General features: G+C 29.0%; 35 protein-coding genes, 1 tRNA gene, 1 pseudogene, 2 riboswitches and 1 other annotated feature (1 of these 40 only partly in view). Of the genes and pseudogenes, 6 read left to right on the forward strand and 31 right to left on the reverse strand.

Annotated features, from left to right (window positions below; translation table 11 throughout):
- Positions 1-28, reverse strand: a tRNA-Leu gene (locus tag HMPREF0216_RS17025) (it extends 88 nt beyond the left edge of the window).
- A gap of 78 nt (positions 29-106) precedes the next feature.
- On the reverse strand, positions 107-337 hold the full coding sequence (locus HMPREF0216_RS03220) for a hypothetical protein (RefSeq protein ID WP_005211072.1): 231 nt from the start codon (positions 335-337) through the stop codon (positions 107-109).
- Between the two features lie 465 nt (positions 338-802).
- Positions 803-1,009: a binding site (T-box leader), on the forward strand.
- A gap of 121 nt (positions 1,010-1,130) precedes the next feature.
- Here HMPREF0216_RS03220 and thrS point away from each other — a divergent pair.
- Positions 1,131-3,062: a threonine--tRNA ligase gene (thrS, locus tag HMPREF0216_RS03225; RefSeq protein ID WP_005211073.1), complete on the forward strand. Its 1,932-nt coding sequence runs from the start codon at positions 1,131-1,133 to the stop codon at positions 3,060-3,062.
- 161 nt (positions 3,063-3,223) lie between these two features.
- Positions 3,224-4,150 carry a M48 family metallopeptidase gene (locus HMPREF0216_RS03230; RefSeq protein WP_005211074.1) on the forward strand — a complete coding sequence of 309 codons (927 nt, stop codon included), beginning with the start codon at positions 3,224-3,226 and terminating at the stop codon, positions 4,148-4,150.
- A 163-nt stretch (positions 4,151-4,313) separates the two neighbouring features.
- Here HMPREF0216_RS03230 and rpsD read toward each other — a convergent pair whose 3' ends face one another.
- From rpsD to HMPREF0216_RS03260, 6 genes are all read right to left on the reverse strand, one after another.
- Positions 4,314-4,910, reverse strand: a complete 597-nt coding sequence (rpsD, locus tag HMPREF0216_RS03235) for a 30S ribosomal protein S4 (RefSeq protein ID WP_005211075.1) — start codon at positions 4,908-4,910, stop codon at positions 4,314-4,316.
- Positions 4,911-5,057: 147 nt separating this feature from the next.
- Positions 5,058-6,275, reverse strand: a complete 1,218-nt coding sequence (locus HMPREF0216_RS03240; RefSeq protein ID WP_005211077.1) for a homoserine dehydrogenase — start codon at positions 6,273-6,275, stop codon at positions 5,058-5,060.
- Between the two features lie 21 nt (positions 6,276-6,296).
- The gene (locus HMPREF0216_RS03245) at positions 6,297-7,574 is read right to left on the reverse strand and encodes an O-acetylhomoserine aminocarboxypropyltransferase/cysteine synthase family protein (protein WP_005211079.1); all 1,278 of its coding nucleotides are present in this window, start codon (positions 7,572-7,574) and stop codon (positions 6,297-6,299) included.
- A 110-nt stretch (positions 7,575-7,684) separates the two neighbouring features.
- Positions 7,685-7,841: riboswitch (SAM riboswitch) on the reverse strand.
- A gap of 68 nt (positions 7,842-7,909) precedes the next feature.
- Positions 7,910-8,488 (reverse strand): 5-formyltetrahydrofolate cyclo-ligase, encoded by a 579-nt coding sequence (locus HMPREF0216_RS03250; RefSeq protein ID WP_005211080.1) that lies wholly within the window; start codon positions 8,486-8,488, stop codon positions 7,910-7,912.
- A 97-nt stretch (positions 8,489-8,585) separates the two neighbouring features.
- Positions 8,586-9,602: a homoserine dehydrogenase gene (locus HMPREF0216_RS03255; protein ID WP_005211082.1), complete on the reverse strand. Its 1,017-nt coding sequence runs from the start codon at positions 9,600-9,602 to the stop codon at positions 8,586-8,588.
- Positions 9,603-9,769: 167 nt separating this feature from the next.
- Positions 9,770-10,084 (reverse strand): DUF1540 domain-containing protein, encoded by a 315-nt coding sequence (locus tag HMPREF0216_RS03260; RefSeq protein ID WP_040418710.1) that lies wholly within the window; start codon positions 10,082-10,084, stop codon positions 9,770-9,772.
- Positions 10,085-10,431: 347 nt separating this feature from the next.
- Here HMPREF0216_RS03260 and HMPREF0216_RS03265 point away from each other — a divergent pair, with 347 nt between their 5' ends.
- On the forward strand, positions 10,432-12,093 hold the full coding sequence (locus HMPREF0216_RS03265; protein WP_005211085.1) for a glutamine--tRNA ligase/YqeY domain fusion protein: 1,662 nt from the start codon (positions 10,432-10,434) through the stop codon (positions 12,091-12,093).
- 519 nt (positions 12,094-12,612) lie between these two features.
- Here the strand turns inward: HMPREF0216_RS03265 and HMPREF0216_RS03270 are convergent.
- The 22 genes and pseudogenes from HMPREF0216_RS03270 to cdaA all read right to left on the reverse strand — a co-directional run bounded on the left by HMPREF0216_RS03270 (position 12,613) and on the right by cdaA (position 37,430).
- Positions 12,613-12,843, reverse strand: coding sequence for a hypothetical protein (locus HMPREF0216_RS03270; RefSeq protein WP_005211087.1), 231 nt, complete (start codon positions 12,841-12,843; stop codon positions 12,613-12,615).
- Positions 12,844-13,109: 266 nt separating this feature from the next.
- Positions 13,110-13,292: a hypothetical protein gene (locus tag HMPREF0216_RS03275; protein ID WP_005211090.1), complete on the reverse strand. Its 183-nt coding sequence runs from the start codon at positions 13,290-13,292 to the stop codon at positions 13,110-13,112.
- 170 nt (positions 13,293-13,462) lie between these two features.
- On the reverse strand, positions 13,463-15,124 hold the full coding sequence (gene gltX, locus HMPREF0216_RS03280; protein WP_005211092.1) for a glutamate--tRNA ligase: 1,662 nt from the start codon (positions 15,122-15,124) through the stop codon (positions 13,463-13,465).
- A gap of 484 nt (positions 15,125-15,608) precedes the next feature.
- Positions 15,609-16,916 carry an NCS2 family permease gene (locus HMPREF0216_RS03285; RefSeq protein ID WP_005211094.1) on the reverse strand — a complete coding sequence of 436 codons (1,308 nt, stop codon included), beginning with the start codon at positions 16,914-16,916 and terminating at the stop codon, positions 15,609-15,611.
- A 77-nt stretch (positions 16,917-16,993) separates the two neighbouring features.
- Positions 16,994-17,095: riboswitch (purine riboswitch) on the reverse strand.
- 172 nt (positions 17,096-17,267) lie between these two features.
- A complete protein-coding gene (locus tag HMPREF0216_RS17030; protein ID WP_005211096.1) occupies positions 17,268-17,417 on the reverse strand; it encodes a hypothetical protein in 150 nt (49 codons plus the stop codon).
- 10 nt (positions 17,418-17,427) lie between these two features.
- Positions 17,428-17,742, reverse strand: a complete 315-nt coding sequence (locus HMPREF0216_RS03290; protein WP_005211097.1) for a heavy metal-binding domain-containing protein — start codon at positions 17,740-17,742, stop codon at positions 17,428-17,430.
- A 224-nt stretch (positions 17,743-17,966) separates the two neighbouring features.
- A complete protein-coding gene (locus tag HMPREF0216_RS03295) occupies positions 17,967-18,836 on the reverse strand; it encodes a CPBP family intramembrane glutamic endopeptidase (RefSeq protein ID WP_005211099.1) in 870 nt (289 codons plus the stop codon).
- Positions 18,837-18,997: 161 nt separating this feature from the next.
- Positions 18,998-20,002 (reverse strand): ketol-acid reductoisomerase, encoded by a 1,005-nt coding sequence (gene ilvC / locus HMPREF0216_RS03300; protein ID WP_005211101.1) that lies wholly within the window; start codon positions 20,000-20,002, stop codon positions 18,998-19,000.
- 82 nt (positions 20,003-20,084) lie between these two features.
- Positions 20,085-21,770: a biosynthetic-type acetolactate synthase large subunit gene (ilvB, locus tag HMPREF0216_RS03305; protein WP_005211104.1), complete on the reverse strand. Its 1,686-nt coding sequence runs from the start codon at positions 21,768-21,770 to the stop codon at positions 20,085-20,087.
- 46 nt (positions 21,771-21,816) lie between these two features.
- Positions 21,817-23,475, reverse strand: a complete 1,659-nt coding sequence (gene ilvD / locus HMPREF0216_RS03310) for a dihydroxy-acid dehydratase (RefSeq protein WP_005211106.1) — start codon at positions 23,473-23,475, stop codon at positions 21,817-21,819.
- Positions 23,476-23,621: 146 nt separating this feature from the next.
- Positions 23,622-24,692, reverse strand: a complete 1,071-nt coding sequence (gene leuB / locus HMPREF0216_RS03315; RefSeq protein ID WP_005211108.1) for a 3-isopropylmalate dehydrogenase — start codon at positions 24,690-24,692, stop codon at positions 23,622-23,624.
- A gap of 93 nt (positions 24,693-24,785) precedes the next feature.
- Entirely contained in the window at positions 24,786-25,277 is a 492-nt protein-coding gene (gene leuD, locus HMPREF0216_RS03320) for a 3-isopropylmalate dehydratase small subunit (RefSeq protein ID WP_005211110.1), read from the reverse strand.
- A gap of 14 nt (positions 25,278-25,291) precedes the next feature.
- Complete coding sequence (leuC, locus tag HMPREF0216_RS03325) at positions 25,292-26,551, reverse strand: 3-isopropylmalate dehydratase large subunit (protein ID WP_005211112.1); 1,260 nt, start codon at positions 26,549-26,551, stop codon at positions 25,292-25,294.
- 14 nt (positions 26,552-26,565) lie between these two features.
- Positions 26,566-28,158 (reverse strand): citramalate synthase, encoded by a 1,593-nt coding sequence (cimA, locus tag HMPREF0216_RS03330; protein WP_005211113.1) that lies wholly within the window; start codon positions 28,156-28,158, stop codon positions 26,566-26,568.
- 19 nt (positions 28,159-28,177) lie between these two features.
- A complete protein-coding gene (ilvN, locus tag HMPREF0216_RS03335; protein ID WP_005211123.1) occupies positions 28,178-28,690 on the reverse strand; it encodes an acetolactate synthase small subunit in 513 nt (170 codons plus the stop codon).
- 597 nt (positions 28,691-29,287) lie between these two features.
- Complete coding sequence (glmM, locus tag HMPREF0216_RS03340) at positions 29,288-30,631, reverse strand: phosphoglucosamine mutase (protein ID WP_005211125.1); 1,344 nt, start codon at positions 30,629-30,631, stop codon at positions 29,288-29,290.
- A 194-nt stretch (positions 30,632-30,825) separates the two neighbouring features.
- Positions 30,826-31,128 carry a YerC/YecD family TrpR-related protein gene (locus HMPREF0216_RS03345; protein WP_005211127.1) on the reverse strand — a complete coding sequence of 101 codons (303 nt, stop codon included), beginning with the start codon at positions 31,126-31,128 and terminating at the stop codon, positions 30,826-30,828.
- A 181-nt stretch (positions 31,129-31,309) separates the two neighbouring features.
- Positions 31,310-32,377: a butyrate kinase gene (buk, locus tag HMPREF0216_RS03350; protein WP_005211128.1), complete on the reverse strand. Its 1,068-nt coding sequence runs from the start codon at positions 32,375-32,377 to the stop codon at positions 31,310-31,312.
- A gap of 21 nt (positions 32,378-32,398) precedes the next feature.
- On the reverse strand, positions 32,399-33,307 hold the full coding sequence (gene ptb / locus HMPREF0216_RS03355) for a phosphate butyryltransferase (RefSeq protein ID WP_005211129.1): 909 nt from the start codon (positions 33,305-33,307) through the stop codon (positions 32,399-32,401).
- 245 nt (positions 33,308-33,552) lie between these two features.
- A pseudogene (locus HMPREF0216_RS03360) lies at positions 33,553-35,149 on the reverse strand (NAD(P)/FAD-dependent oxidoreductase).
- A gap of 200 nt (positions 35,150-35,349) precedes the next feature.
- A complete protein-coding gene (locus tag HMPREF0216_RS03365) occupies positions 35,350-36,606 on the reverse strand; it encodes a CdaR family protein (protein ID WP_005211136.1) in 1,257 nt (418 codons plus the stop codon).
- Entirely contained in the window at positions 36,576-37,430 is an 855-nt protein-coding gene (cdaA, locus tag HMPREF0216_RS03370) for a diadenylate cyclase CdaA (protein ID WP_005211137.1), read from the reverse strand. The genes HMPREF0216_RS03365 and cdaA overlap by 31 nt, the downstream gene beginning before the upstream one ends.
- Positions 37,431-37,655: 225 nt before the next feature.
- Here cdaA and HMPREF0216_RS03375 point away from each other — a divergent pair, with 225 nt between their 5' ends.
- From HMPREF0216_RS03375 to HMPREF0216_RS03385, 3 genes are all read left to right on the forward strand, one after another.
- Positions 37,656-38,123, forward strand: a complete 468-nt coding sequence (locus HMPREF0216_RS03375; protein ID WP_005211139.1) for a hypothetical protein — start codon at positions 37,656-37,658, stop codon at positions 38,121-38,123.
- 29 nt (positions 38,124-38,152) lie between these two features.
- Positions 38,153-38,677, forward strand: a complete 525-nt coding sequence (locus HMPREF0216_RS03380) for a hypothetical protein (protein ID WP_147576228.1) — start codon at positions 38,153-38,155, stop codon at positions 38,675-38,677.
- Between the two features lie 69 nt (positions 38,678-38,746).
- Complete coding sequence (locus HMPREF0216_RS03385; protein WP_005211142.1) at positions 38,747-39,334, forward strand: cell wall hydrolase; 588 nt, start codon at positions 38,747-38,749, stop codon at positions 39,332-39,334.
- 91 nt (positions 39,335-39,425) lie between these two features.
- Here the strand turns inward: HMPREF0216_RS03385 and iadA are convergent, their stop codons facing one another.
- Positions 39,426-40,598 carry a beta-aspartyl-peptidase gene (iadA, locus tag HMPREF0216_RS03390; RefSeq protein WP_005211143.1) on the reverse strand — a complete coding sequence of 391 codons (1,173 nt, stop codon included), beginning with the start codon at positions 40,596-40,598 and terminating at the stop codon, positions 39,426-39,428.
- Between the last annotated feature and the right edge of the window lie 231 nt (positions 40,599-40,829).

Genomic DNA, 40,829 nt, shown 5'->3' on the forward strand with positions numbered 1-40,829 from the left:
GTGCGTCTGCCAATTTCGCCACATCTGCATTTACACTTTTATATATATTATAACATTTACATTTTTACACTTCACTACATAATTGTAATTTTATTTAAATTATATTTTATACACCTTCTAAATTGAATCTAATATTAAAACCTAAATTCGGCTTTTTAAAATCATAAGTACATCCCTTTTGTTTGTCTGCAACGATAAATAATTCTTTGTTCCCCACTATCATAAATCTCTCAAAAAATTTCTCCTTATTGCTACGCCAATATCTAAAAATCCAATGATTAGATTTACTTTCAAAAAAATTTAACCAATCATAAACGCTTATTTCTCCATCATACATTTATATCACCATTCCCCTAACCTTTAATTTAATAAATTATATTCTTAAACTTTACTTAATATTCATTATTTATATACATATTTATTTTTTTATTAAAAATATATTTTTAGGTACTGTTTATCTTTGGCTTAATATAATGGTACTGTAAAATAATATATCTATTACCTATTTTATTCAAAATATTAAAATAAAATTTCAAATTAATAAGTTTGTTTTATAGTTTATGTTTATATCTATCAATACTATTAACTAATTAATAACCTAAATTAGGTTTTATAAAAAAGCAGAACCCTTTATTGACATAAATCATATAGATATTTATAATTATTCTTAAGAAAATTTATAAAGATAAATATTAAATTTTTATTTCACTGATAGATTTAAATTATAATTAATATTTACACTTTATTATTTAAAACTATATAAGATTTATAACTTTTTATAGTATAAAAGTTATTTCATATTGTTAACTCTATGAAGAGACGAGTAAATTAAACCTTCATTTCAAGAGAGAAAATACCCTGGCTGTAAGTATTTTTAAATGAAATTAATTGAAGACTACCTCTGAGAGACTCTAATCCAGTCCGTTTCATCACGTTACGATGATTCTTAAGTGGCCTTTTTAGGCAATTAAGGGTGGAACCGCGGGAATGTAATGCTCTCGTCCCTTTTCTATACTATTTTTGTATAAGAAAAGTGACGTAGGGCTTTTTTTATACAATTAATCAGCCCTTGTGCTGTTATTTATTTCTACCAAAAATATAAACAAAATAAACGAAGGGAGATTTTTTTAATGATTAAAATTACTTTAAAAGATGGATCAGTTAGAGAAGTTGAAAATGGTTCATCAGTTTTAGACGCTGCTAAGTCTATAAGTGAAGGTTTAGCTAGAGCTGCTTACTGTGGAAAAATTAATGGAAAGGTTGTTGACTTAAGAACAATCTTAAATGAAGATTGCGAGCTTGAAATCTGTACTTTTGATACTGAAGAAGGAAAAGATGCTGTAAGACACAGTATATCTCATGTACTTGCTGCTGCCGTTAAAAGATTATATCCAAATGCTAAAATTGCTATAGGACCAGCTATTGCTAATGGATTCTACTATGACTTTGATGTAGAAAAAGCCTTCACTGCTGAAGATTTAGATAAAATCGAAGCTGAAATGAAAAAAATAATAAAAGAAAATCCTCAAATTGAAAAATTTGAACTTCCAAGAAGTGAAGCTGTAGAGCTTATGAAAGATGAACCTTATAAGGTTGAATTAATAAATGATTTAGGTGAAGATGAAATAATTTCATTCTATAAGATGGGTGATTTTACAGATCTTTGTGCAGGACCTCATGTACTATCATTAAAGAACATTAAAGCAATTAAACTTCTAAGAACTGCTGGTGCTTACTGGAAAGGCGACGAAAAGAACAAAATGCTTTCTAGAATATATGGAACAGCATTCTTAAAGAAAGCCGATTTAGATGCTTATTTAGAAGCCTTAGAAGAAGCTAAAAAGAGAGATCATAATAAATTAGGTAGAGAACTTGGAATTTTCACTACTGATGAAAAAGTAGGTCAAGGACTTCCTCTATTCATGCCTAAGGGAGCTAAGTTATTCCAAACTCTTCAAAGATGGATTGAAGATGAAGAAGAAAAAAGAGGATATGTTTTAACTAAGACTCCATTTATGTCTAAAAATGACTTATTTGTAGCTTCTGGTCACTGGAGCCACTATAAAGATGGTATGTTTGTATTAGGAGATGAAGAAAAGGACACTGAAGTTATGGCTTTAAGACCAATGACTTGTCCATTCCAATTCACTGTGTATAATGCAGAGCAACACAGCTATAGAGATCTTCCAATAAGATATGCAGAAACTTCTACTCTATTTAGAAAAGAAGCTTCTGGAGAAATGCACGGTCTTACTAGAGTTAGACAATTCACTTTATCAGAAGGTCATATAATCTGTACTCCAGAGCAAGTTGAATCTGAGTTTAGAGAAGTAATTGATTTAATAAACTACGTTATGGAAACTTTAGGAATAGCTGAAGACATCTCTTATAGATTCTCTAAATGGGATCCAAAAGATACTGAAAAGTATATAAATAACCCAGAAGCTTGGGAAGCTACTCAAAATCAAATGAGAACTATACTAGATCACTTAAATATAGATTACGTTGAAGCTGAAGGCGAAGCAGCATTCTATGGACCAAAGCTTGATATTCAATCTAAAAACGTTCATGGAAAAGAAGATACAATAATTACAGTTCAAATCGACTTTGCCTTAGGTGAAAGACTTGGTATGAGCTATATTGATAAAGATGGTGAAAAGAAAATACCATTCGTTATTCATAGATCATCAATTGGATGTTATGAAAGAACAATTGCTACTTTAATAGAAAAATATGCTGGTGCTTTCCCAACTTGGATGTCTCCAGTTCAAGCTAAAGTTCTTCCACTTTCAGATAAATATGCTGAATATGCTGATGAAGTAGTTAGCACTTTAAGAAGAAATGGTGTTAGAGTTGAAGTTGACCACAGAACTGAAAAAATTGGTTATAAGATTAGAGAAGCTAGACTTGAAAGAGTTCCTTATATCCTAGTTGTTGGTGAAAAGGAAGCTGCAAACAATGAAGTTTCTGTAAGAAGTAGAAAGAATGATGATGAAGGTGCAATGGCTTTAGATGCATTTGTAGATAGAATTACTACTGAAATAGCTAATAAAGAAAGATAAGATTAAAGTTAAATAAGATATATCAAATAATTTTTGATATATCTTATTTTTTTAATTAAATTACCCAAATTTTAACATAATTTTCAAAGTAACATAAAAAACTAATATTATGTATATCCTTAATATATAAATATTATTAAAGAATAGAGGATTGATTTAATTTGAGTTTTAATGAAAATAGTTATATACAATTAACAAAAGAAGAAATAGAAAATTGTAGACATGAGTCTGAAAAAAAATGGTACTTGTTTTTAGTATTTATTAATTTATTAATAATATTTTCTGTTATAGTAATTTGTATCATTAACATTCATAATTATAATACTCTACAAAAAACACTAACAGATTCTTTTGCTGATATGTCTTCATATGCTACTATTGTGTTTTCACCTTCATCAATACTTAACAACTTTCCTACTGAGTTACAGTTACTAATAACAGGATTAGTAGTTTTGATTTGTTTTCCATTTGGAGTAAACCTTTATTATGCAAAATATAAATCTAGAGCTATAAAAATTACTGAAAATAATTTTCCTGAAGTTTATTATAAAATACAGGAATACTCATATAAATTAGGACTTAAAAAAGTTCCAGAAGCACTTTTAATTCAACAAAATGGTATTATGAATGCATTTTCTGCTTTTATAATAAATAAACAATATATAGAAATTAATAGTGACTTATTTGAAATAGCTTATAGAGAATATCATGATTTAGATTCCCTTAACTTTATTATTGCTCATGAATTAGCTCACATTAAATATAAACATGCAACTTTTTCCTACAACATATTTATTTTATTTTCAAGTTTAATTCCTATAATAGGACCTACAGCTTCAAGAGCAAGAGAATACAGTTGTGATAGATTAGCTCAAAAAGTTACTGAAACTAGTGGAATTGAAGCTATGTTTTCTTTATTTGCTGGAAAGCACCTATATAAAAAAATTGATGTTTATGATTATATTGAAAATAGTAAAGACATAAAAGGTTTTTTTGTGTGGTGCAATAATTTAGTAAGTACTCACCCTATATTACCTAAAAGAATTAGAGCTTTAGCTAAAGGTGAAGGAAATGGTGAACTTTATTAATTAAAAATTTATTATTTTTTAAACTAAAAAGAAAAAGACAATGTAATCTGCACATTACATTGTCTTTTTCTTTTACACAACGTTATTAAATTCAACAGTGGCTTTATAAATGGCCCAAGATATAACTCTAGGATAGCTATTTCTTACAACAAAGATACTTTAACTAATTTTTAGAATAGTACTCTACAACTAAAACTTCGTTAATTTCTATTGGTACTTCTGCTCTCTCTGGATATCTTTCTAATATTCCAGAAAAGTTACCTTCATTCTTACTTAAGTAAGGTAACACATTTAGTATGTTAGCTTCAAAGTTTTCTTTGAACATTTCATTTTTTTGAGATTTCTCTCTTAGTTTAATTTCATCACCAACAGAAACTTGATATGATGGTATATCAATCTTTTGTCCATTAACTAATATATGTCCATGTACAACCATTTGACGTGCTTGTCTTATTGAGTTTGCAAATCCTAATCTATAAACTAAATTATCTAGTCTGCACTCTAGTAATTTAATTAAAGCATATCCTGTTAAATCTTTAGATTTAGATGCTTTCTTGAAATAGTTAGCAAATTGCTTTTCCATAACTCCATAATACGCTCTTAATCTTTGTTTTTCTAATAATTGAGTACCATAGTCTGAAAGCTTTTTATCACTTCTTGCAGTACCTTTAGTCGCTCTATTCATCGCTTTTGGATGACCACAAACATTTAAGCCAAGTCTTCTACACTGCTTAAATCTTGGTCCCATCATCTTCGCCATAGTATCATCTCCTAAAATTATTTCCGGCAGTACTTAAGCCTTAAATTCAATATAGCATACTTTTTTCTTTTTGTAAATGATAATAATTATCATTATCATTATTTTTTAAATTTTATAGAGAGGCTTAAATCCTCTCTATCTTAATACTTAGATAAATATTAATTTTTTACAACCTTTATAATAAATTTCATCTTTTATAGTTTCAATAAACTTTTGGACATATGCTTCTGATGTGCACTCAATATATAATACAACTTCATCTTTTAAACTTTTATCAATAATCTTTATATTATTGAAAATATCTCTACATCTACTTACAACCTCATCCTTATCAGATGTTCTTATTCTTAAAATAGAATTACAAGTTTTATGTGCATAATTAATCATTTCTGCTTTTTCTTTATTAAAGCTACCTATATCAGAAAATCTACAATTTATAATATCATTTAAATCACTATAAACTGAACTTCCTGTTGGTAACTTTCCAGCCCCTTTTCCTATAAATATTAATTCCCCAATTTCATCCCCATTTAAAATTACTCCATTAACTTCATTATCGATTTTAGCCAATATACTATCTTCATCTACTAAAACTGGTTTTACTGAAGTATATATTTTATTCCTACACTTTACTGCTTCTGCAACTAATTTAATTTTACAATTAAATTTTTTTGCATATTTAAAATCATTGCTATCTATTTCAGTAATTCCATTTATATTGATATCTTCCCATTTAAAACTCTTATCAAAAGCTAAGCTAGACAATATTGCTAACTTTCTAGCTGCATCATATCCTTCAACATCTGCTTCTGGATTAGCTTCTGCAAAACCTAGTTTTTGTGCCTCCTTTAATGCCTCATCATAAGATAACTTTTCAGACCCCATCTTAGTTAAAATAAAATTAGTAGTTCCATTTAAAATTGCCTTTATAGCATTTACCTTATTGCCACAAAGACTTTCAGTTAATGCTTTTATTATAGGAATTCCTCCTGCAACTGCAGCTTCAAATTTTAATGAAACTGAGTTTTCTTTAGCTATATTAAATAACTCTTGACCAAAGGTCGCTATTAAGTCTTTATTAGCTGTAATAACATGTTTTTTTAAAGTTAATGCTCTTTTAACATATTCATAAGCTGGATGAATACCACCCATTACTTCAATTACAATATCACTCTCTTTTGAAAATAACTCTTCTGAATCTGTTGTAATAACCTCATAATGACTACAATTTTTATGTTTTTCTTTATTTCTAACTAATATACTAGTAATGACAACTTCATTATCATTCTTTTCTCTATTTTTATCTATTAGCTCTATTAACCCACTACCAACTACCCCATATCCCATAATAGCTACCTTAGTCATTATTCTTCCTCCTATTAATTCTTATATAGCTTCTAATGCTTCTTTAATATCATTTATTAAATCCTTACTATCTTCTATTCCAACAGAAAGTCTTAGCAAATCTGGTGTAACACCACTAGCTAACAACTCTTGCTCATTTAGTTGACTATGACTTGTAGTTGCTGGATGTAAAAGACAACTTCTTGAGTCTCCTAAAGTTACTGCTAATGCTATTAAATTTAACTTTCTACTAAATTCTTTAGCATTCTCTATTCCACCTTTTATACCAAATGTTAAAATACCACTTGCTCCACCTTTTAGATATTTCTTTGCTAAATCATAAGTTTTACTTCCTTCAAGTAATGGATAATTAACCCATGAAACTTTTTCTTGAGTTGTTAACCACTGTGCAATTTCTAAAGCATTTTTAGAATGTCTTTCCATTCTTAAATGTAAAGTTTCTAATCCTAAATTAGTTAAATAAGCATTAAATGGACTCATGCATGCTCCTAAATCTCTTAATAATGTTACTCTAAGCTTAACTATATATGCTGCTTTTCCAAAACTTTCAACATATTTAATTCCATGATAGCTTGGATCTGGTGTTGTAAAAGCACTAAATTTTTTATTTGTCCAATCGAAATTTCCACCATCAACAACTATTCCTCCAATAGTTTGAGCATGCCCCTCTGAATACTTAGTTGTTGAATGAACAACAATATTTGCTCCATGTTCAAATGGATTGCAAAGATATGGTGTTGCTACTGTATTATCAACTATAAATGGAACTTTAATTTTCTTAGCTACACTGGAAAACTTATTAAAATCTAAAACATTTAAACCTGGATTCCCTATTGTTTCTCCATATATTGCTTTTGTATTTGGTCTAACTTTAGATAAAATTTCTTCTTCAGATGCATCTGGCTCAACAAATGTAACTTCTATGCCCAAATTTTTTAAATGTACTGTAAATAAATTAACTGTTCCGCCATATAAAGAAGTTACAGAAATTAAATGATCCCCAGATTTACAAACATTTAAAACTGCATAAAGAATTGCTGATTGACCTGAAGCTGTTGCAACCGCTCCAACTCCACCTTCTAACTTTGCATACTTTTCTTCCAACGCCCCAACTGTTGGATTAGAAATTCTGCTATATAAATGTCCATCTGCTTTTAAAGCAAATAATGCTTCTAATGTATCTGGATCATCATACTTATAAGTTGCACTTTGATAAATTGGTAAAACCCTAGGTTCACCTGATTTTGGCGAATATCCACCATGAATTCCTACTGTTCCTTTTCCTAAATTATTTGACATAAATAAAGCCCCCTTTTTATTAATTTAAATTTTTATAACAAAAAAGCTATTTCTTATTATCCTTTATAGATAATGAGAAATAGCTCAATAAGCTAATTTATTAATATATACTCTCATTTCTCAGGTAAAAACCTGCAGGATTTAGCACCACATTAATAATTAACAATTTATAGTTAAACTTAATAGATAAAAATCTTCTCTAAATTCTAACTATTAATAGGTTGCTAGGTTTCTCAGGGCCAGTCCCTCCACCATTCTTAATAAAAGTTCTTTTTATTCAATTTATTATCTTTATTATACACTTATGGAATATATTTTCAATACTTTTCTAAATTTTATTTTATATAGATAAATTTATCATTTGTAATTATACAATCTACATTAATATCATGCTCTTCACTTTCAATTTTATTTATAACTTGAAAATCATATGCTAATGCTAATTTTACACTTTTACATTTAATAGCTGAAATATATTTATCATAGTATCCTCCACCATAACCAATCCTATTCCCACTTCTATCAAAAACTACTCCTGGCATTATTATCAAATCAAATTTTTCACCAAATTTATTTTTATCCACATCTATTGGTTCAAGTATACCCCACTTATCCACAATCATCTTATCTAAACTGTGAATTCTTATTGCCTTCATTTCCTTCTTACTTTTATCTGTCTTAGGCACATATATCTTTTTATTATCCATCAAAGCATAATTTATTATTTCTTTAGTGTCAACCTCTGACCCAAAACTTACATAAATAAATATGCTCTCTGAATTTTTGTAAATATCACTATCAATTACTTTTTTTAAAATTAAATTATCATACTTGCTTTTAATTTCCAAGGATAATTCATTCCGTTTATTTATAGCTTCTCTTCTTAAAATATTTTTATCCATAAATTCTATCATATACTCACTTTCTATATTTTAAATTTCACATATATAATCTATAAATAATTACTTTTAATACTGCTTCTATTAACTTATTATCTACCCTTATTTTAGTTTAATATTCTTTAAGTAATATTATATCTCTCAATATTGAAGCTGCTGCATTCATTGTTCCTGAAGCTCCTCCAATTATACTTATATCTCCTAATGTATCTGTTTTATAATAAACTCCCTTATTTTTATAATCAACAGAATATAAAGGATGGCTTTCATCTATTTGCATTGGTTTTATATATGCAATAACCTCATCATTATTCTTTTCTATCTTCCCTATTAATTTTACTTTTTTATTCTTACTTTTCTCTAATTTTAAATCCTCTAATTTAATATCTGTTATTCCTTGTATTTTTAAATCACTAAGCTTAATATCTGTATTCATTAACACATTAGATAATATTATTATTTTACTTGCTGTATCATAGCCTAATACATCAAGACTAGGATTAGATTCTACAATTCCTTCTTCTTGTGCTTCTTTTAAAGCTTTTTCGTACGTTACCTCATCATTAGTCATTTTAGTTAATATATAATTGGTAGTTCCATTTAATATTCCTTCAATAGATTTAATTTCACTTCCTGCAACATCATATATTCCTCCAGAAATAGAAGGTAATGCTCCACCTGTTGTGCATCCTATCTTTAGCTTAACTCCATTATTGTCAGCTATAGCTTTCAATTCCTTATATTTTAATACTATTGGCCCCTTATTTCCTGTAATTACATTTTTCTTATTTTCTAATGCATTTCTTATATAAGTTAATGCAGGTTCTCCATCTACTATATTAGTTGGTGTTAACTCAATTAATGTATCTATATTTGCATTTTTAATCATTGATTCAACTTTTATTTCATTATGCCATAACTTATGTTTACAAACTTCGTTTTTCTTTATAAAACTCATAAGTTCCTCTAAATCTATTCCAGTTTCACTATAAAGCCCACCATTGCTTTTAATTATACACTTCACATTAATTTTTAAATTATATTTATCAAAAATATACTTTTTCTTAGTTATAAAAAGTTCTATTAATGCTTGTCCCACTCTCCCAAATCCTATTAACGCTATATTCATCGTTTTCCCCCCAATTTATAAAATTTTATATTCACCCTTTATATTTTAAAAGCTAATTATTTTATTTAAACTTATTATAATAATTTTATTTTACTGTATAATTATTGTAAATATAGTTAAAATGACAAATTAAATATAAAATTTAATTTGTCATTTTCTATTTTTAATTAAAGCCTTGGTACAAAACTAGCACATTCTGTTCCTGTTTGAGAAGTTGCTGCTCCGCCTTCTATACTTATATCTTCAGCTTCACACATTTTACAGTTATTATATGTACAATTTTCAGCTTCACAGGTAATGTTTAATGAGAATTTTGGTGATTCTATACTATTTGTAAAAGCTCCTGTCTTTTCTTCAAAACTTTCACAACAAGTATTAACTGAACTAACTGCACTTTTTCCACCTACTTGTATTCCATCTTTACAACACATATTACTTGAATTATGAGTACAATTATGAACATTGCATATTAAATTAGTCATATAAAATCCTCCTAAAAATAAATTGTTTAAAAATGAACCTTCTTCAAAAGCCTTTTATAAAAATTATATTTCAAATAATATTATTTAGATTAATATCCATTTTTATTCTTATATATCAACAATTTTAAATAGAATCGCCAATATAATAGCTTTTTTCTCACGTAAAAGCCTAACTTTTTATATAAGTTACTTTATTTTTTACTTATATTAGATTAAAATTATTAGTAATAGTCAAAATATAAGTTAAAGTTATTTTATTTAAGAATTAATTTTATTATTAGCTTTAAGTAATAATAATTTTAAATAAATAAATCAACTTAAATATTAATAAGTAGGAGAGGTACGATATGTCAACTGAAATTAATTCTTCTAATTTTATAAGAAATATAATAGTAGATGATTTAGAAAGTGGAAAACATAAAGAAATAATAACTCGTTTCCCACCAGAACCAAATGGTTATTTACACATTGGTCATGCAAAATCTATTCTTTTAAACTTTGGGTTAGCTGAGGAATTTAAAGGTAAAACTCATCTTAGATTTGATGATACAAATCCAGTAAAGGAAGATACTGAATATGTTGAATCAATAAAAGAAGATGTTAAATGGCTTGGTGGAAACTGGGATGAACTTTATTTTGCATCAGATTATTTTGATGAAATGTATAACAGAGCTGTTCTTTTAATAAAAAAGGGATTAGCTTATGTTTGTGATTTAACTCCAGAAGAAGCTAAAGAATATAGAGGTACTTTAACTGAACCTGGTAAAGAAAGCCCTTATAGAAATAGATCTGTTGAAGAAAACTTAGATTTATTTGAAAGAATGAAAAATGGTGAATTTAAAGATGGAGAAAAAGTCCTAAGAGCTAAGATTGATATGAGCTCTCCTAATATGAATATGAGAGATCCTATTATCTATAGAATTGCTCATGCAACTCACCACAATACTGGAGATAAATGGTGTATATATCCTATGTATGACTTTGCTCATCCATTAGAAGATGCTATAGAACATGTAACTCATTCTATTTGTACTCTAGAATTTGAAGATCATAGACCTTTATATGATTGGGTTGTTAAAGAATGTGAAATGGAATCGCAACCTAGACAAATTGAATTTGCTAGATTAAACATGACTAATACAGTTATGAGTAAAAGAAAGCTTAAACAATTAGTTGACGAAGGGATTGTTGATGGTTGGGATGATCCAAGAATGCCTACTATCTCTGGATTAAGAAGAAGAGGATGTACGCCTGAAGCATTAAAGAACTTCTGTGCTGCTATTGGTGTAGCTAAAGCTAATTCTACTGTAGATTCTCAAATGCTTGATTACTTTGTAAGAGAAGATTTACAAATGAAAGCACCTAATGCCATGGCAGTTCTAAGACCTTTAAAACTAGTTATAACTAACTATCCAGAAGGTCAAACTGAAATGCTTGAAGTTAGTAATAATGCCAAAGATGAATCTTTTGGAAAGAGACTTGTTCCATTCTCAAGAGAATTATATATAGAACAAGAAGACTTTATGGAAGTTCCAATAAAAAAATATTTTAGATTATTCCCTGGTAATGAAGTTAGATTAATGGGCGCTTATTTTGTTACATGTACAGATGTAATTAAAGATGAAGAAGGTAATGTAACTGAAATTCACTGTACTTATGACCCAGAAACTAAGAGTGGTTCAGGCTTTACAGGAAGAAAAGTTAAAGGTACTATTCACTGGGTAGATGCAAATAATTGTGTACCTGCTGAATTTAGATTATACGAACCATTAATCTTAGATGATACTGAAGGAAATGAAGGAAAGCACTTCTTAGAGCAAATAAATCCAAATTCTATGGAAGTATTACAAGGATTTATTGAGCCAACGGCAATAGAAAATGCTAAACCTCAAGATAAATTCCAAATGGTTAGAAACGGATTCTTTAATATTGATACTAAATATACTACTGATGAAAAATTAGTATTTAACAGAATAGTTTCATTAAAATCTTCTTTTAAATTAAAATAAAAATACTTAAAAAGAGCTATGAGTTGATTCATAGCTCTTTTTTATTTATCTCCATCATTAGGTATAGTGAGTGTCATTGAGGTTTCATACACAGTGAATTCTTTAATTAAGGTACATACTGAGTCGCCATTTTATTCTTTTTATATTTTATTTTTTATGGTTCCTCTATCTTCGTGAAATCCATAATCTTCGGTTATGTCATTTAACAAATTAGTATCACAATCAATATCCCAATTGTTTGCTCTAATATTACTCATATTAACGATATATTTATTTACATCTGTAGTTTTTTCTTTTTTATTTATCCCATCGGTTTACCCTCCTATTTATATTTTAAAAAACTATTTTTGCATTGGTGGACACCTCCTGAATCGTATTTATATTACTTTTCCATTGGTTTGCCCTCCTAACTTTGTTTTCATTAATAGTTTGTACTTTAATACTTTCTTTATACTAGTACTTATTTCTAAAATATTTTTATATTTATAAATTTTTATTACCCGTAGTTATAACCATTTGCTAACACCATTGATTATTAGTTGCTGTTTTTTCTTTTTTCTTTCCTTTACAGCATTCTTCTACCTCTGCTTTTACTCCCGCTGGTGATGCCCATTGATTATTATATTCAGATTTTGGTGCTCCACTACTTGCACAACTACAATCTGAATGACAGCTATGACTCTCTACTTTATCACATTGACAAGTATGATTAGATTCAGTATTACATTCGCAATTTGAGTGTTTTTTCATAACTATCTCCTCCTAAAAATTTAAATAAATTTAGTCCTGATACAGCCAAGTCCAATACTTAGTTCTACCACCACTACAATATTAGTTTGTACATTTTTACTACTTAAATACCTTGTATTAATTGTTGTTGATAACATAGTAAAGTTTTTTTTCTATAATATAAAAAGTCTTAAATTTTTAGGCAATTTTCTCATAAAATTAAAGTTTTTAATATAAAAATAAAAGCCCTCAAATAATCGAGCTTTTATTTTTATTCATATTTACTTTTATTGCATTGAATTTTGACTTGGATTTTGATGAGATTTTTTATATGCATCAATATTAGAATCAATTTGTGCACTACTCATTCCATTTTGCATACTACCACTTTGTTGGCTTTGATTATTAACAGAATTAGTCATTGCTGAATTATTTTGACCTTGTTTATTCATTTTAGAATTATTACTCATAAATTTACCTCCATTTCCATTTCGATATTATTTTATGAACTTTACACCATATAATACATGTCAATGATTTCCTTGAATCTAAAATGGAAATACACATTTATAAATTAAGTAATAATTTTAATTCTCTACCCTTAATAAAAAAAAGATAAGCTTTCGCTTATCTTTTTTTATTATATTTCTAAAAACTTATTAAATCTTTCTCTAACTTTTTCTTCACCCATAATTTGCATTATTGTGTAAAGATCTGGAGTGTTTGTTCTATGTGATAATGCACTTCTTACTGCTCCAGCAACATCAGAAATCATTCCTTTGTATGAATCTGGGTTAGCTTTATATTCTTTTCTATTTGCACAATATCCAAGTTCTGCTCCAATTACTTTTAAATCTTCAAACCAATTTTCTTGACTTCCAGCATTAAAGTTAAACTTTTTAGCATATTCTTCAATTACAGCTTTAGCATTTTCTAATGATAAAGTTTTTGGTAATTCTATTTGTTCAGCAGTTTCATTGTAGAATAATTCATCATAGAAATAGAATATTTTATCTTTTACTTCATCCCATTTAGCAAAGTCTTTTCTTGGTTTTGGACCATCTTTATCTATGTTGAATATTTCTTTAGACATTGTTTCATTTGAAATTACTAAGTTATACATTTCTTCATCATACACTTTTGCCCATTCAGTATATTGTTCATATACTTCATTAGCTGACATTCTTGCTATAACATCCTTAGAAACGTCATTTAACTTAACTAAATCAAATAATGCCCCACTCTTACTCATTTTTTCTAGAGCAACATGGAATTCATGATAATCAGCAGTAGGATTTTCTGCTCTCCATTCTTCATAGCTTGAATTTACTATATTTAATAAGTATTCAATAACACATACTACTGGATATCCTACTTCATGATAATAAGAAACTGCAGCTTCTGCATCTTTTCTCTTAGAAAGCTTTCTCTTAGATCCACCTTCTTGCTTCATTATTGTTGGAATATGAGCATAGTTTGGTCTTTCAAATCCTAATACTTCAAATAATTGAACATGTATTGGAAGTGATGATAACCATTCTTCTCCTCTTATTACATCTGTAGTTCTCATTAAATAATCATCAATTGCATGTGCAAAATGATATGTAGGAAGTCCATCTCCTTTTATTAAAACTACATCCTGATTGTTTTCTGGGAAAGATATATCTCCCTTTATTAAATCATGGAATTCTACTCTATTTTCTATATTTCCAGGTGATTTTAATCTTATTATATAAGTTTCACCATTATTTATTCTTTCAATAGCTTCCTCTTCAGTAATATTTCTATACTTAGCATATTCTCCATAATATCCAGGAGTAATCTTATTTGCAATTTGTTCTTCTCTAAGAGCTGCTAATTCTTCTGGAGTACAAAAATCTGGATATGCTAATCCTTTTATTAATAAATCTTTAGCAAAAGTTCTATATATTTCTGCTCTTTCACTTTGTCTGTATGGACCATATTCACCTTTTGAAGTTTCTTGTCCAGTCATACCTTCGCTAAAGTCCATTCCAAACTTATGCATAGTCATAATTGTATCTTCAATAGCACCTTCTACTTCTCTCTTTTGATCTGTATCTTCTATTCTTAAGTAGAATACGCCTTCACTTTGGCTTGCTAATCTTTCATTGATTAATGCAGCAAAAACCCCACCTATATGTTGAAATCCTGTTGGTGATGGTGCACATCTAGTTACTCTAGCACCTTCTTTTAAATTTCTCTTCGGATATTTTTCAATATAATATTCTCTATCATGCTCTACATTAGGGAATATTAATTCAGCTAATTTTTCAAATGCCATATTACTTTCTCCTTTACTTTTATAAAATATAAATAACAATTAAGCAAAGATACCTATATAAATAATTATCTTAATTTCTTAATTGATTTCTTTACAATAATTAATTTCTTAGTAAATAAAAAAGTTTCCATCCCAAATACTCTTAGGACGAAAACTTATATTCCGCGTTACCACCTAAATTGATTAATATAAATTAACCCACTCAAATACTTATTCACTTTTCTTGCTCCAAGGCTTCCTTCAATAGTTTTAAATTTTAGGCTTCCACCATTCCTAAATCGCTTTAAAATAAAATTCTATTTACTGCTCCTCTTCAACGCATTTATTATCTTAGTTATTTCCAAACTACAGATTAATTATACAGTTAGACTTTTCATTTGTAAATATAGCTTTATCTATTAATCTTGTAACAACTATATAATAAAAGTAAAATATATTAAATACTAATAATGATTCTATATTAAAATAATAACCGTATATATTTTTATCTAATAGCAAAATATATTATAAATAATACTGCTAAAACATACATAACTGGATGTACTTTTTTAGCTTTTCCTTTAAACATCATAAGCACTACATAAGATAAGAATCCGCATGCAATTCCTTCACCTATACTATAAGTTAAAGGCATTAATATTATAGTTAAAAATGCTGATATTGAAACTTCACTTTTCTCCCACTCAATTTCTTTAAGTGAACTACACATTAATGACCCAACTATAATAAGTGCTGGTGCAGTTACTGCAGAAGTTATGACTGTAAGTAATGGTGAGAAAAATAATGAAACTAAAAATAACACTCCTACTACAACACTTGAAAAACCTGTTTTTGCTCCTACTGCTACTCCTGATAATGATTCAACATAAGATGTTGTATTAGTAGTTCCAAATATTGAACCTATACAAGTTGCAACAGAGTCTGCAAGTAATGCCTTAGAACCACCTTCTACTGAACCATCTTTTTTAAGTAATCCCACCTTTGAACCAACTGCAACTAATGTTCCTGCTGTATCAAAGAAATCCATAAATAAGAAAGTAAATATAACTAAAACCATTTGTGGATTAAATATATTTCCGATATTTTTTATTGCAACTCCAAAAGTTGGTGCCATTGATGGTGGCATTGATATTACTGAAGTTGGTAAATCAATTAATCCAAATATCATACCTACAATTACTGTTAAAGCCATTCCTAAAAATATTGCAATTTGTGAACCTCTTACCATAAATATTGATATAGCTACTAAACCAAATACTGAAAGTAAAACTGTCGGATTTGTTAAATCTCCAAGTGCTACAAATGTTGATGAATTAGCTACAACAATCCCTGCGTTTTTTAAACCTATAAAAGCTATAAATAAACCTATTCCTGAACTTACTGCAAATTTTAAATTTGTTGGTATTGCTTTAATTACTAACTCTCTTAATCCTGTTGCTGATATTATTAAAAATATAATTCCTGACGCTAATACTCCTGATAATGCTGTTTGCCATGGAATATCCATACCGATGCAAACACTATATGTAAAGAAAGCATTTAATCCTACTCCTGGTGCTAATGCCATTGGGAATTTAGCAAATATCCCCATAATTAATGTACCAACTGCCGCTGCTACTGCAGTTGCAACGAAAACACTATCCTTTGGCATTCCTGCATCAGCTAAAACACTAGGAATTAAAAATAAAGCATATGACATTGTTAAAAATGTAGTTATACCCGCTATTGTTTCTGTTTTTAAACTTGTATTTTTTTCTTGAAAATTAAAATATTTAGATATGAAATCTGTCATTTGTTATCCCTCCATGCATTTTTATGTAATCGTAATATTTATCGCATGCCGAGGATAAAATTTGATATTAAATTTGATATGAATAACACTAATATCGTAGTCAAACCATTTATGGTGATTTGGTAGAAACTGTTGGACCTTATTTCCAACTTTATACGATAAATCCGATTACTTTTTATTTATTATACAAATAATATTAATATAAAACTACAAAATTGTCTATATTTTTTCGATTTATTCCATATTTTTCTCTTAAATTCACTTGTAAATATTCGTGTTTTTATTAATTTCATAAAAAAATAGCCTGAAACTAATCAAGCTATTTTTTATTCTTAAATATATTATATATTGTTAATACTTCTTATACTTATCTAATTTATCTTTCTCTTCTTTCTTTTCTTTTAATCTAGACGATATAGCCCAAATAATTAGTGCTATAGCTCCAATAAATAATATGGTATAAATCACTAAAATAATTATAGGAATAATCATAATATCCACTATTCCTCACCTACTCAATAACTACTGCTGTACCATAGGCTACCATTTCTGCAGCCCCTGCTGCCACAGCTGAAGACATAAGCTTCATTCCTATTATTGCATTTGCTCCTATAGCTTCTGCTTCATCTACCATTCTTCCTATAGCAATTTGTCTTGCTTCAGTTAGCATTTCATTATATCCTGTCATTTCGCCATCAACTAAATTTTTAAAGCTTGCAGTAATATCTTTCCCTATGTTCTTACATCTAACTGTGCTTCCTTTTACTAATCCCTTAATTTCTTTAATCTCTTTTCCTGGTATATTTTCAATAGTTAAAATCAACATAATTCTTTCCCCTTTATCAACTCTTTTAAATTATCTCTTTAAACAAATAATATTACCTTTAAATAAGTTATTTGTTACCTTATAATTTATAATATATTACCTTTTATGACTTTGCAATACTTTTTTAAATATATTGTTAAATATATTTTAAATTGCCAATATTAAACTTTACACTTATATAAGAATATATATCATTGATGCTAAACATATAATTACATATAATATCATTCCTGTATTAACCCAAATAGTTTTAAACTCTGAGCTTTATCTAATATTATTTCTCCTTCTGACAAATATATTTTTTTCCTATTCTTTAGTAATAATACTACACCTATAATTGAAACTATTATTAAAATAATACCCGCTAATCCAACTAATTGTATATTAGATCCATCCCCAACAATCGCTGGCATTATTACACTTCCAACCATATTAACTGCTATATGAAGTATTATTGAGTATTTTATAGTTCCTGTTTTTAATGTCACATATGCAAAAACAAGTCCTAATGCAACTGCATAAAAGAATTGAGAAAAGTTTGCATGAAACAATCCAAATAAAATAGCTGTTGTAATTATAGCTACTTTATCTCCATATATTCTTATTTTATTAAGCATTATACCTCTAAACATTAATTCCTCAATAATAGGCGATAATATTCCAACAAAAATTAAGCTCCATATCCATGTACTATTTCCTACTACCTCAGCTATTGGATTTACTACATCACTACCTTTCAAACTTCCAACAAGCATTATAAGAATTGAAGTTAAAAAATTTATTATATAAACCATAGCATATGACATGAAAAACAGTGATATTATTTTACCTATACTTAAATTTTTAACCTCCTTCTTTTCTCCTTCTGGAAGTTTTTTTACCATTCCATAAAATATAGGAAATCCTATTAAATAAAAACTAATTGCAATTGCTAAATAATTCACCCACGGTTTTTGTAATAATCCTGGATCTATTAAATTTAAAACTGAAAAATACACTACTTGCACTACATTAACCACAATCATACAAACCAAAACTGCAAATCCAATTCTAGTAAATACTTTTTTATCCTCTATTTTTGTCTTCAATTCCATTTTATTTCCCCCTAAATAAATAAAATATGTTCAATACCTATTTACCTAATTCTACCATTAACCAAATATTGTTGTAAACTTCTTACATTTAATAAGATAAAAAACACATCCCTATTAAATATAAAGATGCGTTTCATTACTATTGCTACTTACATATAATATTAGTCTAATTTCTTAGTATCTATCCAAGACATCATTTCTCTTAACTCTTTTCCAACTTTCTCAATTGGATGTTCTGATTCTATTCTTCTCATTGCATTAAATTGTGGTCTACCAACTTGATTTTCCATTAACCAATTTCTAGCAAATGTACCATCTTGAATTTCAGTTAATACTTTTTTCATTTCCTTTTTAGTTTCTTCTGTAACAATTCTACTACCAGTTACATAATCTCCATATTCAGCTGTATCTGAAATAGAATATCTCATTGCAGCCATACCACCTTGATACATTAAATCAACAATAAGCTTCATCTCATGTAAACATTCAAAATCAGCATTTTCTGGGGCATATCCAGCTTCAACTAAAGTTTCAAACCCTGCTTTAATAAGAGCTGTACACCCTCCACAAAGAACTGCTTGTTCCCCAAATAAATCTGTTTCTGTTTCATCCTTAAATGTAGTTTCTAGAACTCCTGCTCTAGCTCCACCAATTCCATTTGAATAAGCTAATGCTAATTCCTTTGCATGTCCAGTATAATCTTGTTGAACAGCTATTAAACAAGGTACTCCAGAACCCTCAGTATATGTTCTTCTTACCATATGTCCAGGTCCCTTTGGTGCAACCATGAACACATCAACATTTGAAGGTGGAACTATTTGTCCATAGTGAATATTAAATCCATGAGCAAATGCTAAAGCATTTCCTTCTTCTAAATATGGAGCAACTTCTTCTCTATATAATTTAGCTTGCTTTTCATCTGGTACAAGCATCATTACAACATCTGCTCCTTTTACTGCATTTGAAACTGTTTCAACTTCTAAACCTGCTTCCTTAACTTTATCCCAAGATTTACTACCTTCATAAAGTCCAACTACTACATTAACTCCACTTTCATAAAGATTTAAAGCATGAGCATGTCCTTGGCTACCATAACCAATTATAGCTACTTTCTTTCCTTTTAATAAATCTAAATTTGTGTCCTTTTCATAAAACATTTTTGCCATTTTCAATACCCCCAATTTACTAATTATATTTATCTAATAAAATTACTACCAATAAATTTTGATAGAAATTTAGATTACATGGTTAACTGCCCATAACATCTTCTTCATTTATTATTTGATGAATTGGTGCACCTGGTGCCACCATAGGAAAAACTTTTTTATCACTATCTATTCTATAATCAATTATTACCGGCTTATTTGTAATTAAAGCACTTGATAATACATTTTCTAGTTCTTCTCTTTTTTCTACTCTAAATCCAACTCCACCAAAAGCTTCTGCAAGCTTTACAAAATCTGTTGCTCTATCAAGAGTAGTTTGTGAATATCTAGCTTCATAAAACAAGCTTTGCCATTGTCTAACCATTCCTAAAGCATTATTATTCATTACAATAACCTTTATTGGAATATTATATTTAACAGCTGTTGCAAACTCATTACAATTCATCCCAAAGCTACCATCGCCAGCAATATTAAATACTGTCTTATCTGGTTGAGCTATTTTAACTCCAATTGCTGCACCAAGTCCAAATCCCATAGTTCCAAGACCTCCTGATGATATTAAAGTCCTTGGATTTTTAAAATTAAAGTACTGTGCAGTCCACATTTGATGCTGTCCAACTTCTGTAGTAATAATAAACTTTCCATCATCTATTTCACTAAGTTTTTCAAATAGAAATCTTGGAGTTAATTCTTCACTTTTTTCATCATTATTTTTGCTTGCAGATAAATTTTTTAAATTTTCTACTGTTTGTAACCACTCTTCATTTTTCTTTTCCTTTATTAATGGTATTAATTTTTGTAATGTGCTTTTAATATCTCCAATTATAAAAGAGTCTACCTTTACATTCTTATTTATTTCTGCAGGATCGACATCAATTTGTACAACTTTTGCATTATTAATAAACTCTTTATCACTTATTACTCTATCACTAAATCTAGCACCCAAAGCAATTATTAAATCACATTTTGTTGCCAAAATATTTGAAGCATTACTTCCATGCATCCCTATCATACCTGTATTTAATCTATGTTCAGATGGTATAGCACCTCTACACATTAAAGTTGTTGCAACAGGTGCATTTATTTTTTCAGCAATATCAATCAATTCTTCTGTTGCGCCTGAATTTATAACACCGCCACCAGCATATATCAATGGTTTTTGTGATGAATTTATATATCTTGCAACCTCATCTAGAACATCTTTTGTGATATGTTTTACTTTTGGAGTTACTTCTATAGGATCTAAATCTTCATAATCTGACTTCTCGATAGTTATATCTTTTGGAATATCTATTAATACAGGTCCCGGTCTTCCTTCTTTTGCAATATAAAATGCTTTTCTAATTATCCCCTGCAATTCATTAACATCTTTAACAATGAAATTGTGCTTTGTTATTGGAATTGTAATCCCTGTTATATCGACTTCTTGAAAACTATCTTTTCCTAACAATGCTTTCGGTACATTTCCTGTAATTGCAACCATTGGAGTTGAATCCATATAAGCAGTAGCTATTCCAGTTACAAGATTAGTTGCTCCAGGTCCTGAAGTTGCTATACAGACTCCAACCTTTCCAGTTGCTCTAGCATATCCATCTGCTGCATGAGCAGCACTTTGTTCATGACATGTTAAATAATGCTTTAATTGATCTTTATATTTATATAGATAATCATAAATATTCAGAACTGATCCCCCTGGATATCCAAATATGGTATCAACGCCTTCACTAATTAAAGTCTTTACTAAAATTTCAGCCCCACTTAATAACATATAAAAATACACCCCCTTAATTTAGTTATAAATTAAAAATTTATAACTATTTATATACTGCTCCTGTGCTTGCTGAACTTACTAATTTTGCATATCTCGCTAAATATCCTTCTTTAACCTTTGGTTCTATAGGTCTAAGTTTCTCTCTTCTCTTATTTAGCTCTTCATTGCTTACAAGTAAATCTAATTTTCCATTTAATATATCAATAGATATTAAATCTCCATCTTCAACAAGCGCAATAGTTCCACCCTCAGCTGCCTCGGGTGATACATGTCCTATTGCAGCTCCTTTTGTTGCTCCACTAAATCTTCCATCGGTGATTAGTGCTACTGATGTATCAAGTCCCATTCCACAAATTGCTGATGTTGGAGATAACATTTCTCTCATACCTGGACCACCCTTTGGTCCTTCATATCTAATTACTACAACATCTCCTTTTACTATTTTCTTTCCTAAAATGGCCTCTATTGCTTCTTCCTCAGAATTAAATACCTTTGCTGGTCCCTCATGCTTTAACATTTCCTTAAGTACTGCTGATCTTTTTACAACAGCTCCATCTACAGCTAAGTTACCTTTTAATATTGCAATCCCACCTGTTTCACTATACGGCTCTTCTATATGTTTTATTACTGAATAATCTAATACCTTTGCATTTTTTATATTTTCTCCAACACACTTTCCTGTTGCAGTAATACAATTTAAATTTATTAAGTGTTTCTTATTTAATTCACTCATTACAGCTCTTATTCCACCAGCTGCATATAAATTTTCTATATGAGTATCCGATGCTGGTGCAAGTTTACAAAGATTAGGAATCTTTGCCGACATTTCATTTATAATATCAAGATTTATAGGTAACTTTGCTTCATTTGCAATTGCCGTCAAATGAAGAACACTATTGGTTGAACATCCAAGTGCCATATCTACTGTTAGTGCATTTTTTATGGCATCTTCAGTAACTATATCCCTTGGTTTTATATCTCTTTCTAATAATTTCATTACAGCCATTCCAGCTTGTTTTGCAAGTCTTATTCTTTCTGAATAAACTGCAGGTATTGTTCCATTACCTGGTAAGGCTAATCCTAAAACTTCAGCTAAACAATTCATTGAATTGGCTGTAAACATACCTGAACATGAACCACATGTAGGGCAAGCTTTTTCTTCTAACTCTGCTAAATCTGCTTCAAGCATCAATCCGCTTTCAACAGCTCCTACCGCTTCAAATACAGTTGATAAAGAAACATCATCTCCATTAAATTTTCCTGCAAGCATTGGTCCACCGCTTACAATCACTGATGGTATATTTAATCTCAATGAAGCCATTATCATTCCCGGAACAATCTTATCACAATTTGGTATAAATACTAATGCATCAAATCCATGTGCCTTTACCATACACTCAATAGAATCTGCAATAAGCTCTCTAGTTGCTAAAGAGTATTTCATTCCCTCATGTCCCATTGCTATACCATCACAAACTCCTATAGTAGGAAATACTAATGGTGTTCCTCCTGATAACAATATTCCTTTCTTTACAGCCTCAACTATCTTATCTAAATTTATATGACCTGGGATAATATCATTTTGAGATGTAACAACACCTATTAAAGGTTTATTTATCTCATCATCAGTTAATCCTATAGCTTTAAAAAGAGACCTATGTGGTGCTCTAGAAACTCCCTTTTTTACAATATCACTTCTCACTTAAAATCCCCCCATTAATTCAGTTAATAATTAGTTATTTTGTTCTAATAGTTATGAATTAAAGTTGATTTATATTAACTTTATAGGAGCCTATTTTTTATAAACCCAGTAAAAATCTCATCATAAATTCATAACTTCTACCTAATTTAAATTCTTTCTACCACAAGTTGTCCCATTTCTTTTGTGCCAACAAGTTTAGTTCCATAACTATAAATATCACCGGTTCTATATCCTGCTTCTAAAACTTCTAATACAGCATCTTCAATTAATTTTGCTTCTTTTTCTAAATTAAAACTATATCTAAGCATCATTGCTGATGAAAGAATTGTTGCTAATGGATTCGCAACACCCTTTCCTGCAATGTCAGGAGCTGATCCATGAATAGGTTCATACATTCCAAGTGTTCCTTCACCTAATGAAGCAGATGGCAGCATTCCTATAGATCCTGTTATCATAGATGCTTCATCTGATAATATATCTCCAAACATATTTGAAGTTACTATAACATCAAATTGTTTTGGATCTCTAACTAATTGCATTGATGCATTATCTATATATAAATGATTTACTTCAACTTCTGGATAATCCTTTGCCATTTTATCCACTATACTTCTCCATAACCTAGAACTCTCTAATATATTAGCCTTATCAACACTAGTTAACTTTTTCTTTCTCTTCATAGCTGTATCAAAGCCTATTCTTACTATTCTCTCTATTTCATGAACATTATATCTTTCAGTATCATATGCCGATTCTATCCCATCTATTACTTTTCTTCCTCTTTCACCAAAATAAATACCCCCAGTAAGTTCTCTTACTACACAAATATCTATTCCATCATCTATTATGTTGTCCTTTAATGGTGATGCTTCTTTTAATGGTTTATATAAGAATGCTGGTCTTAAATTACAATAAAGATTCAACCCTCCCCTTAAACCTAATAAAGCTTGCTCTGGTCTTACTTTAGAATCAGGATTATCCCACTTTGGCCCTCCGACTGCCCCTAATAATACAGCATCACTCTTTTTACACGCTTCTAAAGTCTTATCTGGAAGTGGTACACCAAGTTCATCTATTGCACATCCTCCAGCTGGTAAAAACTCAAATTCAAAATTATGTTTATATTTACTACCTATTTTATTTAATACATTTATTGTTTCATCTATAACTTCAGGTCCAATTCCATCTCCAGGAATAACTGGAACTTTAAAATTCATTTTAAATCCCCCTTAACCTAGTTAAAACTCTATAACTTATTGCTTTATTTATTTTTTTAATTAAGAAATTTTAAAAAATTTAAAGATAAACTTCTAATTTCTAGCTGCCTTAATATATCCAACAAGTCCATTACTTTTTATTATTTTTTGCATAAATTCTGGGAAAGCTTCACTCTGATATTTTTCATTTTTAGTTAAATTTTTAATAACTCCATTATCAAAATTAACCTCAAGCTCATCTCCAGCTTCTATATTTTTAACAGCTTCATCACATTCTAATATTGGTAATCCAATATTTATAGCATTTCTATAAAATATCCTTGCAAAAGTTGAAGCTATAACACAACTAACTCCACTCTCTTTTATTGCTATTGGTGCATGTTCTCTAGACGACCCACATCCAAAGTTTTTATTCGCAACTATTATATCTCCTACTTTTACTTTCTTTGAAAACTCCAAGTCTATATCTTCCATACAATGACTTGCAAGTTCCTTTGGATCTGATGTATTTAAGTATCTTGCTGGTATAATTACATCTGTGTCTACATTATCCCCATATTTAAAAACCTTTCCGATTGCTTTCATATTTATTTACCCCCTTAAAGTTCCTCTGGATTTGTTATTTTTCCTGTTATTGCTGAAGCTGCAGCTACTGCTGGACTAGCTAAATATACTTCCGATTCAACATGCCCCATTCTTCCAACAAAATTTCTATTTGTTGTTGAAATAGCTCTTTCCCCTTTAGCTAATATACCCATATGGCCACCTAAACATGGTCCACAAGTTGGAGTTGAAACTACTGCTCCTGCTTCCACTAAATCTTTAATTATACCTTCTTCTAATGCTTGTAAATAAATTTTTTGAGTACCTGGGAATACTATACACCTAACTCTTTTATTAACTTTTTTCCCTTTTAATAAATCTCTAGCAACTCTTAAATCTGAAATTCTACCATTTGTACATGATCCTATTACTGCTTGATCTATTTCTATATCTCCAACTTCATCAATAGTTCTCGTATTATCAGGTAAATGTGGAAAAGCAACTGTTGGTCTTAAAGCACTTAAATCTATTTCATATACTTCATCGTACTCTGCATCTTCATCAGCTTCATATACCTTCCACTCTTTCTTTCCATGTTCTTTTAAATATTCAATTGTTTTTTCATCTACTGGAAATATTCCATTCTTTCCACCAGCTTCAATAGCCATATTTGCCATTGTAAATCTATCGTCCATTGATAAATATTTTAATCCATCCCCAATAAATTCCATTGATTTATATAAAGCCCCATCTACTCCAATCATTCCAATTATATGAAGTACTACATCTTTACCACTTACCCATTTTGATGGTTTTCCTTTTAATATAAATTTTAATGCTGAAGGAACTTTAAACCAACACTTACCTGTAGCCATTCCAGCTGCCATATCTGTTGAACCAATTCCTGTAGAAAAAGCTCCTAATGCTCCATAAGTGCAAGTGTGTGAATCTGCCCCTATTACAACATCCCCTGCAACTACTAGTCCCTTTTCAGGTAATAGACAATGTTCAATTCCCATTTCTCCTATTTCAAAGAAATTAACTATTCCTTTATCTCTTGAAAATTCTCTTATAAATTTACATTGTTCTGCTGCCTTTATATCTTTATTTGGAGTAAAGTGATCTGGTACTATCGCAATCTTTTCTTTATCAAAAACATTTTTAACTCCAAACTTTTCAAATTCCTTTACTGCAACCGGTGAAGTAATATCATTACCTAATACTAAGTCTAAGTTTGCTTCAATTAATTGTCCTGCTTTTACTTTTTCTAATCCTGCATGAGCAGCTAATATTTTTTGAGTCATTGTCATTCCCATTGTTTTTTCCCCCTTTAAAAATATGCTTTTGCTTTTCTTTCAATATCTTTAATAAGCTTGTATTCTATTGAATCAACTAATGCAATCCAACTTGCTTGAATTACATCTTTAGATACCCCAACTGTACTCCAGCTTTCATTGCCATCAGTACTTTCAATTAATACTCTAACTTTTGCTCCTGTTGTACTTTCTGAATCTAGAACTCTAACCTTATAATCAACTAATCTTACACATCTTAGTTCTGGGTAAAATACCTCAAGAGCCTTTCTAAGTGCTTTATCTAAAGCATTTACCGGACCATCTCCTTCTGCCGCTGTCATTTCTGTCTTTCCATCAACTGTTATATTAATTAAAGCAGTGGAACTAAATTCACTATTATTCCAAGGGTTTTCCCCTATAGTCTTAAAATGATTTAATTTAAAAAATGGTTTATATTTTCCTATTGTTTTTCTAATTAATAATTCAATAGTTCCCTCTGCTCCTTCAAATTGATACCCATCATACTCTAATTCTTTCAATTTTTTAGTTACATTTTTTACTTCTTCCCCATCCTTTTTTACACTAGGAAATATTTTGTGTATTTCTTGTAATATAGTGCTTTTACCACTAACTTCAGATACTAAAAACCTTCTTTTATTTCCTATAAGCTCTGGATCTATATGCTCATAAGATTTTGGCATCTTACAAATTGCATCTATATGCATACCACCTTTATGTGCAAATGCAGACTTTCCAATATACGGAGTGGTATCATCTAGCTGTATATTGGATATTTCTGAAATATATCTAGCTTTTGATGTTAAGTCGTTAATATGATTATTAACTACAAGGTTATAGTTCATTTTTAATGATAATGTTGGTATTATAGTACTTAAATTAGCATTACCACAACGTTCTCCAACCCCTATAAAAGTTCCTTGTATATGGCTAGCTCCAGCTTCTACAGCTATAATAGAATTAGCAACTGCCATTCCCATATCATTATGACAATGTACTCCTATGTTTATTCCTAATACCTTTATTACTTCCTCTAATACATTTTTAATTTCAGTGGGTAATGTACCACCATTGGTATCACATAAAACTAATACATTGGCACCTGCTTCTTTTGCTACTTTTAAAGTAGAAAGTGCATATTCCTTATCTTCCTTAAATCCATCAAAAAAGTGTTCTGCATCAAATATAATTTCTTTATTTTTAGATTTTAGATATTCAATTGTATCTTTTATCATATTTAAATTTTCTTCAAGTGTCGTTTTTAATATTTCTCTTACTTGAAAGGACCATGACTTTCCAAAAATAGATACTACATTTGTATCTGCATTTATTAGACTTTGTATATTTTCATCATTTAATATGTTTATTTCCGGTTTTCTTGTTGCCCCAAAAGCTACTAATTTTGAATTAGTTAAATTAATATTTTTTATTATTTTAAAAAATTCCATATCCTTAGGATTTGAACATGGGTTGCCAGCTTCAATATAATCAATTCCTATTTCATCTAAAGCCTTAACTATTTTTACTTTGTCTTCTAACGAAAAAGATATTCCCTGACCCTGTGCACCATCCCTCAAAGTAGAATCAAATATTTCAATTCTCCTATTCATTTAAAAGCCCCCTGATGATTTAATTAAATATTTCGCAGTAATTTGTTATGTCATTAGAGCCCCTTTCTAATGCACATATTCCCGTTCTTACTAATTCCTTTATTTCATATTCTTCCATAAGCTTTATTAAAGCATTTATTTTACTATCATCCCCTGTTAATTCTATCGTTAAAGTATCTGTTGAAATATCAATTACTTTACTTCTAAATATTCTTACAACTTCATTTATAGCTGCTCTTTCTTCTGCATTCGCTTTCACTTTAATTAAAACTAACTCCCTATAAACTGAATTATCTGATTTAAGCTCTAAAACTCTAAGAACATCTTCAAGCTTATTTAACTGTTTTATAAATTGCTCTAAAATATCCTCATTTCCATTTAAGCTAATAGTCATCCTTGATATTTCTGGATTTTCTGTTCTTCCAACAGTTAAACTGTCAATATTAAACCCTCTTCGTGAAAATAAACCTGAAACTCTTGTTAAAACACCTGAAGAATTTCTAACTAAAACTGATAACACATGTCTATCCATTCTCCCACCCCTTTAAACATAAATTTCCTATTATTCAATAAAAAGTAATTAAATTTGATAAAAAAAATCCCACCCTTAATGATAAAATCATAACGGTGGGACAAACTTCCTCATCATTAATATCACTAGGTTCTATCAAACCCTCGCATTTAACGGTGCTTACCGGTAATCACCTACTAACTTTTTTAGCTTTCAGAATACAACTCAAGAGTGATTTTTATTTAGCTAAAGTATCCAATCTCAGCATCTTGGACTCTCTGTACCTTTTTATACTAAATAACAGTCTCTATCAACGTTTTTATTTTTAAAATGACTTCCACTATATTGTTATTGTTAATATATTACTCTTATTTTTAATACACTGTCAATGCTTTATTGAAATTTTTAACATTTTAGTATTTTATTTTTATTTTACTCTTTCATTTTTGTTATTAAGGTAATTTTCATGGTATTTTTTTACTATTTTTTCATTTTATATATTTATTCTAATATATAATAAAAATTCCTCATTTTTATTTTAATATAAAAAACTATTTAAAAATGATAAAAGAGTTATAAACATAATTCTTTTAAAATTATATTTATAACTCTTTATTATTATATCTTACTTAGTATTAAATTTACTAAACTATGTGCCATTTCATTTATTTCTTCTTGATTTTCTCCTTCAAGCATAACTCTTACTAAAGGTTCTGTTCCTGATGGTCTTATTAATACTCTTCCTGCTCCTTCTAACTTAGCTTCAACCTTTTTAATAGCCTCAACTATTTCTGCATCTTCTAAATAAATATTCTTTTTATCATTTGGAACAGTTGCATTAACTAATACTTGTGGTAATTCCTTCATTACTGAAGCAAGTTCACTAAAAGTCTTTCCACTTTCTTTAAGTATTGATGCTACTTGAAGTGCTGTAACAAGCCCATCTCCTGTAGTATTATGTTCTAAGAATATTATATGACCTGACTGCTCTCCGCCTAATATATATCCATCCTTAAGCATTTCTTCAAGTACATATCTATCTCCAACCTTAGTTTTAATTAAGTTAATTTGTTCTTTCTTAGCTGCAATATCTAACCCTAAGTTACTCATTACTGTAACAACTAAAGTATCATCCTTTAACTTTCCAGCATCTTTTAAAGCTTTTGCACATATTGTTAATAAGAAATCACCATTAATCATATTTCCTTTTTCATCAACAGCTAAACATCTATCTGCATCACCATCAAATGCAAATCCAATATCACAATTTTTTCTAACAACGTAATCCATTAGTTCTTCCATATGAGTTGAACCACAATTTTCATTTATATTATTTCCATCTGGATTATCGCTAATTACATACACTCTAGCCCCTAAACTTCTAAACGCTTTAACAGCAGCTTTATATGCTGCACCGTTAGCACAATCTAACGCAATCTTTAACCCTTTAAGGTCTGTTTTTATTGTACTTACTGCATAATCTATATATTGCTTTAATGCTGTTTCTTCTGTGTATGATCTTCCTACATTTCCTCCTACCGGACTTGGAACTCCTTCAAATCCACTTTCTATTACTCTTTGTATCTCATCTTCTAAGCTATCAGATAACTTATATCCTTTTCCATCAAAGAACTTAATTCCATTATATTCAACTGGATTATGAGATGCTGATATCATTACCCCTGCATCTGCATTATATTCTCTTGTTAAATGAGCAACTGCTGGCGTTGGTACAACTCCTAATATTACTGCCTCTGCCCCAACTGAAAGTATACCTGCAACTAAAGCTGCTTCTAACATATCACCAGATATTCTAGTATCTTTAGCTACTAATATCTTTGGTTTATGCGTTCCTTCTGTTAATACAAAAGCTCCTGCTCTTCCTAAACTATAAGCTAATTCAGCACTTAACTCTGTATTAGCTATACCTCTAACACCATCTGTTCCAAACATTCTACTCATATATTTTTATACCTCACTTATTAAATTTATTAAATGGATAGTTTATTTACTATTTAATTTTACTTTAAATATATACTATATAATTAAAATATATCACCATCTAACCTAGTATATCTATTGCTTTGACTTATATAGTATATAACTTATACCGAAATTTTACAACATTCTATAAATGATATAAAATTCCTACAATTTTAGTTATTTTTAGGATACATTCTCTCTAGTACTATATTGTATCCACCTTCACCATAATTAAGGCACTTATTTACCCTACTAATAGTTGCTGTACTAGCTCCTGTAGTTTCTGCTATCTCTGTATATACCTTTTTATCTTTTAACATTTTTGCAACTTGTATTCTTTGTGAAATAGCTTTTAACTCATTAATTGTTGCAATATCCTCAAAAAATTTATAACATTCATCAATATTTTGCAATTTTAAAACTGCTTCAAATAGTACATCTAAATCTTCTTTAAAGTCTAAATTTTCAAGACTCATTGTATCACTCCTAAATTTTATATATCATAATTTTAACACTTTATCATATTAAATTTAATAACTTTTTATATTTAGTATTATGTATTTTTAGTATTTGATAATATACTTTATATAATAAAGCCAAGAGGTTATATCAATTAAATTTGATATAACCTCTTGTTCATTATTATAAAACCTATTTTTAATAAACCTTTGCTTTTTCCTCTCCATTAAGAACTCTAATAGCTCCTTGAGCTAATGCTAAAAGTTCATCTTCTCCAGGATAAACTACTATTTTACTAATCCATTCAGTTCTTTCTTTTATATTCTCTACAACTACAGGTGAATATGCAATTCCTCCTGTTAATATTATTGCATCAACTTTTCCTTTTAAAACAGTTGCCATTTCACCAATTGCTTTAGAAACTTGATAAATAAATGCATCATAAATTAATGAAGCATATTCATCACCCTCTTCTTTAGCCTTTAACACATCTCTAGCATCATTAGTTTTCAGATATGCAACATATCCACCTTTACCAACTATTTTGCTATAAATTTCTGATTCAGTATATTGTCCACTACAGCACATTTTAACTAAGTCACCTGCTGGAACTGTCCCTGCTCTTTCTGGCGAAAATGCTCCTTCTCCATCTAAAGCATTATTTACATCAATAACTTTCCCAAGTTTATGAGCTCCTACTGAAACTCCACCTCCCATATGAACAACTATAAGATTTAAGTTTTCATATCCTTTTCCACTTTCTTTTCCATATCTCTTAGCTACTGCTTTTTGATTTAAAGCGTGAAATTTACTCTTTCTTGGCAATTCTGGCACTCCAGAAATTCTTGCAATCTCTTCTAACTCATCAACAACAACAGGGTCAACAATAAATGCTTTTGAATTAGCCTCTTTTGCAATTTCATTGGCTAAAATTCCACCTAAATTAGAAGCATGTTGTCCTTGAATTCCTACTTTTAAGTCATTTATTAATTCATTATTAATTTCATAAGTACCACCAGCCATTGGTTTTAGCATTCCACCTCTACCTACAACTGCATCTAATGTATCAATTTTAAAATTATTTTCCTTTAATATTTTCATTATTACTTCTTTTCTAAAATCTTTTTGATCAAATATAGTATCATATTTTGAAATTTCTTCTGTTGAATGTCTTAATGTTTCAACAAAAAGTTCTTTTTCATCTTCATAAACTCCAATTTTAGTTGATGTAGAACCTGGATTAACTATTAATAATTTATATCCCATCTTTCAATACCTCCAAATATATTACTTCTTAGCTTCTGCAACTACTGCTGCTAATGCTATTGAATTTACCTTTGTTTCAAAACTATCTGCCCTTGAAGTTAATATAACTGGAGCTGAAGTTCCTACTAATATACCACCATTTTTAGTTTTTGAAGTATATGTTAAAGTTTTATACATTACATTTGCTACATCGATATTTGGAAGTAATAATATATCTGCCTTACCTGCAACTGGTCCTGTTATTCCTTTATGATGTGCTGCTTCTTCACTTAATGCATTATCTAATGCTAATGGACCATCAACTATACATCCTTTAATTTGTCCTCTATCACTCATTTTAGATAAAAGTGCTGCATCTACTGTTGCTGGCATATCTGGATTAACTACTTCTACTGCACAAACCGGAGCAACCTTTGGCATATCAATTCCACACGCCTTAGCAACCATTACTGAATTATTTATAATTTGAGTTTTAGCTTTTAAATCTGGATAAGTAGTAAAAGCTGCGTCAGTTAATAAAATTAATCTATCTATTCCTTCAATTTCAAATACAGCTACATGTGACATAAGTTTACCAGTTCTAAGACCAACTTCCTTATTTAATACACTTCTTAAAAACGTTGCTGTATCTACTAATCCCTTCATAACCATATCAGCGGAACCACTTGAAACTAACTGTACAGCTAATAAAGCAGCTTTATTTACATCCTCTTCATGAAGTATTTCAAAATCATTTAAGTCCATGTCTATACCATGTGCTATTGCTTTTATTTTCTCAGTATCCCCTACTAATATTGCATCTGCAATTCCTCTCTCCTTTGCAGCTTTAACTGCTTCTAAAACAGGCTCATCTTGAGCTACTGCTACTGCCACCTTCTTTGTTGTTGTAACCTTTAATTTAGAAAGTAAATCGTCAAAATTCTTACTCATAATACACCTCTCCTATAATACCCTTAATAAATATCATATATTTAAATATTTTGAATTTATTTTTATATAGTGAAATATTTACCTAAGCTAATTTTACCAAAGTTTTTTATAAAAACCTAAATTTTCAGAAAACTTCACGTTAATTTTTTAACTATTTCTATAAAAAATAAGATACCAAAAAATTAAGTATTAATTTTTTAGTATCTTATTTATATTTTTATCTATACATAATAAATTTTTATATTTTATAAAGGTTTATATTTAGAAATTATTCTTTCTGCAACCTTAATCCCATCAACAGCAGCTGATACAATACCACCTGCAAATCCTGCACCTTCTCCACATGGATATAATCCACTTATAGAAATACTTTCTAAATTTTCATTTCTTGTTATTTTAACTGGTGCTGAAGTTCTAGTTTTTATTCCTGGTAAAACAGCATCTTGTCTTCCATATCCTTTAATCTTTCTATCAAAATTTTTTATACTGTCCTTTATTCCATCAACAACAAATTTAGGTAAACATTCTCTCATATCAGCAAATTCATATCCTGGCTTATAACTTGGAGTAACTGCACCTAATTTACTTGATTTCCTATCATTCATAAAATCACCTAATAACTGAACTGGAGCTTTATACTCTCCTCCACCTACCTTATAAGCTAATGCTTCATAATGTCTTTGGAATTCCATCCCTTTTAATACTGAATTTCCTTCAAAATCATATGGACCCACAGTTACAACTAAAGCAGAATTTGAATTCTCTAAATCTCTAGCATGATAACTCATTCCATTGGAAACTAATCTTTTTTCTTCAGAAGCTGCTGCAACGACAACTCCTCCTGGACACATACAGAATGAATATACCCCTCTATTTAATGCTCTGCTTTGATAAGTTAAATTATAACTAGCAGCATGTAGCCTTGGATGATTAGCCATCTTTCCATATTGCCCTACATTTATCATCTCTTGTGGATGTTCAATTCTAACTCCAATAGCAAAAGCCTTCGGCTCCATAAACACGCCAATATCACTTAACATCTCATATGTATCCCTTGACCTATGTCCTCGCTAAAACAAGTGCATCACATGGTATTTCATCACCATTTACTATAATACTTTTTATTTTACCATCACTACTTTTTATGTACTCAAGCTTAGAAGAAAATTTTACTTCTCCACCTAAAGCAATTATTTTATTTCTTATATTTTTAACAACATCTTTTAATATGTCTGTTCCAACATGTGGTTTTGCTTCATATGTAATTTCACTTGGTGCACCAGCATTAACAAGCTCTGCTAATACATAATCACATTTTCTATCTTTGATTCTAGTAGTTAATTTTCCATCAGAGAAAGATCCTGCTCCCCCTTCTCCAAATTGTACATTAGATTCTAAGTTTAACTCTCCAGTTTTCCAAAACTTATCCACAGTCTCTGTTCTTTTATCAACATCTTCTCCTCGTTCTATCACCAACGGTTTATAACCTTTTTGTGCAAGCATTAATGCTGAAAATAATCCTGCTGGTCCAAGTCCTACTACTACTGGTCTACTATTTAAGATTTCATTTCCTGGCTCAACATCAGGATCATATTTTGATACATCTATTCTTACATCATTATCATGTATTCTATTTACTAGTTTTTCTTCATCCTTATGTTCAAGTTCTATTGCATAAGTTAATTTAATATTATCTTTATTTCTAGCATCCAAACTTTCTCTAACAATTTTAAAATCTTTAATTTCATCAACTGATATTCTTAATTTTTTACTGATTTTCTTTTTTATTAATTTTTTATCAGCATCTAAACCTAAGTTTATATTATTAATTCTTATAGTCATATAATCACCCTTATAAATTTCTTACTTATATTTCATTATTGTATCATATCTTATTACATAATAAATATTATTTTAATATTCCAATACTTAGTATTAATATATTAAAGGTTATTTAACCATAACATATTTTTATAAACTAATAATTAAAATAAAAAAACAAATGGCAAACTATTTTAAACCTAATAATTTGCCATTTGCTTTTATTGTGTTTGTTCTTCATCCTCACTTACTTCTGGTATAGTTTCCTTAGTAATATTGAACTCAATCTTACTTACATCACTTATATAAACACCTTCTATAGGATTTACTAAAGTTACTACCGGATCCACAGTAAAAGTACCTTCCTCTGTGTAGTTTCCTAAATCTAAAGTAGCAGTAAAACTTGCCTCTGTTAAATCATTTAATTGTTCATCATATCCCGATACTTTAAACGTAATTTTATCTGCAGTTGGCGTAACAATAAATCCTGTTTGTTGATTTATTATAGAATATCCTATAGTAAATTCCTTAGTTTGAGATTTTTCTATAACTATATTAACAGCAACTGAATATTCGCCACTATCAATTAAAATATCATCTGGAACTCCCAAAGCTAAATTTAACGTGGTACTATCAGTAATTTGTGATAAATCTAATACTTCTGTTCCTATTTCATTTATATTATCTAAGGCACTTTGTGGCCCTGCTATTCCGATTTCTTTAACTGTTGGTTCAATTGAAATTAATCTTAAACCATCTGGTAACTGCCCAGTAGTATTTACTTTTACAGGTACATTTTTGCCTTCATTAACTAATATTTTGGCTTCTACCCATTGCTCTGATAGTTCTACACCTTCTATTAAATTATCATTTTCATCTACTGCTGTTACCATATAATTTTTAACTATAGTCTCCACTACATTACTTTCTTGACCTTGTGCAATAACCTTATCAACTTTATTTACTAAAGACTCTGCACCTGATATAGTTATTACCTCTGGCGTAAATGTAGGGGTTGAAACATAATAATTAGATTTAGATATTACCTCTATCCTAGACTTAACAGGAACCTCTTTACTTATATAATCTTCTATTGATACAGTTACTGTTAACGCACTACTATTCTTAACTCGTATATTATCAGGAACTTCTTTTATTGTAACAGGTATTTTTTGTGTTCCCTTTACAAACGCGAATTCACTCAAGTCTACAGTTATTTTGAAATCACTTTTATCTACTCTAAAAATATCTTGACTCTGTCCCTCTATTGTTAAATTAACATAAAATTGCTGATTTGGTGCTAATATAAGCCCTGCTGACTTTAATGAATCTTGGTTAAGTAACTCTACTGGAACTTTACTTATATCATAAGTTTTTATTGGATTTTCAATATTAGTTACATAAAACCATAAGCCTATAGATAATATAAGGCATACTATTTGAACAATTACTTTTTGTTTATTATTCCAGTTATCCACGATTTCACCTTCTTGCCTGCAGTTTTAACATTTTTATTTTCTCTATGCTCCATTATTTTCAAAAGTATATTTCTTAGTCTTTCTTTATCATAGTGCCTAGTTAACCTTCCATTTATAGCCAATGAAATAACCCCAGTTTCTTCAGAAACAACTATAATTAGAGCATCAGATATTTCTGAAAGCCCTATTGCCGCTCTATGCCTAGTTCCAAGCTTTTTATTTATTTCCTGATTATTCGTAAGAGGCAAAACGCAACCTGCTGCAATAATTTTATCTCTACCTATTATTGTTGCTCCATCATGAAGTGGTGTATTAACTACAAATATATTTTCCAAAAGATTAGCTGTTATATTAGCATCTAATTTTGTTCCTGAGCTTATAATTTCTCCAAGACCTGTTCCCTGCTCAATTGCTATTAACGCTCCTGTTTTAGTTTCAGCTAAATTTGATACTGCAGTTACAATTTCACTTACATAAATATTCCTTTGTTTCTCATCTGCAAAACCTCTTTTATCTTCAAATGCACTTCTTCCTAAATGCTCTAATGCTCTTCTTATTTCCGGTTGAAATATAATTACAACAGATATAATTCCAATAGTTAATGTTTTACTTAAAATAAAGTACAACATACTCAAATTTAATATTGAGCTTATAGGAATCAAAATAACTATAAATGCAATCCCCTTTAATAATTGTTCTGCTCTTGTTTCTTTAATAAGCATGTATCCCTTATAAAATATAAAAGCTACTACTAAAATATCAATAACAGCTGTAAAGGACATACTTCTTAGTGAATTTAGTATAATTGTTATAAAATCTTGCATTTAATTCACCACCATAAATTTTTCTAATTAAATTATACACTATTATTTAATTTGTTAAAATTTATAATTTATTTATTTTTTATTTATTTTTTATTTTTTTATTATGTAATTATATTTAAGTAATTTTAACAATATAAATAAAATGTAAGAATCATTAATACTCTATATTTAATAATAAAAATAAATATTATAAATATAATTTATTATGCAAAAGGATGTGACTATATGGAAAATATTAAAGAAAAAATTATAAATAATAAACTTTTCTTAATTACCTTATTAATTTGTGTAACTTTAACTTCTAGTATTATGCTTTTAATATATAAACATAATACATCTTCTGTTTCAATAAAAATTGATCCTATAACAGATAGTACAATAGATGAAGAGTTTACTCCATACTTACAAAAATTTTATGATATAAATTTATCATTAAAAGACTGTGTTAACGGTCTAACTATTGATACTAAAAATACTATATCAATATTAAATAGCAATATTAATGAACTTTCCGAATTACAAAATAACATTTCATCTTTAAGTATAGCTAATAATGAATATCCTGACTTAATTCCTAAACTAGTATCATCAATTGACTTAACTAAATCTCTTTATAATTATTGCATTGATGTATTATCTTATAATACTAATCTAAATAACACTGAAGTTACATATCTCAAATATTACTATTGAAAGAAGATTGTATTAAAAGCTATGAAGATTTGACATACTACGGTATAACATTTACTTTTCCTGATGATAGTATTTTATTTTTTGATAATTTAATAGGCTATTTAAATACCTTAGACAAATTGGATAAAGAAAATATTGTTAAAACTTCTCAATATAATAATTTTATATCTAATTTAAATACTGCTATAGATAACTTTACTCCTTTACTCGAGGATTTAAGACCGGCCATAGAAAAAATACGTGAAGATAGTCGTTCATTGGATGTAATATTAGAAGATATTGCTTCTAAGGAGTCTAAATTTGCTGATGTAAAAAAAGCTTTCAGTTATTCTTCTATTCCTGAAAATTGTGTATCTTACTATAATAGTTTGAATAGTACCTTTAAATTATACTCAACTTATTTGAATACACTTAAAATTGCTGTAATATACGAAAAGTCTTCTTCTGGTTATGAAAGCAATAAACAAGATATAGATAAAAATTATTCTAATGCATATTCAAAATTAAAAGATGTCCAAACCTCTCTTGATACACTAAAAAATTCAATAGATTAATTATTGTATTTTTTTAAAACTTTTGGATAAAATATACCTTGATTGGGTTATTTCTAAAGGAGGTTTCTTATGAAAATTTCAAAACTTATATTTTGTTTTATACTAACCCTTTCACTTTCAGCACTTAGTATATACTCACCTAAAGCGCTTACTGCAAGACGCTCTCAGTATAATACTGGTGAATATTTAGCTTTAAATTGTAAAGAAAATAACTACATTAATAGTAGCGTAATAAATTTATCAGAAGATGATTATGTAGAAGTTTTTAAAGAAAATAACCAAATAATTTATTTAACACAAAGCGATATTTATCTAATGTCGCAAATTGTATATGCTGAAAGTAAAGGCGAACCATTTGAAGGAAAAGTGGCTGTTGCATCAGTTATTTTAAACAGAGTATTAAACTCAGGTTTTCCTGATACAATAGAAGAAGTTGTTTTCCAACCATACGCTTTTTCTTGCGTTGTGGATGGTCAAATAAGTGTTGAACCAACACAAGAATGCTTTGATGCAGTATACGAAGCATTAAATGGTAATGATCCTACAGGAGAAGCTTTATTTTTCTATAATCCCGCTACAGCAACTTGCAGTTGGATGCATGATGTAGAAAAATATAACTTAATACCCATAGGACAACATTTATTCTTTACATTATAAAAACATAAGGGCTACTTTTGAATGTAGCCCTTATATTTTTTAATATATATTAAGTTTGTTCTCGCATTTCAAACTTTTTATCAATTCTTAACTAATTAAATGTTGGTTTTATTGTAGTATTTCCATCTTTAACAACAATTTTCCCCTTAGCTATAACCATATCTATATCTAATGTATCCTCATTTACAATTACTAAATCAGCATCTCTTTCTTTCTCTATTTTTCCTTTATTATTTAATTTTAATACTTCTGCAACATTTGAAGTTATAACTTTTATAGCATCCTCAATAGGAACATTATACTCTTTTATACTATCCTTAACTTCCCTATAAAGAGTTTCAACAGAACATATTCCAAGTCCAACTAATTTCCCATCGTTATCAAATACAGGCATACTTCCATTCCCATCAGAAGAAAATGTTATATGTTTAATATCCACTCCATTTTTTAATAAAAGTGTTAATCCTTCACATGCCCTTAATTCTCCTGGCTCTAAAAATCTTGGATCAGAGCTTGTAGTTAAATCAATAAATCCTCCCTTTTTAGCATATTCAATTCCTACTTTAAATAATTTATCACTTCTATTAATATGTGTCGGTAAAAGTTGAGTTGGAGGTATTTCAGTTTCTTCTATTACCTTAAATAAATATTCTAACCTTCTTGCTCCATCACCTAAATGAACATTAACAATTCCTGCTTTTCCTGATAATATCCCTCCGACTCTAGCTTGGGCTACAGTATTAACAAAATCCTGATAAGTTGCTTGTGAACTTCTATGGTCGGATAAAGCTACTTCTCCCACACCAATAATCTTATCAACCATCATAAGATCACCTTTTATACTATCTGTTATAGTTTTAACTGGTATTTCATAAGACCCTGTATAACAATAAGATGTTATACCTTCCTCTTCTAATCCGTTAGCTTTTGCAATTAATGACCTCATATTTCGGCATATTCCATCAGTACCTATACATCCAACCACTGTAGTTATACCAGCTTCAATTAATGAAACTATTGATATTTCTGGAGTTCTAGTCTTAAATCCACCTTCTCCTCCTCCACCAATAATGTGAACATGACAGTCCAAAAATCCAGGAAATAATATTTTCCCCTTGCCATCTATTACACTTATATTAACAAAATTATCAGGAATATTTAAATTATCATATATTCCTTCTATTTTATCATTTACTATAACTACATCCTTTTTACCTAACTTTTCTGGAGCATAAACATTTATATTTTTAATAACTGTAATCAAATTTAAGTCCTCCTCTATATCAACAAAAAATTAATCCAAAATTTCAATATAATTATTACTAATAGTAAATGAAATTTTCTATAAAAAACATACATCTTATTATCAAAGTTATTATTTTACTTTTTGCATCTATATATGCCCTTTTAGGTAAATCAATAAATATAATAAAAGTTATCAACTGAATGAGTAAATTTTACAAAATAAATATCCACCAGCTTAGCTGGTGGTTTT

The organism is Clostridium celatum DSM 1785 (assembly GCF_000320405.1).
Taxonomy (GTDB): domain Bacteria; phylum Bacillota; class Clostridia; order Clostridiales; family Clostridiaceae; genus Clostridium; species Clostridium celatum.

Bases quoted from the DNA above. Each gene is read 5' to 3' on its own strand.
- glmM (WP_005211125.1), bottom strand. From the start codon at position 30,631: ATGAGTAGAATGTTTGGAACAGATGGTGTTAGAGGTATAGCTAATACA.
- gltX (WP_005211092.1), bottom strand. From the start codon at position 15,124: ATGGCATTTGAAAAATTAGCTGAATTAATATTCCCTAATGTAGAGCAT.
- leuC (WP_005211112.1), bottom strand. From the start codon at position 26,551: ATGGGAATGACAATGACTCAAAAAATATTAGCTGCTCATGCAGGATTA.
- cdaA (WP_005211137.1), bottom strand. From the start codon at position 37,430: ATGCAAGATTTTATAACAATTATACTAAATTCACTAAGAAGTATGTCC.
- ilvN (WP_005211123.1), bottom strand. From the start codon at position 28,690: ATGGATAGACATGTGTTATCAGTTTTAGTTAGAAATTCTTCAGGTGTT.
- cimA (WP_005211113.1), bottom strand. From the start codon at position 28,158: ATGAATAGGAGAATTGAAATATTTGATTCTACTTTGAGGGATGGTGCA.
- leuB (WP_005211108.1), bottom strand. From the start codon at position 24,692: ATGAATTTTAAAGTTCCAGTTATTCCTGGAGATGGAATTGGACCTGAA.
- thrS (WP_005211073.1), top strand. From the start codon at position 1,131: ATGATTAAAATTACTTTAAAAGATGGATCAGTTAGAGAAGTTGAAAAT.
- HMPREF0216_RS03385 (WP_005211142.1), top strand. From the start codon at position 38,747: ATGAAAATTTCAAAACTTATATTTTGTTTTATACTAACCCTTTCACTT.
- HMPREF0216_RS03255 (WP_005211082.1), bottom strand. From the start codon at position 9,602: ATGAATATAGCGTTAATAGGATTTGGGAGAGTGGGACAAGCATTAATA.
- HMPREF0216_RS03345 (WP_005211127.1), bottom strand. From the start codon at position 31,128: ATGAGTCTTGAAAATTTAGACTTTAAAGAAGATTTAGATGTACTATTT.
- HMPREF0216_RS03240 (WP_005211077.1), bottom strand. From the start codon at position 6,275: ATGACTAAGGTAGCTATTATGGGATATGGGGTAGTTGGTAGTGGGTTA.
- buk (WP_005211128.1), bottom strand. From the start codon at position 32,377: ATGGGATATAAATTATTAATAGTTAATCCAGGTTCTACATCAACTAAA.
- HMPREF0216_RS03250 (WP_005211080.1), bottom strand. From the start codon at position 8,488: ATGATAGAATTTATGGATAAAAATATTTTAAGAAGAGAAGCTATAAAT.
- HMPREF0216_RS03290 (WP_005211097.1), bottom strand. From the start codon at position 17,742: ATGTTGATTTTAACTATTGAAAATATACCAGGAAAAGAGATTAAAGAA.
- rpsD (WP_005211075.1), bottom strand. From the start codon at position 4,910: ATGGCGAAGATGATGGGACCAAGATTTAAGCAGTGTAGAAGACTTGGC.
- HMPREF0216_RS03295 (WP_005211099.1), bottom strand. From the start codon at position 18,836: ATGGAATTGAAGACAAAAATAGAGGATAAAAAAGTATTTACTAGAATT.
- HMPREF0216_RS03285 (WP_005211094.1), bottom strand. From the start codon at position 16,916: ATGACAGATTTCATATCTAAATATTTTAATTTTCAAGAAAAAAATACA.
- HMPREF0216_RS03270 (WP_005211087.1), bottom strand. From the start codon at position 12,843: ATGAAAAAACACTCAAATTGCGAATGTAATACTGAATCTAATCATACT.
- HMPREF0216_RS03375 (WP_005211139.1), top strand. From the start codon at position 37,656: ATGGAAAATATTAAAGAAAAAATTATAAATAATAAACTTTTCTTAATT.
- ilvC (WP_005211101.1), bottom strand. From the start codon at position 20,002: ATGGCAAAAATGTTTTATGAAAAGGACACAAATTTAGATTTATTAAAA.
- ptb (WP_005211129.1), bottom strand. From the start codon at position 33,307: ATGAGTAAGAATTTTGACGATTTACTTTCTAAATTAAAGGTTACAACA.
- HMPREF0216_RS03245 (WP_005211079.1), bottom strand. From the start codon at position 7,574: ATGTCAAATAATTTAGGAAAAGGAACAGTAGGAATTCATGGTGGATAT.
- HMPREF0216_RS03220 (WP_005211072.1), bottom strand. From the start codon at position 337: ATGTATGATGGAGAAATAAGCGTTTATGATTGGTTAAATTTTTTTGAA.
- HMPREF0216_RS03275 (WP_005211090.1), bottom strand. From the start codon at position 13,292: ATGAGTAATAATTCTAAAATGAATAAACAAGGTCAAAATAATTCAGCA.
- HMPREF0216_RS03265 (WP_005211085.1), top strand. From the start codon at position 10,432: ATGTCAACTGAAATTAATTCTTCTAATTTTATAAGAAATATAATAGTA.
- HMPREF0216_RS03260 (WP_040418710.1), bottom strand. From the start codon at position 10,084: ATGACTAATTTAATATGCAATGTTCATAATTGTACTCATAATTCAAGT.
- leuD (WP_005211110.1), bottom strand. From the start codon at position 25,277: ATGAAAGCAATCGGAAAGGTTTTTAAATATGGGGATAATGTAGACACA.
- ilvB (WP_005211104.1), bottom strand. From the start codon at position 21,770: ATGTTATTAAGTGGGGCTGAAATTTTAGTAAAGACTTTAATTAGTGAA.